This is a genomic window from Arenimonas daejeonensis (assembly GCF_007993735.1).
Taxonomy (GTDB): Bacteria; Pseudomonadota; Gammaproteobacteria; order Xanthomonadales; family Xanthomonadaceae; genus Arenimonas; species Arenimonas daejeonensis.
Genome location: NZ_CP042453.1, coordinates 2,902,787 through 2,959,109, shown reverse-complemented (window position 1 = coordinate 2,959,109; position 56,323 = coordinate 2,902,787). Strand labels below are relative to the sequence as shown.

General features: G+C 69.0%; 41 protein-coding genes and 17 pseudogenes (2 of these 58 cut by a window edge). 30 read left to right on the top strand and 28 right to left on the bottom strand.

Features of this window, described 5'->3' with window-relative positions; genetic code table 11:
* Positions 1-2,128, top strand: partial view of a TonB-dependent receptor plug domain-containing protein gene (locus FRZ33_RS14610; RefSeq protein WP_146910481.1) — the 3' portion only. 212 nt of this gene lie to the left of the window's left edge; the window shows 2,128 of its 2,340 coding nt (coding positions 213-2,340); its start codon lies beyond the left edge, outside the window; the stop codon is at positions 2,126-2,128.
* 494 nt (positions 2,129-2,622) lie between these two features.
* On the opposite strand, the gene FRZ33_RS14605 is transcribed toward FRZ33_RS14610, so the two are convergent.
* From FRZ33_RS14605 to FRZ33_RS14585, 5 genes and pseudogenes are all read right to left on the bottom strand, one after another.
* Positions 2,623-3,396 carry a M23 family metallopeptidase gene (locus FRZ33_RS14605; protein ID WP_146910480.1) on the bottom strand — a complete coding sequence of 258 codons (774 nt, stop codon included), beginning with the start codon at positions 3,394-3,396 and terminating at the stop codon, positions 2,623-2,625.
* The gene (locus FRZ33_RS14600) at positions 3,393-5,201 is read right to left on the bottom strand and encodes a putative bifunctional diguanylate cyclase/phosphodiesterase (protein ID WP_158637254.1); all 1,809 of its coding nucleotides are present in this window, start codon (positions 5,199-5,201) and stop codon (positions 3,393-3,395) included. Before FRZ33_RS14600 ends, FRZ33_RS14605 begins: the two co-directional genes overlap by 4 nt.
* Positions 5,120-5,596 carry a hypothetical protein gene (locus tag FRZ33_RS15325; protein ID WP_158637253.1) on the bottom strand — a complete coding sequence of 159 codons (477 nt, stop codon included), beginning with the start codon at positions 5,594-5,596 and terminating at the stop codon, positions 5,120-5,122. The genes FRZ33_RS14600 and FRZ33_RS15325 overlap by 82 nt, the downstream gene beginning before the upstream one ends.
* 42 nt (positions 5,597-5,638) lie before the next feature.
* Positions 5,639-8,547 (bottom strand): annotated as a pseudogene (locus tag FRZ33_RS14590) (diguanylate cyclase).
* Between the two features lie 279 nt (positions 8,548-8,826).
* Positions 8,827-10,207 (bottom strand): annotated as a pseudogene (locus tag FRZ33_RS14585) (L-serine ammonia-lyase).
* 35 nt (positions 10,208-10,242) lie between these two features.
* Here FRZ33_RS14585 and FRZ33_RS17885 point away from each other — a divergent pair.
* Complete coding sequence (locus FRZ33_RS17885; RefSeq protein ID WP_146910476.1) at positions 10,243-10,521, top strand: glutaredoxin family protein; 279 nt, start codon at positions 10,243-10,245, stop codon at positions 10,519-10,521.
* A gap of 5 nt (positions 10,522-10,526) precedes the next feature.
* Here the strand turns inward: FRZ33_RS17885 and FRZ33_RS14575 are convergent.
* The 3 genes and pseudogenes from FRZ33_RS14575 to FRZ33_RS14565 all read right to left on the bottom strand — a co-directional run.
* Positions 10,527-10,997: pseudogene (locus FRZ33_RS14575) on the bottom strand (YceI family protein); the annotation flags it as partial.
* A gap of 74 nt (positions 10,998-11,071) precedes the next feature.
* Positions 11,072-11,675: pseudogene (locus tag FRZ33_RS14570) on the bottom strand (cytochrome b).
* A complete protein-coding gene (locus FRZ33_RS14565; RefSeq protein ID WP_146910474.1) occupies positions 11,653-12,285 on the bottom strand; it encodes a YceI family protein in 633 nt (210 codons plus the stop codon). Before FRZ33_RS14565 ends, FRZ33_RS14570 begins: the two are co-directional and overlap by 23 nt.
* A gap of 165 nt (positions 12,286-12,450) precedes the next feature.
* Between FRZ33_RS14565 and FRZ33_RS14560 the strand changes: the two genes are divergently transcribed.
* Positions 12,451-14,022 carry an ATP-binding protein gene (locus FRZ33_RS14560; RefSeq protein ID WP_158637251.1) on the top strand — a complete coding sequence of 524 codons (1,572 nt, stop codon included), beginning with the start codon at positions 12,451-12,453 and terminating at the stop codon, positions 14,020-14,022.
* Here FRZ33_RS14560 and hemE read toward each other — a convergent pair.
* The 4 genes from hemE to FRZ33_RS14540 all read right to left on the bottom strand — a co-directional run bounded on the left by hemE (position 14,019) and on the right by FRZ33_RS14540 (position 17,057).
* The gene (gene hemE / locus FRZ33_RS14555) at positions 14,019-15,098 is read right to left on the bottom strand and encodes a uroporphyrinogen decarboxylase (protein ID WP_425480640.1); all 1,080 of its coding nucleotides are present in this window, start codon (positions 15,096-15,098) and stop codon (positions 14,019-14,021) included. The two genes, FRZ33_RS14560 and hemE, sit on opposite strands and share 4 nt — an antisense overlap.
* Before the next feature lie 3 nt (positions 15,099-15,101).
* Positions 15,102-15,356, bottom strand: coding sequence for a WGR domain-containing protein (locus FRZ33_RS14550; RefSeq protein WP_146910471.1), 255 nt, complete (start codon positions 15,354-15,356; stop codon positions 15,102-15,104).
* Positions 15,357-15,441: 85 nt separating this feature from the next.
* On the bottom strand, positions 15,442-16,518 hold the full coding sequence (gene aroB, locus FRZ33_RS14545; protein WP_146910470.1) for a 3-dehydroquinate synthase: 1,077 nt from the start codon (positions 16,516-16,518) through the stop codon (positions 15,442-15,444).
* Positions 16,518-17,057 carry a shikimate kinase gene (locus FRZ33_RS14540; protein ID WP_146910469.1) on the bottom strand — a complete coding sequence of 180 codons (540 nt, stop codon included), beginning with the start codon at positions 17,055-17,057 and terminating at the stop codon, positions 16,518-16,520. The genes aroB and FRZ33_RS14540 overlap by 1 nt, the downstream gene beginning before the upstream one ends.
* A 24-nt stretch (positions 17,058-17,081) precedes the next feature.
* Between FRZ33_RS14540 and FRZ33_RS14535 the strand changes: the two are divergent.
* The 3 genes and pseudogenes from FRZ33_RS14535 to FRZ33_RS14530 all read left to right on the top strand — a co-directional run.
* Positions 17,082-17,567, top strand: a pseudogene (locus FRZ33_RS14535) (NAD-dependent epimerase/dehydratase family protein); the annotation flags it as partial.
* A gap of 229 nt (positions 17,568-17,796) precedes the next feature.
* Positions 17,797-17,928 (top strand): hypothetical protein, encoded by a 132-nt coding sequence (locus FRZ33_RS17135; RefSeq protein ID WP_265468648.1) that lies wholly within the window; start codon positions 17,797-17,799, stop codon positions 17,926-17,928.
* Positions 17,929-17,967: 39 nt separating this feature from the next.
* Positions 17,968-18,173: pseudogene (locus FRZ33_RS14530) on the top strand (dodecin family protein).
* Here FRZ33_RS14530 and FRZ33_RS14525 read toward each other — a convergent pair.
* Entirely contained in the window at positions 18,166-18,978 is an 813-nt protein-coding gene (locus FRZ33_RS14525) for a kinase (protein ID WP_146910468.1), read from the bottom strand. The pseudogene FRZ33_RS14530 and the gene FRZ33_RS14525 sit on opposite strands and share 8 nt — an antisense overlap.
* Before the next feature lie 49 nt (positions 18,979-19,027).
* Here FRZ33_RS14525 and pdxH point away from each other — a divergent pair, with 49 nt between their 5' ends.
* Both pdxH and FRZ33_RS14515 read left to right on the top strand, forming a co-directional pair.
* On the top strand, positions 19,028-19,621 hold the full coding sequence (gene pdxH, locus FRZ33_RS14520; protein ID WP_146910467.1) for a pyridoxamine 5'-phosphate oxidase: 594 nt from the start codon (positions 19,028-19,030) through the stop codon (positions 19,619-19,621).
* Positions 19,618-20,421: an ABC transporter substrate-binding protein gene (locus tag FRZ33_RS14515; protein WP_146910466.1), complete on the top strand. Its 804-nt coding sequence runs from the start codon at positions 19,618-19,620 to the stop codon at positions 20,419-20,421. The genes pdxH and FRZ33_RS14515 overlap by 4 nt, the downstream gene beginning before the upstream one ends.
* On the opposite strand, the gene FRZ33_RS14510 is transcribed toward FRZ33_RS14515, so the two are convergent.
* The 9 genes and pseudogenes from FRZ33_RS14510 to FRZ33_RS14475 all read right to left on the bottom strand — a co-directional run bounded on the left by FRZ33_RS14510 (position 20,418) and on the right by FRZ33_RS14475 (position 26,658).
* Positions 20,418-21,092 (bottom strand): hypothetical protein, encoded by a 675-nt coding sequence (locus FRZ33_RS14510; protein ID WP_146910465.1) that lies wholly within the window; start codon positions 21,090-21,092, stop codon positions 20,418-20,420. The two genes, FRZ33_RS14515 and FRZ33_RS14510, sit on opposite strands and share 4 nt — an antisense overlap.
* Positions 21,089-22,120 carry a phosphotransferase family protein gene (locus FRZ33_RS14505; RefSeq protein ID WP_146910464.1) on the bottom strand — a complete coding sequence of 344 codons (1,032 nt, stop codon included), beginning with the start codon at positions 22,118-22,120 and terminating at the stop codon, positions 21,089-21,091. The genes FRZ33_RS14510 and FRZ33_RS14505 overlap by 4 nt, the downstream gene beginning before the upstream one ends.
* Entirely contained in the window at positions 22,117-22,617 is a 501-nt protein-coding gene (locus FRZ33_RS14500; RefSeq protein WP_146910463.1) for a metal-dependent hydrolase, read from the bottom strand. The genes FRZ33_RS14505 and FRZ33_RS14500 overlap by 4 nt, the downstream gene beginning before the upstream one ends.
* 3 nt (positions 22,618-22,620) lie before the next feature.
* Positions 22,621-22,812 carry an acyl-CoA dehydrogenase family protein gene (locus tag FRZ33_RS17130; protein ID WP_265468647.1) on the bottom strand — a complete coding sequence of 64 codons (192 nt, stop codon included), beginning with the start codon at positions 22,810-22,812 and terminating at the stop codon, positions 22,621-22,623.
* Positions 22,809-23,891 (bottom strand): acyl-CoA dehydrogenase family protein, encoded by a 1,083-nt coding sequence (locus tag FRZ33_RS14495; protein WP_265468646.1) that lies wholly within the window; start codon positions 23,889-23,891, stop codon positions 22,809-22,811. The genes FRZ33_RS17130 and FRZ33_RS14495 overlap by 4 nt, the downstream gene beginning before the upstream one ends.
* Positions 23,892-23,936: 45 nt before the next feature.
* Entirely contained in the window at positions 23,937-24,620 is a 684-nt protein-coding gene (locus tag FRZ33_RS14490) for a histidine phosphatase family protein (RefSeq protein ID WP_146910462.1), read from the bottom strand.
* Positions 24,617-25,057, bottom strand: coding sequence for a DUF4426 domain-containing protein (locus tag FRZ33_RS14485; RefSeq protein ID WP_146910461.1), 441 nt, complete (start codon positions 25,055-25,057; stop codon positions 24,617-24,619). The genes FRZ33_RS14490 and FRZ33_RS14485 overlap by 4 nt, the downstream gene beginning before the upstream one ends.
* Positions 25,058-25,131: 74 nt before the next feature.
* Positions 25,132-25,949, bottom strand: a pseudogene (gene proC, locus FRZ33_RS14480) (pyrroline-5-carboxylate reductase).
* A 28-nt stretch (positions 25,950-25,977) separates the two neighbouring features.
* Positions 25,978-26,658 (bottom strand): YggS family pyridoxal phosphate-dependent enzyme, encoded by a 681-nt coding sequence (locus tag FRZ33_RS14475; RefSeq protein WP_146910460.1) that lies wholly within the window; start codon positions 26,656-26,658, stop codon positions 25,978-25,980.
* A 94-nt stretch (positions 26,659-26,752) separates the two neighbouring features.
* Between FRZ33_RS14475 and FRZ33_RS14470 the strand changes: the two are divergent.
* The 5 genes and pseudogenes from FRZ33_RS14470 (at position 26,753) to FRZ33_RS14450 (ending at position 31,125) form a co-directional block, all read left to right on the top strand.
* A pseudogene (locus tag FRZ33_RS14470) lies at positions 26,753-27,789 on the top strand (type IV pilus twitching motility protein PilT).
* Positions 27,790-27,871: 82 nt separating this feature from the next.
* Positions 27,872-29,002 carry a PilT/PilU family type 4a pilus ATPase gene (locus FRZ33_RS14465; protein WP_146910459.1) on the top strand — a complete coding sequence of 377 codons (1,131 nt, stop codon included), beginning with the start codon at positions 27,872-27,874 and terminating at the stop codon, positions 29,000-29,002.
* A 230-nt stretch (positions 29,003-29,232) separates the two neighbouring features.
* Positions 29,233-29,717 (top strand): annotated as a pseudogene (locus FRZ33_RS14460) (YqgE/AlgH family protein).
* The gene (gene ruvX / locus FRZ33_RS14455) at positions 29,714-30,181 is read left to right on the top strand and encodes a Holliday junction resolvase RuvX (RefSeq protein WP_146910458.1); all 468 of its coding nucleotides are present in this window, start codon (positions 29,714-29,716) and stop codon (positions 30,179-30,181) included. The pseudogene FRZ33_RS14460 and the gene ruvX overlap by 4 nt, the downstream one beginning before the upstream one ends.
* The gene (locus tag FRZ33_RS14450) at positions 30,178-31,125 is read left to right on the top strand and encodes an aspartate carbamoyltransferase catalytic subunit (protein WP_146910457.1); all 948 of its coding nucleotides are present in this window, start codon (positions 30,178-30,180) and stop codon (positions 31,123-31,125) included. Before ruvX ends, FRZ33_RS14450 begins: the two co-directional genes overlap by 4 nt.
* Before the next feature lie 9 nt (positions 31,126-31,134).
* Here FRZ33_RS14450 and FRZ33_RS14445 read toward each other — a convergent pair whose 3' ends face one another.
* Both FRZ33_RS14445 and gshB read right to left on the bottom strand, forming a co-directional pair.
* Complete coding sequence (locus FRZ33_RS14445) at positions 31,135-32,013, bottom strand: energy transducer TonB (protein ID WP_146910456.1); 879 nt, start codon at positions 32,011-32,013, stop codon at positions 31,135-31,137.
* A gap of 1 nt (position 32,014) precedes the next feature.
* A complete protein-coding gene (gshB, locus tag FRZ33_RS14440) occupies positions 32,015-32,971 on the bottom strand; it encodes a glutathione synthase (RefSeq protein WP_146910665.1) in 957 nt (318 codons plus the stop codon).
* Positions 32,972-33,157: 186 nt separating this feature from the next.
* Here gshB and pilG point away from each other — a divergent pair, with 186 nt between their 5' ends.
* From pilG to FRZ33_RS17880, 7 genes and pseudogenes are all read left to right on the top strand, one after another.
* The gene (pilG, locus tag FRZ33_RS14435; RefSeq protein WP_194163161.1) at positions 33,158-33,547 is read left to right on the top strand and encodes a twitching motility response regulator PilG; all 390 of its coding nucleotides are present in this window, start codon (positions 33,158-33,160) and stop codon (positions 33,545-33,547) included.
* A gap of 7 nt (positions 33,548-33,554) precedes the next feature.
* Positions 33,555-34,120 (top strand): annotated as a pseudogene (locus FRZ33_RS14430) (chemotaxis protein CheW).
* A 56-nt stretch (positions 34,121-34,176) separates the two neighbouring features.
* A pseudogene (locus FRZ33_RS16560) lies at positions 34,177-36,223 on the top strand (methyl-accepting chemotaxis protein).
* Positions 36,224-36,302: 79 nt separating this feature from the next.
* A pseudogene (locus FRZ33_RS15315) lies at positions 36,303-39,350 on the top strand (Hpt domain-containing protein); the annotation flags it as partial.
* A 659-nt stretch (positions 39,351-40,009) separates the two neighbouring features.
* Positions 40,010-42,887, top strand: a pseudogene (locus FRZ33_RS14395) (response regulator); the annotation flags it as partial.
* Positions 42,880-44,580, top strand: coding sequence for a chemotaxis protein CheB (locus FRZ33_RS14390; RefSeq protein ID WP_146910453.1), 1,701 nt, complete (start codon positions 42,880-42,882; stop codon positions 44,578-44,580). The pseudogene FRZ33_RS14395 and the gene FRZ33_RS14390, both read left to right, overlap by 8 nt.
* 23 nt (positions 44,581-44,603) lie before the next feature.
* Positions 44,604-44,843 (top strand): annotated as a pseudogene (locus tag FRZ33_RS17880) (chemotaxis protein CheW); the annotation flags it as partial.
* Positions 44,844-45,302: 459 nt separating this feature from the next.
* On the opposite strand, the gene FRZ33_RS14380 reads toward FRZ33_RS17880, so the two are convergent.
* Both FRZ33_RS14380 and bioA read right to left on the bottom strand, forming a co-directional pair.
* Entirely contained in the window at positions 45,303-46,037 is a 735-nt protein-coding gene (locus tag FRZ33_RS14380; protein WP_146910452.1) for a 16S rRNA (uracil(1498)-N(3))-methyltransferase, read from the bottom strand.
* A pseudogene (gene bioA, locus FRZ33_RS14375) lies at positions 46,034-47,410 on the bottom strand (adenosylmethionine--8-amino-7-oxononanoate transaminase). Before bioA ends, FRZ33_RS14380 begins: the two are co-directional and overlap by 4 nt.
* Positions 47,411-47,531: 121 nt before the next feature.
* On the opposite strand from bioA, the gene nudE reads away from it, so the two are divergent.
* From nudE to FRZ33_RS14355, 4 genes and pseudogenes are all read left to right on the top strand, one after another.
* On the top strand, positions 47,532-48,074 hold the full coding sequence (gene nudE, locus FRZ33_RS14370; RefSeq protein WP_146910451.1) for an ADP compounds hydrolase NudE: 543 nt from the start codon (positions 47,532-47,534) through the stop codon (positions 48,072-48,074).
* Positions 48,068-48,871 carry a 3'(2'),5'-bisphosphate nucleotidase CysQ gene (gene cysQ / locus FRZ33_RS14365; RefSeq protein ID WP_146910450.1) on the top strand — a complete coding sequence of 268 codons (804 nt, stop codon included), beginning with the start codon at positions 48,068-48,070 and terminating at the stop codon, positions 48,869-48,871. The genes nudE and cysQ overlap by 7 nt, the downstream gene beginning before the upstream one ends.
* Positions 48,864-49,676: a nucleoside triphosphate pyrophosphohydrolase gene (mazG, locus tag FRZ33_RS14360; protein WP_146910449.1), complete on the top strand. Its 813-nt coding sequence runs from the start codon at positions 48,864-48,866 to the stop codon at positions 49,674-49,676. Before cysQ ends, mazG begins: the two co-directional genes overlap by 8 nt.
* A 56-nt stretch (positions 49,677-49,732) precedes the next feature.
* A pseudogene (locus FRZ33_RS14355) lies at positions 49,733-50,037 on the top strand (Mpo1-like protein).
* Positions 50,038-50,046: 9 nt separating this feature from the next.
* Here FRZ33_RS14355 and FRZ33_RS14350 read toward each other — a convergent pair.
* A complete protein-coding gene (locus FRZ33_RS14350; protein ID WP_146910448.1) occupies positions 50,047-50,391 on the bottom strand; it encodes a DMT family protein in 345 nt (114 codons plus the stop codon).
* 191 nt (positions 50,392-50,582) lie between these two features.
* Here FRZ33_RS14350 and FRZ33_RS14345 point away from each other — a divergent pair.
* The 6 genes and pseudogenes from FRZ33_RS14345 to FRZ33_RS14320 all read left to right on the top strand — a co-directional run bounded on the left by FRZ33_RS14345 (position 50,583) and on the right by FRZ33_RS14320 (position 55,264).
* Positions 50,583-51,291, top strand: a pseudogene (locus FRZ33_RS14345) (response regulator transcription factor).
* Positions 51,292-51,293: 2 nt separating this feature from the next.
* Positions 51,294-52,601, top strand: coding sequence for a sensor histidine kinase (locus FRZ33_RS14340; RefSeq protein WP_146910447.1), 1,308 nt, complete (start codon positions 51,294-51,296; stop codon positions 52,599-52,601).
* 200 nt (positions 52,602-52,801) lie between these two features.
* Entirely contained in the window at positions 52,802-53,692 is an 891-nt protein-coding gene (locus FRZ33_RS14335; protein WP_227977932.1) for an isoaspartyl peptidase/L-asparaginase family protein, read from the top strand.
* Positions 53,693-53,726: 34 nt separating this feature from the next.
* Positions 53,727-54,341 carry an RNA polymerase sigma factor gene (locus FRZ33_RS14330; protein ID WP_146910446.1) on the top strand — a complete coding sequence of 205 codons (615 nt, stop codon included), beginning with the start codon at positions 53,727-53,729 and terminating at the stop codon, positions 54,339-54,341.
* 117 nt (positions 54,342-54,458) lie between these two features.
* Entirely contained in the window at positions 54,459-54,743 is a 285-nt protein-coding gene (locus FRZ33_RS14325) for a VOC family protein (RefSeq protein WP_158637247.1), read from the top strand.
* Complete coding sequence (locus FRZ33_RS14320) at positions 54,743-55,264, top strand: hypothetical protein (protein ID WP_146910444.1); 522 nt, start codon at positions 54,743-54,745, stop codon at positions 55,262-55,264. The genes FRZ33_RS14325 and FRZ33_RS14320 overlap by 1 nt, the downstream gene beginning before the upstream one ends.
* Before the next feature lie 50 nt (positions 55,265-55,314).
* Here the strand turns inward: FRZ33_RS14320 and FRZ33_RS14315 are convergent, their stop codons facing one another.
* Positions 55,315-56,323, bottom strand: partial view of a TIGR00266 family protein gene (locus tag FRZ33_RS14315; protein WP_146910443.1) — the 3' portion only. It continues 8 nt past the right edge of the window; only the last 1,009 of its 1,017 coding nucleotides appear in the window; the start codon falls outside the window, past its right edge; the stop codon is at positions 55,315-55,317.

The following is a 56,323-nucleotide window of genomic DNA, read 5'->3' as shown; positions in this document are numbered from 1 at the left end:
GGAGTATTTCCAGCGTTTCGAGCCGCTGACCGTCGGCGACATGCTCAAGCGCGTGCCCTCGGTGGCCTTCGTTTCGGACGTGCTCGAATATGACGGCGCCCAGCTGCGCGGCCTGGACCCGAGCTATACCCAGATCCTGATCAACGGCAAGAAGGTGCCGGGCGCCGGCAACGACCGCAGCTTCTTCGTCGACCGCATCCCGGCCGAGCTGGTGGAGCGCATCGAGATCGTGCGCGCCCCCAGCGCCAACCGCAGCGGCGACGCCGTGGCCGGCGCGCTCAACATCATCCTGCGCGACGCCTACGAGTTCGACGGTGCCTACGTTCGCGCCGGCGCACTGCGTTTCGACGACGGCGAAGTGAAGCCCACCTATGGTGCCGTGGCCTCGGGCGAGGTCGGCGGTGGCCGCCTGCTCGGCGGCTTCAACGTCCAGGGCCGCTACAACCCGAAGGCCAAGTACAGCACCCGTTTCGAGGAGCCGGGCGGCGACTTCGTCAACCGAGAGGACCAGACCGACGTGCGTGACGGCGACGACTATTCGGCCAACGTCTCCTACAGCCGCGAGATCGGCACCGGCGAGCTCAAGCTCACCGGCCTGTACGTGCTGACCGACCGCACCCAGACCGAAGATTCGATCGAATACAACGACCCGGTGTCGACCAGCCGGGACAACCTGCTTTCGGTGAACCACCAGCTGGTCGAGATCGACCAGACCAACCTCACCTTCGGCGCGGGTTACGAATTCGACATGGCCGGCGGCCGCAGCGGGATCGACTTCGGCTACGCCAGCTTCGAGGACGAGAGCTTCGATACCGAGGAAGAGACCAGCTACGACGACGACGACACGCCGCCGTCCTTCGACGAGGTCGAAGGCGAGCGCACCCTTGCCGACACCGACGACACCGAGCTGACTTTCAGGCTTGCGCACAAGCGGGCCGTGGGCCTGACCGACATGGAGTTCGGCCTGGACTACATGGACAAGGCGCGCGACGCCGAACTGCAGGTGAGCGAAGTGGGCAGCGACGTCGAGGGCGACCCACTGCCGCCCTACGCCGACTTCGACCGCAACACCAGCGCCATCGATGAGACCCGCATCGACCCCTACCTGATGTTCACCGGTGCCGGCCAGATGCTGGAGTGGCAGGCCGGCCTGCGCTACGAGTCCGCCGACGTGGACGTGGAGGCGGATGGCGACCGCGAGTCCAACGATTACGCCGTGCTGCTGCCCTCGGCCAGCTTCCGCTGGAACCTGAGCGACGACGACCGCCTGACCCTGTCCCTGGGCCGCACGGTGCGCCGACCGAACTTCGACTTCATCCTGCCGCTGACGCTGGAAGGCGAATACGGCGACAACGACTTCACCGGCAACCCGCAGCTCGATCCGGAAACCGCCTGGGGCATTGACCTGGGCTTCGAGCGCCGCCTGGGCCGGCAGGGCATCGTCGGCGTGAACCTGTTCTACCGTGACGTGAAGGACCTGATCGAGGTGGTGAATACGGGCGAGCCGAGCGATGACGCGCTCGGCAGCTACGAGGACGATGTCGAGGAGTTCCTGGACGACAACCCGGGCGCCGACGAGAACACCCCGGGGTATCCGGAATTCGACCCGCAGAGTTTCGTCTACACCGCCGCCAATATCGGCGATGGCAACGTCTACGGCATCGAGTTCGATGCCTCGACGCCGCTGACGGCGCTGGGCATGCCCAACACCGGCGTGTTCGTGAACTATTCCTGGCTCGACAGTTCGGTGGACGACGGCTTCGGCGACCGCCGCTTCAACAACCAGGCGAAGTACGTCTACAACGTCGGTTTCATCCAGGACCTGCCGTCCTGGGGCGCGTCGTTCGGCGCGAGCTACCGCAAGCAGGGTGATGCCGAGCTGCGGGTGCTGGCGGAGGAGGTCGAGACGCGTTACGGGGCGGACCTGGAGGTGTTCATCGAGAAGCGATTCGGCGAGAACCTGTCGGTGCGCCTGACCGGTTCGAACCTGCTGGACGCGGAGAAGGACGAGTTCTTCGACAAGTTCGACAATGCGGCCGACCAGATCGCCCGCGACTACGACGAGTACGAGCTCGAGACCGAATCCGCCGGCCCGGTCTACCAGCTGATCGCCCGCTACTCGTTCTGACGCTTCACCCTGTTCCACCGAAACGCCGCGGAGTCTATTCCGCGGCGTTTTTATGCCGGGATCGTTCATGGCGATAGGCCGCCGCACGAGGAAACTTTCCCGGACACGCCGTGAATACGTCCATGTAGGCTCTTCAGCGACGTCCATGTCGCTGAAGGTCCGGAAAAGTTCCCTCGCACGACGGCCTGTGGTCGATCCAGGCCGGACTGTCGAACGAGAAGAGCCTCGCGTGTCCGTCACTTCGCCGCCCACTGAGCCTGGTTCCAGTTCATCGCTCAATGCCTACCGGAAGCCAAGGCAAGCGAGCTCTTGCCCCCAATCGAGATCCCGGCCCTGATGGTTCGCAGGTCGTCGTGCGTGAGGTCTTTTTCCGGGGCTTCGAAAACATGGACGTTTTCGAAGAGCCTCCATGGATGGATTCACGGCGTCCCCGGAAAAAGACCTCACGTACGGCGGCCTATCGCCGCGAACGATCCCGGCACGCGCAAAGGGGGTCAGCGCAAGGGCAGGAACCCGTCCGGCCCGATCATGCGGAACGGCACCGAGACCAGCCGACCGCCGCCGTTGACCTGCAGCGCGAAATGCAGATGCGGCCCACTGGAAAAGCCCGTACTGCCGGCGTAACCGAGCACCTGGCCCAGCGTCACCGTGTCACCGGCCCGCACCGTGACCCCACCTTCGCGCATGTGCGCGTAAAGCGCCATGCTGCCGTCGTCGTGCAACACCCGCACCAGGTTCGCCCGCCCCGCCAGCGAACGGTCCGTACCGCCCTCGCGGAAACCCGACGTCGCCTGCATCACCACCCCCGAGCGTGCCGCCAACACCGCCGTGCCCTCGGCCACGATCAGGTCCACCGCATACCGGTTGGCCTCGTCGCCGTGGCTGAAACCACCGTGGAATCCCTGGCCAAGCTCGAACGCCGACTCCTCGACCGGCAGCGAATACACCACATCGCGCGACACCGCATGCGGCTCGCCGGGCGTGGCGGTCAACACCAGCGCCTCGCGGCCGGTGTCCGCGGGCAGCTCGGCCAGCACCGCACGTTCGCCCGCGGCCAGCACCCGGTGCAGCGGCATCGGCGGCTCGCTGGCGAGGGTGCCCGATGCGTGCAGCACCACTTCCACCGGACCGGCCATGCGGTTCTGCGCCACGGCCAGCAGGCGGCCGCTCTGGCGCACCGTCACCAGGTCGGCGACGCCCTCGTTGGCGGCGACGGCCACCGGCGCTGCCAGCGCCAGCAGCAGGGCCAATACATGCCGGGCCCTCATGCGGCAGGCACCGGCGTGGCGAAATAGTCGGCGATCGGCGTCGGCCGGTCCACGGCGTAACCCTGCACGTAGTCCACGCCCAGGGCGATCAGCGCCTGGCGGTCGCGTTCGGTTTCGGTGTGTTCGGCGATGCTGCGTTTGTCCAGCACGTGCGCGATCTCGTTGATCGAGCGCACCACCGCCTCGGCCAGCGGCGAGGCATGCATGTCACGTACGAAACTGCCATCGATCTTGAAGTAGTCCACGTCCAGCGCCCGCAGGTAGTTGAAGGAACAGAAGCCGGTGCCGAAGTCGTCCAGCGCGAAGCGGCAGCCCAGGCCGCGCATCTCGGTGATGAAACGCTGCGCCCGCGCCAGGTCGCGCACCGCGCTGGTCTCGGTCACCTCGAAACACAGCCGGTCGCCCGGGAAGCTGCTGCGGCGCAGGCGTTCGGCCACGAAACCGAAGAAGGCCTCGTCGATCAGCGCTTCGCCGGAAAGATTGATGCAGCACGTGGAAACCGACGCCGCCGCCGTGGGGTTGGCTTCCAGCCAGGCCAGGGTCTGGCCGATCACCTCGCGGTCGATGCGGGCGCCCAGGTGGAAACGTTCGGCCGCCGGCATGAACTGCGCCGGATGCAGCAGTTCGCCGGTCCGCGGGTCGCGCAGGCGCAGCAGCACCTCGAAGTGGCGCCCGCGGTCGCCATCGGGGCGCAGCGCGACGATGCTCTGGCAGAACAGCTCGAGCGAATGTGACGAAAGCGCATCGCGGATGCGCACCACCCAGCGCATCGCCGCGGTGCGGTCAAGCAGGTCGCCGCCGTCCAGGCTGGCCAGGCAGACCCGGTTGCCGCCCTGTTCCTTGGCCGTGAAACAGGCGGCATCGGCCTGCGACAGCAGCAGCGCGTAGTCGCCCTGGCCAGGCTGAAACGCCACCAGCCCGGCGCTGGCGGTGGTGCCCAGCATCTGCCCGTCCCAGCCGCAGCGGTAACCTTCGATCGCGCGCAGCAGTACGCGAACGCGGTCTTCGGCCACCATCGGCGTGCAGTTGCGCAGCAGCAGGGCGAATTCGTCGCCGCCGGTGCGTGCCAGCAGGTCCTCGCGGTGGCGGCTGGCCTCGACCACGCCGGCCACCCCGCGGATCAGCGCGTCGCCGGCGACATGGCTGGCGGTGTCGTTGATCAGCTTGAGGTGGTCCAGGTCGAGATAGGCCAGGGCCATCGGCGGTGCCGCCGGGTTGGCCAGTTCGGCACGCACGCGTTCCTCGAAGGCGTTGCGGTTGGCCAGGCCCGTCAGCGGGTCGATGGTGGCGCGCTGGGTCAGGTGCGCCGCGGTGACGCGTTGCTGGTGCATTGCGAAGGCCAGGATCATCGGCAGTGCCGCGACCACGATCAGGAAGGCAAGCAGGTTCACGCCCTCGCGTGTCTCCTGCGGTGCCGGGTAACCCGCCAGGCCGAAACCGGCCAGGCCGGCGATCAGCAGCATGGTCACGGCGATGGCCGCGGCGGTATGCAGCGGCGGGAACCGGATCGCGCTCCAGACCAGGATGCCCAGCGGCAGCGCAACCAGGCCGAGGGCGTAGTGGCCGCCCAGGCTGCCGCCCCAGGCCATCAGCAGGTAGCTGGCGGTCAGCGCGATGTTCCAGAGCAGGCGTTCGGGCTCGGGGGCGTAGTCGCCGCTCTCGGGCAGTTGCAGCCGGACATCGCGGCGCGACAGCGCCAGCATCATCGCCGGCGCCACGCTGGTCACGCCGAGCAGGTCGCCGAGGAACCAGCGGGTGACGGCGGCGCCGAGCGCTTCGGTTTCCAGCAGGCCCGACTGCTGCATGCCCAGGTGCCGATGCCGGCGCTTACCGCCGCCATCACCACGCCACCGAGCAGGGCGCGCAGGCCGAAACGCACCGTCAAGGTGTCGCGGACCGGCAGCCGCAGCACCAGCCACGCGCCGGCCAGCACAGCCAGCAGGTTGCTGGCCAGCGACCAGGCGAGGAAGGTCATCGGCACCGGATCGAACAGCAGGTGCACCAGCAGTCCGCCGATCGGTACGAACACGGCCCAGCGCAGGCCGTAACGCACCACCCCGGCCAGCGCCACGCCCGAGGCCGGCCAGAACAGCGCCACCTGGCCCGGCGCGTCGATCAGCAGCGTCGAATACCCGCCGCCAGCGACATAGAGCGCCACCAGCAGGGAAAAGATGGCGACCCGTCGGCTCGTCTCGCGCATGGTCGAAGCATAGGCCGCCGCCGCCGCCGGCACTAGGGGCGATCAGCCCGGCGGCGCCCGCAGGTTGGGCGACACCACCAGTTCCAGCTTGCCGCTGTCCAGCAGCGCGGCGGGATCGCCCTTGAGCACCTGCAGCAGCCCGTCCAGGTCGGCGTCGGGCAGCGGGCGGAAGGCGGCCCAGCCGTTGCGGCCCCGCGCCTTGACGAAATACAGGGCGCGGTCGGCCAGCTCGACCATCTGTTCCCAGCCCAGGCTGCCGCGGGCATCGCGGAACAACGGGCATTCGATGAAACCGATCGAGCAGGTCATGTGCAGCGGCTCGCTGGCGCCGACTTCGAACCGGTGCCCGGCGATGGCGGCGCGGATGCGTTCGCCCAGCATCGGCAGGTGCCGGTTGGGCATGGGCCGGAACACCACCAGGAATTCCTCGCCCCCCAGCGCGCGATGTAGTCGCCGGTGCGCACCAGCTGGCCCAGCACCGCCGCGAACTGCTGCAGCACGCGGTCGCCGGCCTGGTGGCCATGGGTGTCGTTGACCGCCTTGAAGTGGTCGATGTCGATCAGCGCGAACACCATCACCTCGCCCGGGCTGCCGCGGCGCAGGGTCTCGCGGTCGTAGAAGGCGATGTCCGCGGGGATCTGGTTGGCCAGGTAGCGGCGGTTGCGCAGGCCGGTGAGCGGGTCGGTCTGGCTGGCGTCCTCCAGCCGCAGGTTCGCCACCTCCAGCGCCTCGGTGCGCTGCCGCACCAGTTGTTCCAGCGCCTCGCGCTGGCGCCGGTGCGCGCCACGCTGCTGGACGAAGCCGGCATAGACGATGCTGGCTGCCAGCACGGCCAACAGGAGACGGAACAGGCCGGTTTCGTGGAAGCTCGGCTGGATGCGGAAACCCAGCTGGGCCGGCGCATCGCTCCACAGGCCGGCATTGTTGGCTCCCAGGGCTTCGAAAACGTAGGGGCCCGGCGGCAGGTTGGTGTAGTTCACCACGCGCCGGCTGCCGTCTTCGAGCGTGCGCCAGTCGGCGTCGTATCCGAGCAGGCGGTAACGCAGGTCCACGCTGTTGGGGTCCTGGAAGCTCAGTGCGGTGAACTCGAAGCTCAGGTCGCGCGCCTGTTGCGGCAGGTGCCAGTCGGCGCTTGCGTCGGCGTCGCGCCACTGCTCGCCCACCTTCACCCGCTCGATGAGCGTGCGTGGCGCGACGGTGTTCTTGACCACGCCGTGGGTGGCCATGGCGACCAGGCCATCACGGCTGGGCAGCCACAGTTCACCGTCGCGAAGGAAACCCTTGGCATTGCCGGCGCCGTTGCAGCAATAGCCCTTCTGGCCGCCGCGGCGGTCGCCGCGTTCGTTGAGCAGCATTTCGCCGCGCACGCGCTTGCCGCGTCCCGCGGCCATCTCGCGCAGGTCGCCCAGCGGCACGCGCAGGATGCCGCGGATGCCGGCGACCCACAGGAAGCCGCGCGTGTCCTCGGTGATGAAGAAGGCCGAGTTCACCGGCATGCCCTGGTCGGCGCCGAACCGGGTCCAGCGTTTGTCGTAGAACAGGAAGATCTCTTCGGACAGCGCGCCGATCACCAGTTCGCCGGTCTTGAGTTCGTGGATGGCGGTCACGTCCAGCTCGGCCGGCAGGCCGGCGTCCAGGCCGAGCGGCTCGACGCGATCGCCCACCACTTCGTACAGGCCCGTCTGGCTGCCCAGCAGCAGGCGGCCGTCGCGGGTTTCGTGCAGCACGCGCGAGCGCGGGTCACGCAGGCCGTCTTCGGTGCCGAACCGGCGCAGTTCGCCGCGCGACTGCCGGAACAGCCCCTGGGTGGTGGCGAACCACAGCGCGCCGCGATGGTCGCGCAGGATCGCGTTGATCTGCGCGCTGCGCATCGGCGCCAGTTCCGGCGGCAGCTCCAGCCGCTCGTCGCGCAGCACCGCCACGCCCCGGCGTGTACCGATCCAGACGGCACCGTCCTCGGGCAGCAGCGTGTAGGCATTGGGATGCGGCAGCCGGGCACCCGCCACCACCTGTTCGAACCGGCCGTCGCGCAGCACGCTCAAGCCGCTGTTGGTGCCGACCCACAGCTGCCCGTCCCGGCCCTGCGCCACCGACCACAGCACCGGATCGTCCAGGCCCTCGTGGTGGCCGTAGCGACGGGTCCAACCGTTCCAGAGCCGGCTCAGGCCTTCCCACTGGCTGCCCATCCAGAGATTGCCTTCGCGGTCCTCGTAGACGGCGCGCACGGCAGAGGCCGCGCGGCCGTCGATGATCAGTTCCTGCACGCGACCGGCACGCAGGCGCGCCAGGTGTTCGACCATGCCGACCCAGAGGTTGCCGTCGCGGTCCTCGGCCATCACCTCGATCGGTACGCGCGACAGCGGCTCGCCACCCTCGTGGCGTTGCCACTGGTCGCCCTCCCGGTAGAACAGCCCGGCGCTGGTGCCGGCCCACAACCGCCCCTGCGATTGGATCAGTTGCGTGACCACCGTGTCCGCGTCCGTGTCCGGCAGCGGCAGCAGTTCGACCACGCCGCCGGCGATGCGGAACACCCGGCCGAGGCTGCCGACCCAGAGCTCGTCGCCGCGCGCGAGCAGCACGGTGGCCGGCCGCGGCAGCGGGTAGGCCAGTTCCAGTGCTTCGTCGCTGGCGCGGTAGACGCCATCGGGGGCCGCCACCATCAGTTCGCCCGAAGGCATCGCGACGATGTCCTGGGTGTCGAGCGAACGCAGCGGGTCGGGACCCGCCAGCGGGATGGGGTGGAACCCGTGTTCGTCGCGCACCGACAGGCCGCGGTAGGTGGCGATCCAGAGCCGGTCCTGCTTGTCGACATGCAGGTCGTGGATCCAGATGCCGCGCAGGCCCGGCGTGTTCTCCGGGTTGTAGGTACTGAAGCGGATGCCGTCGAATCGCGCCAGGCCGGCCTGGGTGCCCACCCAGACGTATCCCTGGCGGTCCTGGGTGATGGCCATCGCGCTGATCTGCGGCAGGCCTTCCTCGATGCTCCAGGTGTTGCTGACGTAGTGGTGGAAGGCCTTGTCCGGATCGAGCGCCGCGACCGGGCGCGCCGCGCCGAGCGCCAGCAGGAGAAGCGCGGTCAGCGGCAGGGCGCGACGCAGGTTCGGCACGGCTGGTGTCCGGTGGACGCGGGTTCGCTCCGAATATCAACCCTGTCCCGGGGCAAGGCAAGCGCCGGGGGGCGTGCTGTGACGCAGTTCGCCGGGTCGGCGGGCGTGCAGGCGTGAGCCGGCCTAACACTCGATGACGTTGACCGCCAGGCCGCCGCGGCTGGTTTCCTTGTATTTGTCCTGCATGTCGCGGCCGGTGTCGCGCATGGTCTTGATGACCTTGTCCAGCGACACCTTGTGCTTGCCGTCGCCGCGCAGGGCCATGCGCGAGGCGTTGATGGCCTTCACCGCACCCATCGCGTTGCGCTCGATGCAGGGGATCTGGACCAGGCCGCCGATCGGGTCGCAGGTGAGGCCGAGGTTGTGTTCCATGCCGATCTCGGCGGCGTTCTCGATCTGGCCCGGTGTGCCGCCGAGCGCGGCGACCAGGCCGGCGGCCGCCATCGAGCAGGCCACGCCGACCTCGCCCTGGCAGCCGACTTCGGCGCCGGAAATCGAGGCGTTTTCCTTGTAGAGGATGCCGATGGCGGCGGCGGTGAGCAGGAAGTCGAACACGCCCTGTTCGCTGGCGCCGGGGCAGAAGCGGTCGTAGTAGTGCAGCACGGCCGGGATGATGCCGGCGGCGCCGTTGGTCGGCGCGGTGACGACACGCCCGCCGGCGGCGTTTTCTTCGTTCACCGCCAGCGCGTAGAGGTTCACCCAGTCGAGCACGGTCAGCGGGTCGCGCATGCCGGCTTCGGGCTTGGACGAGTTCAGCGTGCAGGGTCGGCGCGCGCCGGGAAACATGCAGACCGCCGGGCAGGGTGCCCTTCTCGCGGATGCCACGCGCGGTGCAGTCCTGCATCGCCTTCCAGATGTCGCGCAGGCCGGTGCGGATCTCATCCTCGCCGCGCCAGGCGCGTTCGTTGGCGAACATCATCGCGGCAATGCCCAGGCCGTGCTGCTGGCACTGGCGCAGCAGTTCGTCGCCGGAGTGGAAGGGGTAGGGCAGTTCGGTGGTGTCGGCGACGATGCGGTCTTCCGCGGCCTCGTCCTGGTTCACCACGAAACCGCCGCCCACCGAGTAGTAGTCGCGGGTGGCGATCTGTTCGCCGGCGGCGTCGAAGGCGGTGAAACGCATGCCGTTGGTGTGGAAGGGCAGCTTCTGCCGCTTGTTCATGATCAGGTCGTGCTTCTCGTCGAAGGCGATCTCGCGCTTGCCGAGCAGCAGCAGTTTTTTCTGGCCGCGGATGCGCTCCAGCGCGGCCGGGATGACGTCGGGGTCGATCTGGTTCGGCCAGTGGCCTTCCAGGCCCATCAGCACGGCCTTGTCGGTGCCGTGGCCGCGGCCGGTCAGCGCCAGCGAGCCGAACACCTCGGCGCGCACGCGCGCGGTGCGTTCCAGGTCGCCGTTCTCCTCCAGCCAGTGACTGACGAAGCGCGCAGCGGCGCGCATCGGTCCCACCGTGTGCGAGGACGAAGGTCCGATGCCGATCTTGAAAAGGTCGAAGACGCTGACGGCCATGTGGATGTCGGTTTCCCGGGAAGTGGCCGTATTCTATGCGCCCCACGCCGAAGCCGACTGTACGCCGGCGAACTGCCCGGACACCCGATGCGACTGACCCTGGTCAGAAAGACGATTGCCACCTGTGCGACCTGGCCTGGGAGCGGATGGCCGAGGCCGGCGTGCAGGATTTCGACCCGCTGTGGATCGATGATGATCTGGGCCTGCAGGCACGGTATGGCGACCGTATTCCGGTGTTGCGGCGCGAAGACACCGGCGCTGAACTGGATTGGCCGTTCGGGGTCGATGCGTTGCGGGACTTCCTGCGGGCGTAGAGGCGCTATTCCCTTGGCGCCAGTACCAGCCGCGTCGTCACCACCACTTCGTCGGGCAGCAGGTCGGTGTCGGCCCATTCGCCTTCTCCGACCTTGAAGGCCAGGCGGCTGAGCCTGGCCTCGCCTTCCAGCACCGGTTCGGCGCCGGCGGTCCAGGTGAACGCCAGCGGCACCTGCCGGCTGATGCCGCGCAGCGTCAGTACGCCGTCGGCCACGTAACGGTCGCCGCCGAGCGCACGGAAGGCGTCGGCGAGGTAAACCGCCTGCGCCACCGTGCCGCTGTCGAAGAAACCTTCGCCGAGCAGCAGTTCGTCGCGTTCGTCGTTGTCGGTGCCGGCGCTGGCCAGTTCGATGTGCACCTCGAAGCGGCTGCCGGCCAGGTCCTCCGGGTCGAAACTGATGGCCGGCGTGAAGTCCGCGAACCGGCCTTCGAAGGCCTCGCCCTGGTAGGTGGCGCTGAATCCCAGGGTCGAACCGGGTTGCACGGTGTATTCGGCGGCGTTCGCGGACACGCCGGCCATCGACAGCAGCAGGAGACACAGGAGACGCATCATGCGGCCCCCGCATCGGGACCACGGCCCGGCCCGGACGCGGCGGGATCGGGAGCCTTCACCAGCGGCAGCATGCGCGCCAGGGTGCGGTCGCGGTCGAAATAATGGTGCTTGAGCGCGGCCAGGGCATGCAGCGTGACGATGGCGGCGAGCACCAAGGAACAGGGTCTCGTGCGCTTCGTGCGCGAAGCGCCGGACATCCGGGTCGCGTTCCGACAGGCCGGGCAGGTTGAACAGCGTGAACCACTGCAGCGGATAACCCGCCGCCGAGTTGTACAGCCAGCCGCTCAACGGCATCGCCAGCAGCACCACGTACAGCGCGCCATGCGTGAGGCTGGCGACGACGACCTGCCAGCGCGGCGTGCCCGGCACCGGCTGCGGCACGCCGGCCACCAGGCGCCACAGCAGGCGCAGCACGGTCAGCGCCAACACGGTCAGGCCGAAACTCTTATGCAGCGCATACACCTGCACCTTGGTGGGCGAGTTCGGCAGTTCGTCCATCAGCAGCCCGACCCCGGCCAGGCACAGCACCAGGACCACGGTGAGCCAGTGGATGCCCAGGCTGACGAAGCCCCAGCGGTCAGCGGCGTTCTTGATCGGCATCGGCGGAGTCCTCGGTGGCGGGGGTGGGCGTGCGGTCGCGGATCGCCTCGGCCTCGATCATCAGCTCGACCTCGTCGCCGATCACGTTCGGCCAGGTGGTGATGCCGAAGTCGCGACGGCTCAGGCGCGCGCTGGCGGAGAAACCGGCGCTGCGGCGGAAGGTGACCGGGTGGCGTTTGTGCGCGTTCAGGCGCACGTCCAGCACCAGTTCGCGGCTGACGCCGCGCAGCGAGAGCTGGCCGGTGACGCGTGCGCGGTCCGCGCCAGCGGCCTCGACGCGAGTGGAGACGAAACGTGCCTCGGGCTGGCCTTCGACGTCCAGGAAAGCCGGTTCAAGCACTTTTTCGCGCCATTCGGCATCGCCCAGGTCGAGGCTGGCCAGGGGCAGGCTGACCTCGAGCCGGGCCGTGCTCCAGTCCTCCGGGTCGAAGTGGAGTTGGCCGCTGGCGCCGGAGAAACTGCCGATGGCGCGTGACAGGCCGGCATGGTCCACCAGGAAGATCACGCGCGTATGCACCGGGTCGAGCCGGAAAATCTCGGTCCGGGCATCGGCCGGCGCGGCGGTGATCGCCAGGGTCAGGACCAGCCAGCATCGAAGTTTCAGGGACATGCGTTTTCCTACATCCACCGGGACGCGGCCTGGCTAGTCTAGGCCGGCCGGGTTAACGGGGAGTGGATGACGGTGGATTCCAATGCTGCGGGCGTCCGGAAACGCCTGCTGCCGTGTCTGTTCTGGGGGTTGGCGGGCATTGCCGCGGCGTCTCCGGCTGCCGCGATGCCGTCGGGGCCGGCGCTCGTGCATCGCGACGGCGTCGTGGTGGAGCTGCCCGCTTCAGGCCGCTGGCTGCGCCTGCAGCCGGGGGATCGCGACCTGCGCCTGCCGGCGCCCTCCGCGCCGGTGCGCCATCGTTATTGGCTGCAGGCGCACGACGCGGGCTGGATCGAATTGCCACCGGGGCAGCCGCGCCTCTATCAGCAGGTGCTGCCTGGTCGTCATCGCCTGATGTGGCAGGTGGCGGATGCCGCGGGTGGCTGGGCGCCCGTGCGCAGCCTCGAACTGCTGGTGGAGCCGGTGTGGTGGCGCACCCCGTCGGCGCTGCTGGTGGCCGCACTGGTGCTGCTGGCGGGAGTGGCCTGGCTGTCTGCCTGGCACCGCGCACGGCGCGCGCGCCGGCAGGCGCTGCTGCTGAGCCGCGAGCGGCAGGCGCTGGCCGAACAGCATTCCGAGGCCAAGAGCCGCTTCCTGGCGACCCTGGGCCACGAGATACGGACTCCGATGACCGGCGTGCTGGGCATGGCCGAACTGCTGCAGGGAAGCGCGCTGGATCCGCGCCAGCGTGCCCAGGTGGATGCCATCCAGCGTGCGGGCGCGCACCTGCTGCGCCTGCTCAACGATGCGCTCGACCTGGCGCGCATCGAGGCAGGACGGCTGCGGCTGGAGAACGCCCGTTTCGAGCTGCGCCCGCTGCTGCAGGAGGTGGCCGGGCTGCTGCAGCCGCTGGCGTCGGCCAAGTCGCTGGTGTTTTCGCTGCACTGCGACGCCGGCGCGCCCGTCGCGCTGCACGGGGACGCCACGCGTCTGCGGCAGGTCCTGTTCAACCTTGGCCACAACGCCATCAAGTTCTGCGAGCAGGGCAAGGTCTCCCTGCGGGTCGGACCGCGTTCGCCGCAGGGCCTGGTGCTGGAGATGCGGGACACCGGTCCGGGACTGGATGCGGAGCGCCAGGCGCGCCTGTTCCACCGGTTCGAGCCCGGTGATGGTGACAGCAGCGGCGGTACCGGCCTGGGGCTGGCGATCAGCCAGGAGCTGGTGGTGGCGATGGGGGATCGATCAGTGTGGCCAGCGCCCTGGGGGGGGGCTTGTTTCAGGGTGGAGTTGCCGTTGGCGGCTGCTGAGGAGGGGCCGCTTTTGGCTGCGGATGAGGAGCGGCTTTGCCTTTGGCAGCTTCTTTGGGAGAGCTGTCTTTCGCGGGAGAGTCGGCTTCGGGTGTTTCTTTTTCGCGATCTTGTTGGTCGAAGACGACCCCCGGTAGCGGAGGTGGTGGTCGGCCTGCTGCAGCGCGCCGGGCATCGCGTGCTGCATGCGCCGCATGGGCTGGCCGCGTTGACCGCGCTGGAAACCCAGTCCTTCGACCTCGCCCTGCTCGACCTGGACCTGCCCGGCATCGATGGCCTCGCGCTGGCGCGGCTGATCCGCGCCCGCGGCCTGGAGTTGCCGCTGATCGCACTGACCGCGCGTTCCGACCCCGAGGCGGAACCGGCCGCGCGCGCCGCCGGCATGGGCGGTTTCCTGCGCAAGCCGGTGACCGGCGAGATGCTGGCCGGGGCGTTGGCGGCGGTGCGCTAGCCGGCGCGGCTGTGCGCGTGCACCGCGTCCACCAGCACGCGCACGTGTTCCGGATCCATGTCCGGGCTCATGCCGTGGCCGAGGTTGAACACGTGGCCGGCGCGGGAACCGTCGTTGGCGGCGGCGTAGCCGTCGAGCGCGCGCGCCACTTCGGTGCGGATGCCCTCGGGCGAGGCGTACAGCGTGGTCGGGTCCAGGTTGCCCTGCAGCGCGACCCGGCCACCGGTGCGGCGGCGGGCGTCGCCCAGCGACACGGTCCAGTCCACGCCCAGGCCTTCGGCGCCGGTGGCGGCCAGGTCTTCCAGGTAGGGCGCATTGCCCTTGCCGAACAGGATCAGCGGCGTGCGCTGCGCGCCGTCGCCGCGCGGCAGTTCGGCGGCGATGCGCTGCAGGTAACGCAGCGAGAATTCGCGGTACACGTGCGGCGCCAGCACGCCGCCCCAGGTGTCGAACACCTGCAGCGCCTGCGCACCAGCCGCGCGCTGCGCCGCCAGATAGGCGATGACGGCATCGGTGGTGACCTCGAGCAGCCGATGCAGCGCCGCCGGTTCGTTCAGCGCCATGGACTTGATGCGGGCGAAGTTGTCGCTGCCGCCGCCTTCGACCATGTAGCAGGCCAGGGTCCACGGGCTGCCGGAAAAACCGATCAGCGGCACGGCGCCGTCGAGCTCACGGCGGATCAGCGACACCGCATCCATCACGTATCGCAGTGAGCTGCCCATGTCCGGCACGGCCAGTTTCGCGATGTCGGCCGGCGTGCGCACCGGGCGTTCGAACTTCGGGCCCTCGCCGTCGGCGAAATACAGGCCCAGGCCCATGGCGTCGGGCACGGTGAGGATGTCGGAGAACAGGATGGCCGCGTCGAGGTCGTAGCGGCGCAGCGGCTGCAGGGTGACTTCGCAGGCCAGTTCGGGGTTGGTGGCCAGGCCCATGAAGCTGCCGGCCTGCTTGCGGGTGGCGCGGTATTCGGGCAGGTAGCGGCCGGCCTGGCGCATCAGCCACACGGGCGTGCAGTCCACGGGTTCGCGGCGCAGGGCACGCAGGAAGCGGTCGTTCTTCAGGGTCACGGTTTCAATCCATCAACGCGGTGCGTCTGCACCTTGGGCGAACATGACCAGGAAGCCTTTGCGCAACTGGGTGTCGCGGGCTTTCTCGAAGGCCGCGAGGGCGGCATCGCGTTCCAGGTACTGTTCGCGCTTGAGTTGGGCCTTGCCGCCGATCTGGCCGGTTTCGCGCAGCAGGGTCCAGCCGCCCAGCAGGTCCTGCTGGAGGATCAGCTGGACGTACCTGGGGGCTTCTCCGGCGAGCGGTTTTTGCTGTAGCAGCAGGCGCATAGGGGCGCCATTGTAGCCGTTGGCGGGCGTTTTGGCGGGCCCGCGCCACTTATTCCGCAGGCTTCCAGGGGCAAGAAAGCAGGCCTCAGGCGTCGAGCACCGCGCGGATTTCCAGATCGGGGACGTCGGTGACGACTTCGGCGCGGCCCAGGCCGGACCACAGGATCAGACGCAGCGAACCGGAGACGGCTTTCTTGTCCAGCCGCATGCGCGCCAGCAGCGCATCACCCGACAGCCCGGCGGGCAGGGCCACGGGCAGGCCGAGGCGCTCGAGCAGCGCGGCCAGCCGCGCCGTGTCCGCCCAGGGCGCGCGGCCCAGGTCGGAGGACAGGCGCGCCGCCAGCACCATGCCGACTGCGATCGCCTCGCCGTGCAGCAGCCCGCCGTAACCCTGCTCGGTCTCGATGGCGTGGCCGAAGGTGTGGCCGAAGTTGAGCAGCATGCGCTCGCCCTGTTCGGTCTCGTCGCGCGCCACGATGCCGGCCTTGTGCGCGCAGCTGACGGCGATCGCCTCGGCCAGTGCGTCGGCATCGCGGTCGAGCAGGGCGTCGGCCTTGTTCTCCAGCCATTCGAAGAATCCGGCATCGGCGATCGCGCCGTACTTCACCACCTCGGCCAGGCCGGCACGCAGCTCGCGGTCGGGCAGGGTGTCGAGCGTGGCGGTGTCGGCCAGCACGGCCGCGGGCTGGTGGAAGGCGCCGACCAGGTTCTTGCCCTGCGGCAGGTCCACCGCGGTCTTGCCGCCGACCGAGGAGTCCACCATCGCCAGCAGGGTGGTCGGCAGTTGCACGAAACGCACCCCGCGCATCCAGCAGGCGGCCGCGAAACCGGCCAGGTCACCGACCACGCCGCCGCCCAGCGCGACCACGGTGGCGTCGCGGCTGGCGTCGAGTGCGGCCAGGGCCGCCATCACGTCGCCGAAGCGGGCGAGCGTCTTCTCCTGTTCGCCTGCGGGCAGCACCAGCGACTTGACGGTCTTGCCCTTCAGCGCCGCCTCGACCTGCGCGAGGTAGAGCGGGGCGACATTGCGATCGCTGACGATCAGCGCATGCCGGCCCGGCACGAAGGCGGCCAGGCCGGTCGCGTCGTCCAGCAGGCCGCGGCCGATCCGGATCGGATAGCGCCGTGCACCCAGTTCGACCTGGAGTTCGCGCACCGGCATCACGCCGCCTCCGTGCGCTGCCAGCGCTGTTCGAGCAGGGCGCCCAGGCGTTCGGCGGCGACCGGCACGCTCAGGCCGTCGGCATCGAAGGCGAGGTCCGCGACCTCGCGGTAGATTGGTCCGCGTTCGACCGCCAGGGCCTCGAGCCGGGCGCGTTTGTCGCCGACCGCCAGCAGCGGCCGGCTGCGGTCGCGCGCCAGGCGTTCGATCTGCTGCGACACACTGACCTGCAGGTGCACCACGAAGCCACGTTCACGCAGCCGCCGGCGATTGTCCTCGGCCAGCACCGCGCCGCCGCCGGTGGCGACCAGTTGGCCGGCGCCGCGCATGAGTTCGGTGATCAGCGCGGTCTCGCGTGCGCGGAACCCGGCTTCGCCTTCGCATTCGAAGATCAGCGGCACGGGCGCGCCGGTGACTTCTTCCAGGCGGTGGTCGCAGTCCACGAAGGCCAGCCCCAGCCGCACGGCCAGGCGCTTTCCGATCGAGGTCTTGCCGGCGCCCATCGGGCCGACCAGGACGAGGTTGGGGGCGGGATTCATGGGTCACGATGCTAGCATCCCGGCATGGATCCTTCGTCGCAGAACCGCGCCGGTGCTGGCGCTTCGGGCCGGCGGCTGGTGATCGCCGGCGCCGGCGACGTCGGTGGCCGGCTGGCGTTGCGGCGGGTGTTGCTGGGTGATGACGTGATCGCAGTGCGGCGTCGCGACGTTGCGATGTCTCCCGGTGTGCGCGGCGTGCGCGCCGACCTGGCCAGCGGCGAAGGACTGTCGCGGCTGCCGCGGCGTGTCGAAGCGCTGGTGTTCTGCGCGGCGCCCGACCGCCGGGACGAGGCGGCCTATCGAGCGCTGTACGTGGACGGCCTGCGTCGTCTACTCGATGCCTGCGACGCGCCGCGGGTGCTGTTCGTGTCCTCGACGGCGGTCTATCGCGAGGACGCCGGCGAATGGGTGGACGAAGCCACGCCACCGCTGCCGCAGGCCTTCAACGGCCAGGCGCTGCTGGCGGCCGAACAGGTGCTGTCGGCGCATGCCGGCGGCATCGCGCTGCGGCTGTCGGGACTCTACGGTCCGGGGCGGGAAATGATGCTGCGCAAGTCCCGTGCCGGTGAGCCCGGACGGCCGCACTGGACCAACCGCATCCATGTCGAAGACGCGGCTTCCGCATTGTCGTGCCTGCTGGACATTGCAGCGCCGGAGTCGCTTTACCTGGCAGCGACGACCTGCCGGCGCGTGAAGACGAGGTCCTGGCCTGGCTGCGTTACCAGGAGGGCGGCCGGACGTGGCCGCCGCCACGGGCGAAGAGAGCGGGCGCCGCATCCGCAATACCCGCCTGCGCGCCACCGGCTGGTCGCCGGCACACGCCGACTATCGCAGCGGCTATGCGGCGATGCTGGCGGAGCCGGGCGTATAGTTGGCCGGGCCCCTTCCGGGCTTCGCACAGGAGAAGGTCATGGCTACTGTCACCAAGGTGATCGAAGTTTCTTCGTCCTCCAAGAAAGGCATCGAGGACGCCGTGCAGGCGGGACTCAAGAAGGTCGCCAAGAGCGTGAAGAACATCCAGGTGCCTGGGTCAACGACATCAAGGTCGTGACCGACGGCGCCGGCGCCGTGACCGAGTGGCGCGTGAACATGCGCGTGAGTTTCATCGTCAGCTGATCGGCCTGCGCGCGTCGTCCAGCGCGATCACGCGCTCGGCGATGCCCGGCAGCGTGCGCATCGCCTGCCGGCCGACCCGTTCGAACAACTGCAGGAAGCGCCCCAGCCGGGCGCGGTCCATGCCGGTGCGCTGCGGGTGTTTCGCCTGCAGCCGCGTTTCCTGCTGCCAGCGCCACTCGAACACGGTCTCGAAGCCGGGCGGCTGCAACCAGGTCAGCCAGTCCAGTTGCTGCCACAGCGGCGCGTAGCCGCCGAGCGCGTCATTGCAGTAGCGGCGCCAGAGGCCGTCGCCGTCTTCTTCGGTTTCCAGCCGGTTGATCGGCAGGGCCAGGTTGCCGGGCGCCTGCGCCGGCGTCTTCAGGAACCAGCCCTCGAACACGACCAGGCGCGGCGGCGCCGCCACGTGCGGCCAGCGCGACGGCGGCCGGCGGGTATCGGCCAGCTTGTCGAAGCTGGGCAGGGCCACGGATCCGCCGTGTCGCAGGGCATCGAGGGTGGCCAGCGCCAGCGGCAGGTCGTGCGTGCCCGGCGGGCCGCGGTCGGCGAGCAGCGGATGCACGCGCCGCGCCAGCGCTTGCCGCTGCCGCCGGCCGAAATAGACGTCATCGATGGACAGCACCGCCACAACCAGCCGGCGCGACGCGGCCAATGCCGCCATCTGTGCCGCCAGCGTGGACTTGCCGCTGCCCGGCAGTCCCGCCAGTCCATACACGGGCATCGGGCCGGGCAGGGCCAGGGCCTCGTCCAGCCGGTCGGCGACGAAACCGGGAGCGAATCCCGCGGCGGGGTGCAGTTCGGGCGGCATCGGCGGACAATAGCGAAACCCCGAGACCAGCGAAAACGAGGATGCGCCGATGACCGACCTGTACGCGGAAGCGTTGGACACCTTCGCCAAGCTGCTCGAGGAAGCCAAGGCCGCCGGCGACCCCGACCCGACCGCGATGACGGTCGCCACCGCCGACGCGCAGGGCCGTCCCTCGGCGCGCACCGTGCTGCTGAAGGCCTTCGACGCGCGCGGTTTCGTGTTCTACACCAACTACGACAGCCGCAAGGGCCACCAGCTGACGGCCAATCCGCAGGCGGCGCTGCTGTTCCTGTGGAAGACGCTGCGCGAGCAGGTGCAGGTGAAGATCGAGGGCACGGTGGAGCCGGTGTCGCTGGACGAGGCCGAAGCCTATTTCGCCTCGCGGCCGCGGCCCAGCCAGATCGGCGCCTGGGCCTCGCTGCAGTCGCAGACGCTGGATGCGCGCGACACCTTCGAGGCGCGTATCGACGCCTTCGAGAAGAAGTTCGAGGGCATGGACGTGCCGCGTCCTCCCCACTGGTCCGGTTATCGCGTCGTGCCGGAGATGATCGAGTTCTGGTACGGCGCCCGTTACCGCCTGCACGAACGCCAGCACTACTCGCGCGTGGACGGCACCTGGTCCAAGCGGATGCTGTATCCGTGAGTTTCGGTCCGCGCCGCATCGTCTGCCTGACCGAGGAGCCGACCGAAGTCCTGTACGCGCTGGGCGAACAGGACCGCATCGTCGGCATCAGCGGATTCACGGTGCGGCCGGCGCGGGCGCGCAAGGAAAAGCCGAAGGTCAGCGCGTTCACCTCGGCCAAGATCGGCGAGATACTGAAGCTGAAACCCGATTTCGTGGTCGGCTTCTCCGACATCCAGGCCGACATCGCCGCCGAGCTGATCCGGCATGGCGTGGAGGTGTGGATCAGCAACCACCGCAGCGTGGCGGAGATCCTGGACTACGTGCGGCGGCTGGGCGCGCTGGTCGGTGCCGGCGGTCGCGCCGATGCCTATGCGGACGAGCTCAAGCGTGGCCTCGACGTCATCGAAGCCGAGTCGGCGAAATTGCCTCGCCGCCCGAAGGTCTATTTCGAAGAGTGGGACGAGCCGCGCATCACCGGCATCCGCTGGGTCGCGGAGCTGATCCGCATCGCCGGCGGCGACGACATCTTCCCCGAGCGTGCCGCCGAGTCGCTGGCGAAGAACCGCATCCTGCCCGACGACACGGAAATCATCGCCCGCGCGCCGGACATCGTGTTCGGCTCCTGGTGCGGCAAGAAGTTCCAGCCTGGCAAGGTCGCCACGCGCCCGGGCTGGGAAAACGTGCCTGCCGTGCGCGACGGCGAACTGCACGAGATCAAGTCGCCGGTCATCCTGCAGCCCGGCCCCGCGGCGCTGACCGACGGTGTGCGCGATATGGCCGGGTTCATCACCCGATGGGCGGAGCGGCCTGCGCGTTAACGTTCGTTCTCCACAGCGGCCTTCAAGTACAGGTCGCTGACGGCGTTCATGATGATCGAAGCCTTCACGGCTTCGGGCTCATCCCGGAAAATCGGGTTGCAGTATTTGTAGGTTCGATACCTTGACCCGTACAGCAGCTCGACCACCAGGCAGGACCCGTCCATCACGACAAAGTCAGTCTCCGGGAGTTCCGATTCGTCCGGAAGTTTCTCCAGATCATTTGCCTCGAGGTTACGAAGAATGGAGGCCCATTGCGGGGTGCTGCGGAACCGCACCGTACATGCCTGTTCGCCGTCCTTGATCTTGTAGTCGACGCAATACATTTCCGTCTGCTGACGGAACCAGTCGCGCATTTCGGGATCAGAAGACTCTTCCGTGGACCTGGCGTGCAGATGAAGGGTTCCGATCGTATGGCCGCCAATTCCAGTGCGGAATCGCAGCAGGGTTTCAGGTGCGATCGTGCCGAAACCGACCCAGAGGCGGATTTCCCGCTGCCCCTCCGGCAGTTGCATGTTCCGGAGCAGGTCGATTCCCAGAGCATTCGCCGCCCCGTCGGTGAAACGCAGCAAGGTGGGTACGGGAAGCGATGTATCCGCTGGCGACTGGGCGGACGCGGATGGCAGTGGCAGCGTGGCGGCGACCAGGCAGGCGCTCAGCAGAATGCGGTTCATTGCCAAGGCGTCTCCAGTGCGTCGAGCCCCAGCTCCGCCAGCATTCCGGTCATGCGGCCCGCCTGCATCGCCTGTTCGCTGGACGCATTACCCTGTTCGGCGCGTTTGGCCACGCCCCCCGCGATGGCGGCGAGGCGGAAGAAGCTGAAGGCCAGCACGAAGGGCCAGTCGGCCGGGATGTCGCGTCCGGTGAGCTCGGAATACCGCGCCAGCAGCGCGGCTTCGTCGGGAATGCCGAGCGACGCGCGGTCCAGGCCCGCCAGGCCGGGCAGGGCCGGGTTGCGCGGCAGCCGCAGCGCCATGCAGAAGTAGCCGAGGTCGGCCAGCGGGTGGCCGAGCGTGCTCAGCTCCCAGTCGACGATGGCGATCACGCGCGGCTGCGCCGGGTCGAACATCAGGTTGTCGATGCGGAAGTCGCCATGCGTCAGCGCCACGCTGCCGTCGTCGGCGAGGCAACGGACCGGGAGTTTTTCGATCAGCGCGTCCATCGCCGGGATCGGCCGGGTCTCGCTGGCGCGGTACTGTTCGCCCCAGCGCCTGAGCTGACGTTCGAAATAGTTTCCGGGCTTGCCGTAGTCGGCCAGGCCCACGGCCGCCGGCTCCACGGTGTGCATCGCCGCCATTGTCGTGATGATCGCGTCGTAGAGGGCGCCACGTTCGGCCGGTGTCGCGTCCGGCAGCGACGGGTCCCAGAAGATGCGGCCGTCCACGAACTGCATCAGGTAGAACATCGAGCCGATCACCGACTCGTCCGTGCACAGGTGCAGCGGGCGCGCCACCGGCACCGGGCCGCCGTGCAGCGCGGCCAGTACGCGGAACTCGCGGTCCACCGCATGCGCCGAAGGCAACAGTTGGCCCGGCGGCTTGCGGCGCAGCACGTATTTGCCGCTGGCCGCTTCGATCAGATAGGTCGGGTTCGACTGCCCGCCCTTGAACTTGGTCGCGGTCAGCGGGCCGCGGAAATCCGGCACGTTGTTCTGCAGATAGGCGGCCAGCGTTTCCGCAGGCAGGGCGAGCCGGTCGGTCATGGCGTGGCGGATTCCTTGTGGCGGCGTGCCAGCGCCTGGCCGCCGACCAGCGCCAGGCCCAGGCCGCCGGAAACGAAACAGGCCAGGTGCAGGGTTTCGATCGAGACCGCACCGAGCCAGGGATTGCCGGCCAGCAGCGGCCAGAATGGCGTCATGTCGGCGTGCATGATCGCGTCCAGCGCGATGTGCGAGAAGGTCCCGACGTAGGCGCCGATGAAGCTCGCGCTCCAGGTGAAGGGAGGATGGGCGATGCGCAGCAGGCGCAGCGCGAATTCGCTGATCGGCCGGCCGATGATCCCTGCGATGGTGCCGATCACCAGCGCGCCCGCCACCGTGTGCGTGTAGCCATGCAGCACCGGCCAGCCGCGCAGGATGCCGACCAGCGGCTCGATGTCCATCAGCACCTGCGAACCGCCGAACACCATGAAGCTGAAGCGGCGCCCGCCGATGGCCTTGAACACCAGTCCCGGCCCGAGGTGGATCGGCGTGAACGGCATCGTTCAGCCCTTGAGCATCGAACGCGCCAGCGAGGCGATGTGCACCTCGTCCGGGCCGTCTGCCAGCCGCAGCGAGCGCGCACCGGCATAGGCCTGGGCCAGGAAATGGTCCTGCGACAGGCCACCGGCGCCGTGCACCTGCATCGCCCGGTCGATCACCGCGCAGGCCATGCGCGGGGCGATGATCTTGATCATTCCAACAAGGTCGCGGGCCTGCTGGATTCCCGCCTGATCGCTGGGCGACGTGGAGCCACCCGCTTTTTCCCATGCAACCCGAACGCATCAAGCGCCGCCGCCGCTTGCAGCGTCAGCAGCCGCGCCTGCTCGATCTCGCAGCGGCTCAGCGCGATCGCCTCCTGCGCCATGCCGTGCTGGCCGATCGGCCGGCCGAAAGCCTCGCGCGAACGGGCGCGTTCGAGCATCGCCTCCAGCGCACGCTGCGCCAGCCCGATCAGCCGCATGCAGTGGTGGATACGCCCCGGCCCCAGCCGCGCCTGCGCGATCTCGAAGCCGCTGCCGGATTCGCGCAGCCGGTTGGCCACCGGCACGCGCACGTTGTCGAACTCGATCTCGACATGGCCATGCGGCGCGTCGTCGTAACCGAACACGGTCAGGGGGCGCACGACGCGCACGCCGGGTGTATCCATCGGCACCAGCACCATGGACTGGCGCCGGTGCACCGGCGCGTCCGGGTCGGTCACGCCCATCACGATCAGGATCCGGCAGCGCGGGTCGCCGGCGCCCGTGGTCCACCACTTGCGGCCGTTGATCACGTACTGATCGCCCTCGCGCACGATCGGCAGGGCGATGTTGGTGGCGTCGGAGCTGGCGACGTCCGGCTCGGTCATGGCGAAGGCGGAACGGATCTCGCCGGCCAGCAGCTTCGGCAGCCAGGGCGCCTGCTGTTCGGGCGTGGCGAAGTGCGCCAGCACTTCCATGTTGCCGGTGTCGGGCGCACTGCAGTTGAAAACCTCCGGCGCGTGCAGCGAGCGGCCGGTGATCTCGGCGATCGGCGCGTAGTCGAGGTTGCTCAGGCCCGCGCCGAGTTTCGCGTCAGGCAGGAACAGGTTCCAAAGGCCGGCGGATCTTGCTTCGGCCTTCAAGGCCTCCAGCTTCGCCGGAATCGTCCAGCGCGTCGCCGGATCGGCAGCATGCGCCGCGAACTCCGCTTCGGCGGGGATCACCTTGTCGGCGACGAAGGCAGCGACCCGCGCCTGCAGTTCGCGCGACCGATCGGAGAAGGGGAAAAGCGTGGCGGGGCGCGGCTCGGTCATCGGGTTCTCGCGGAGGCGCCGGGGCGCCGGGTCAGGGGTGCATCTTCAGTAATACGTCCACAGCTCGCGCTCGCCGTGCAGGTGCGGCAGCGCGTTCCAGCTGCCCAGGCGGAGGCGGCCGCCGTGCGGGTGGAATTCGCTGAGCGCACTGTTGCGCAGCGCCAGGTTCAGTTCCACCGCGCGGTGGTCCGGCACGTCCAGCGCCATCTGCGCCAGGCGCGAGATCACGCCGCCCGAACTCAGCACCAGGGCCTCGCCATCGCCTGCAAGCGCCTCCAGCCGCTGGCCGGCCGACTGCACCCGCGTGCCGAAGGCCGCCCAGGATTCCGGCAGGCCAGGCAGTTCGTCGCGGGCCCAGGCCAGCAGCGCGGCCTGCAGCATCGCGCCGACGTCGCGCGGGTTGCCGCTGCGGCTGGCGATGGCGACGGGGTGGTCGGCATAACGCGAAAGCCAGGCACCGAAGACGGCCTGGTGGTCGAATTCCGCGAAGCCTTCGTCGGCGACCGGTTCGGGCAGTTCCAGGCCCTGGGCCGCGAACGCGGCCACGATGCCGTCGGCGGTCTGCCGGTGCCGGCGCATGCCGCCCACCACCACGGCCTTGAACCGGTGCCCGCCGCGCACCAGCCACTCGCCCAGCCGGCGCGACTGCAGTTGCCCGCGTTCGGACAGGTTGTCGTAGTCGGCGGCGCCGTAGCTCGCCTGTCCGTGGCGAACCAGCAGCAGGCTCACTGGGGGAAGAACTCCTGGCGGAAGCTGGCCTGCACCGGCGCGGTCGCGCCTTCGGGCGTGACCTCGACTTCGAAGTCCAGGGTCTCGTGGCCCTGGATGCGGGCTTCGGCCAGGTAGTAGATCGCCTCGCCCTCGCGCACCTCGCGCACGCGCAGGGCCGAACGCTGGCCGTTGAGGTTGGTGACCGCGACGCTGACCTGTGCCGGCACCGCTTCGTCGGCGCCGGGCGTGCCGCGACGGACCGAGATGTTCACCAGCGCGCGGTTGGCCGACCGGGTGATGCCGTACTGGCGGGCGACGTCGGGCGTCAGGCTGGTGGTCGGTACCGCGTTGTAGTGCACCACCAGGTCGCCGGAGCGGACCGAGTTCTGCGCCACGGCCGGCAGCGCCAGGCCGCAGAGCACGGCGATCAGGACAAGGAAGCGGTGACGGATCATGGCCGGACCTCCTCGGGGCGGGAAAGCATCATCGCGCTGCGGCCACGGCCTGTCATCCACGGGGCGTGAAGGGTTCAGCCGCCACCGGCCAGCTCGCGGCCGCGCCGGGTGGCGGCGGCGATGGCCTGGTCCACCAGCTGCCGGAAGCCGCCGGCCTCGAAGCTCTCGATCGCTGCCTGGGTGGTGCCGCCGGGAGAGGTGACGCGCTGCCGCAGCACGGCCGCCGGTTCGCCGGATTCGCTGAGCATGCGCGCCGCGCCCAGGATCGTCTGCAGCACCAGGGTGCGGGCGGTATCGGGCGCCAGACCCTGGGCTTCGCCCGCCGCCTGCATGGCCTCGGCCAGCAGGAAGGCATAGGCCGGACCGCTGCCGGATACGGCGGTGACTGCATCCATCAGCGACTCTTCGGGGATCCAGGCGGTGATGCCGGCGGCCTGCATCAGGGCCTCGGCGGCCTGCCGCTGGTCGGGCGTGACGCGGGCATTGGCGTACAGGCCGGTGGCGCCGGCGCCGAGCAGGGCGGGGTGTTGGGCATGCTGCGCACCACCGCCTGGCCACCGCCCAGCCACTGGTCGATCTGATCGGTGGTGATGCCGGCAGCGATGGACACCAGCAGCGGGCGCTGCGCCTGGGCCAGGGGCGCCAGCGATTCGCAGACGTCGCGCATGACCTGCGGTTTGACCGCGAGCAGCCAGGTACCGGCGCCGTCGGCCGCCTCTACGCCGGTCTCGCGGACACGCACGCCGAAGTCGGTGGCCAGGGCTTCGCGCAGGGCGGCGACCGGCTCGGCCACGCGCAGGGCTTCCGGCGCGTGGCCCCGGGCGATCAGTCCGCCGATGAGGCTGCGGGCCATGTTGCCGCCGCCGATGAATACGATCGGGTGTCTGTCCATGGAGGCAAGGTAAAGGAAGCGGGCCGCATCAGTCACGCGCGCCGAACAGCGCCGTGCCGATGCGCACCATCGTCGAGCCCTCGGCGATCGCCAGCGCGAAGTCTTCGCTCATGCCCATGGACAACGTATCCACGTCCGGGTGGCGTGCGGCGAGCGTGTCGTAAAGCTGCTTGAGCCGGCGGAAGGCATCGCGCCGGTGTGCGGGGTCGGGATGCGGTTCGGGGATCGCCATCAGCCCGCGCAGCCGCAGCCGCGGTGCGGCTGCGACCCGGTCGGCCAGGGCAGCGACCTCGCCGGGGGCACAGCCGGACTTGCTGGCCTCGCCGTCCACGTTCACCTGGATGAGCACGTTCAGCGGCGGCCGGTCCGCGGCCCGGGCCTGGTCCAGGGCATCGACCAGCTTGGCCCGGTCAAGTGAATGCACCCAGTCGAAATGTTCGGCCGCCTCGCGGCACTTGTTCGACTGCAGGTGGCCGATCAGGTGCCAATCCAGCGGCAGGTCGGCCAGGGCCAGGCGCTTGGCCGTACCTTCCTGGACGTAGTTTTCGCCGAAGGCCCGCTGGCCCGCCGCGGCCAGGGCGCGTACCGCTTCCGCAGGGCGGGTCTTGGACACCGCCAGCAGCTTCACGGCCCCTGGCCGGCCGGCCAGCTTTGCCGCGTTTTCAATATCTTGCAAGACGCCGTGCAGGGTCCGGGCGAACGATTCCATGGATGGTATTGACCTTCGTGGATAGCGCTATACTGCCCCGGGGGCACGCGATCGCCTATTCATTAATTGGATGCGCCGCTAAGGGGATTTGAAGATGGACATCGCCGAACTTCTGGCATTCTCGGTCAAGAACAAGGCCTCCGACCTGCACCTGTCGGCCGGCCTGCCGCCCATGATCCGCGTGGACGGCGACGTCCGCCGCATCAACATCCCCGCCCTGGACCACAAGCAGGTGCATGCGCTGGTGTACGACATCATGTCGGACAAGCAGCGGCGCGACTACGAGGAGTTCCTCGAGGTCGACTTCTCCTTCGAGATCCCCGGCCTGGCGCGCTTCCGCGTCAACGCCTTCAACCAGAACCGCGGCGCCGGCGCCGTGTTCCGTACCATTCCCAGCCAGATCCTGACGCTCGAGGAACTGGCCGCGCCCAAGATCTTCTCCGAACTGGTGCAGCAGCCCCAGGGCCTGGTGCTGGTGACCGGCCCGACCGGCTCGGGCAAGTCAACCACCCTCGCGGCCATGGTGGACAGCGTCAACAAGAACGAATTCGGCCACATCCTCACCGTCGAGGACCCGATCGAGTTCGTGCACACCTCGCAGAAGTGCCTGGTGAACCAGCGCGAAGTGCACCGCGACACCCACGGCTTCAACGAGGCCCTGCGCTCGGCCCTGCGCGAAGACCCCGACTACATCCTGGTCGGCGAGATGCGCGACCTGAAACCATCCGCCTGGCGCTGACCGCCGCGGAGACCGGCCACCTGGTGTTCGCCACCCTGCACACCTCGTCCGCGGCCAAGACCATCGACCGCATCATCGACGTGTTCCCCGCCGGCGAAAAGCCGATGGTGCGCTCGATGCTGTCCGAGTCCCTGCGTGCGGTCATCTCGCAGTCGCTGCTCAAGAAGGTCGGCGGCGGCCGCGTCGCGGCGCACGAGATCATGATCGCCACCCCGGCCATCCGCAACCTGATCCGCGAGGACAAGGTGGCGCAGATGTACTCGTCCATCCAGACCGGCCAGCAGTACGGCATGCAGACGCTCGACCAGTGCCTGCAGGACATGGTGAAGCGTGGCCTGGTGACGAAGCTGCAGGCCAAGGAATACGCCAAGGAAAAGAAGCTTTTCGAATGACGTCCATGCCGGTGGGGGCTGGCAGGATGCCGCATGAACACCGCGCCCGGGCCAAGGCCACGGGCGCAGCACAGGAGCACGCATGAGCAGCATCGACTTCACCTCCTTCCTGAAGCTGATGGCGCACAAGAAGGCCTCGGACCTGTTCATCACGGCCGGCGTGCCGCCGTCAATGAAGGTCAACGGCAAGCTCTCGCCGATCACCCAGAACCCACTGACGCCGCAGCAGTCCCGCGACCTGGTGCTGAACGTCATGAACCCCTCGCAGCGCGAGGAGTTCGAAAAGACCCACGAGTGCAACTTCGCCATCGGCGTGTCCGGCGTCGGCCGTTTCCGTGTGTCGTGTTTCTACCAGCGCAACCAGGTCGGCATGGTGCTGCGCCGCATCGAGACGCGCATTCCCACGGTCGAGGAACTGAACCTGCCGGCGGTCATCAAGTCGCTGGCGATGACCAAGCGCGGCATCATCCTGTTCGTGGGCGCCACCGGCACGGGTAAGTCCACCTCGCTGGCGGCCATGATCGGCTACCGCAACATGAACTCCTCGGGCCACATCATCACCATCGAGGACCCGATCGAATTCGTGCACAAGCACGAGGGCTGCATCATCACCCAGCGTGAAGTCGGCATCGATACCGACAGCTGGGAAGCGGCGCTGAAGAACACCCTGCGCCAGGCGCCCGACGTGATCATGATCGGCGAGGTGCGTACCCGCGAGGGCATGGACCATGCGATCGCGTTCGCGGAAACCGGCCACCTGGTGCTGTGCACCCTGCACGCCAACAACGCCAACCAGGCGATGGACCGCATCATCAACTTCTTCCCGGAAGACCGCCGCAGCCAGCTGCTGATGGACCTTTCGATGAACCTGAAGGGTGTGGTGGCGCAGCAGCTCATCCCGACGCCGGACGGCAAGTCCCGGCGTGTCGCCATGGAAATCCTCCTGGGCACGCCGCTCGTGCAGGACTACATCCGCGACGGCGAGATCCACAAGATCAAGGACGTGATGAAGGAGTCGACCAACCTGGGCATGAAGACCTTCGACCAGGCCCTGTTCGAGCTCTACCAGGCGGGCGAGATCAGCTACGAGGACGCCCTGCGTTTCGCCGACTCGGCCAACGAGGTGCGCCTGAAGATCAAGCTGGCCCAGGGCGGCGATGCCCGCACCCTGTCCCAGGGCCTGGATGGCGTGGAGCTGTCCGAGGCCAAGTAGCCCCGGCCGTTCCCTGTTCACCGGAACGCCGGGCTTGCCCGGCGTTTCTTTTTCATCGCGGCCGAACCTGCCGACAGTCCCGGCGGGCCGGCGCGCTAGAATGTCGCCATGTCGCGCGCCCCGAACCCGTCCGGCCCGTCCCCCGTGGCCCGGTCCACCCCGGCCAGTACCTGGCCGACCACTTCCTTATCGCCATGCCGACACTGGAAGACCCGAACTTCCACCATTCGGTGACCCTGATCTGCCAGCACGATGCCGATGGCGCCATGGGCATCGTCATCAACCGCGCCGCCGACTACACCTGGGCGAACTGCTGGCGCAGATGGAACTGGCGCCCGGTTCCGACGAACTTTCCAGCCGGCCCCTTGTCGCTGGCGGTCCGGTACAGCCAGACCGCGGTTTCGTGCTGCACGACGATCCACGCGAATGGGGTTCGACCCTGCGTTTCGGCCGCGGCCTGGCCGTCACCACCTCGCGCGACATCCTGGCCGCCATGGCGGGTGGCGACGGCCCCGGCAATGTCCTGGTCGCCCTGGGTTATGCGGGCTGGACCGCGGGCCAGCTGGAAGCCGAACTGGTCGAAAACAGCTGGCTGACGGTGCCGGCCGACCACGGGATCCTTTTCCATTCGCCGCTGGACCAGCGCTGGCAGGCGGCCGCGCGCTCCGCCGGCGTGGACCTGGCGCGCCTGGCCGGTTACGCCGGGCACTCATGAACAACCCGACCACCCTGCTGGGCTTCGATGTCGGCGCACGCCGCATCGGCGTCGCCGTGGGCAATACCGTCTCCCAGAGTGCACGCGAAGTCGGCGTGCTGGACGTGCATGCGTCCGGGCCGGACTGGCCGCAGCTGGACCGCTGGGTACGCGAATGGCGACCCGATGGCCTGGTGGTCGGCGACCCGGCCACGCTGGACGGCGGCGACCAGCCGATCCGCCAGCGCGCCCGGGGGTTTGCCCGGGAGCTGGCCAAACGGTATGCGCTGCCGGTGCAGCAGGTGGACGAACGCCGCAGCTCGATCGAGGCCGCCCAGCGGTTCGCCGCCGCACGCGCCGCCGGTGCCCGCAAGCGGCATCAGGCCTCGCAGCTGGATGCGCTGGCCGCCGTGGTCATCCTCGAACGCTGGTTGTCCGAACCCGATTCCCGCCTATCCCTCGACGCCGAACCCGCCCGCCCATGACCGACCTGCAGTTCCACCCCGACGGCCGCCTGCGCCACCTGCTGACGCTGGAAAACCTTCCGGCGGCCACGCTCACGCAATTGCTGGATGCCGCGCAGGCGCTGCGCCCCGATGCGCTGGGTGGCACCGGCCAACGTGCGCGCCTGGCGGGCCGCACGCTGTGCACGCTGTTCTTTGAGACCTCCACCCGCACCCGCAGCAGCTTCCAGCTGGCCGCCACCCGGCTGGGCATGGACGTGCTGAATTTCGACGTCTCGACCTCGTCCACCAAGAAGGGCGAAAGCGCGCTCGACACTCTCCGGACGCTGGAAGCAATGGGCGTGGATTGTTTCGTCATCCGCCATGCCGACAACGGCGCGGTCGCGGCGCTGGCCGCGGGTGCGGCGCCCGGGACCCGCATCATCAATGCCGGCGACGGCCGCGCGGCGCACCCGACCCAGGGCCTGCTGGACATGCTGACCCTGCGCCAGCACAAGGGGCACGACTTCTCGCGACTGAAGGTGCTGATCGCCGGCGATCTGAAACACTCGCGTGTCGCGCGTTCCGACCTGCACGCGCTGCGTGCCCTGGGCTGCGGCGAGATCCGCGTCTGCGGCCCGGCCAACCTGCTGCCGGACGAGGATGTGCTGCAGGGTTGCCGGGTCTTCCACGACTTCGACCAGGCGGTGGCCGGCGTGGACGCGGCGATCATGCTGCGCCTGCAGCGCGAGCGCATGGAGGAAGGCCTGGTGCCCTCGCTGGACGGTTATTACAAGGACTACGGCCTCAGCCCGGCCCGGCTGGCGCGGGCGGCACCCGATGCGATCGTGATGCACCCCGGGCCGATGAACCGCGGCGTCGAGATCGACGGCGGCGTGGCCGATGGCCCGCAGTCGGTGATCCTGGAGCAGGTCGCCAACGGCCTGCCGGTGCGCATGGCGGTGATCGCGGCCCTGATGGGCTGATCCGGGCGCTTATTCGCTGGCGACGTTGCCGTTCTGGAACTGCCAGGTGCGGGTGATGTGCAGCACATCGATGTTTTCCTGCGTCACCGGCAGCGGCGGGAACGGTTCCGACAGCCGCACGATGCGCATCGCCGCCTGGTCCAGCACGCCCAGGCCGCTGCTGCGGTTGAGCACGATCTCCTCGATGCTGCCGTCGCGCTTCACCGCCACGGTCATCACCAGCCGGCCGCCCAAGGCGCGGCGTCGTGCTTCATCGGGGTAGTTGAGGTTGCCGACCCGCTCGACCTTGGTCACCCAGGCGCGCAGGTAGCTGGCGTATTCATATTCACGGGTGCTGGCCGAAACGAACTTGCGCTTCGGGCGTTTGGCCAGCAGCTCCTGGCGGCGTTCGATCTCGGCGGCCAGCCGGGCCATCTCCAGGTTCTGCTGCACCAGTTCGCGGCCCGGGGGCAGGGTGTTGGGGTCGGTGTCGCGCTGGTCCTCGGGCGGCGGCAGGGTCTGTTCGCTGCGGGCGGTGGTACTGAGCAGGCGCGGGGTCGGCTCGGGCTCCGGTGGCGGGGCCTGGGCGACCATGGTTTCGGGCGCCAGGCCCGGTTCGGGCTTGGGCACGGGGGCGAGCTGTTCCTCGCGTGGCCGTTCGGCCCGGTCGCTGTCGCCGCCGCCCTGGTTGTGTGCCTGGGCGATGAAGTCGGCATCCTCGGGTGGGCTGTCGCTGCGGGTCTCGGTCAGGATCACGTCCAGGGTCGGGGTGACCGGGGCCGCGGCGTCGCGGGCGAAGCCCACGCCCAGGATCAGCACCCCGAACGCGACCAGGGACAGGGCCAGGGTGGCGCTGAGCCGTTCCGCGGGGCCGATCTGGCCGGGTTGCACGGGTTGGACGGCCGCCATCTCAGCCGCGGCCGGCCCGGCGGGCCTCGATCGCGTCGAACAGCTGGCCGGCGATGTTCAGCCCGAACTGGGCGTCGAGCTCCCGCACGCAGGTCGGGCTGGTGACATTGACCTCGGTCAGCCAGTCGCCGATCACGTCCAGGCCCACGAACAGCATGCCCCGGCGCTTGAGCTCCGGCCCGACCTGGGCGGCGATCCAGCGGTCCCGGTCCGACAGCGGGCGGCCCTCGCCGCGGCCGCCGGCGGCCAGGTTGCCGCGGAACTCGTCGCCCTGGGGGATCCGGGCCAGGCAATAGGGCACCGGCTCACCGTCCACCAGCAGGATGCGCTTGTCGCCGTCGGTGATCTCCGGCAGGTAGCGCTGGGCCAGGGCCAGGTGCCGGCCGCCCTCGGTCAGGGTTTCCAGGATCACGTTCAGGTTCGGGTCGCCGGCCCGGACCCGGAAGATCGAGCGGCCACCCATGCCGTCCAGGGGCTTGAGCACCACCTCGCCATGCTCGGCCACGAAGGCCTTGAGCTCGCCGGCATCCCGGGAGACCCGGGTCGGCGGGCAGCACTGCGGGAAGAGCAGGGCGCCCAGCTTCTCGTTCAGGTCGCGCAGTCCCCGGGGGTCATTGACCACCAGCACGCCCTCGGCCTGGGCCAGCGTAAGGATATGAGTGTCGTGCAGGTAATCCGCGTCCACCGGCGGGTCGGTGCGCATCAGCACCACGTCCATTTCGGCCAGTGGGCGGGTACGCACCGGGCCCAGGCTGTACCAGTCGGCCGGATCGTCGCGGACCTCGGCCTCGGCCAGGCGGGCCATCGGACGCGAACCATCCAGCGACAGGCCACCCGGCAGCACGTAGTGCAGCCGGTGCCCGCGGCGCCGGGCCTCGAGCATCATCGCGAAGCTAGTATCCTTGCCGATCTTGATATTGCCGATCGGATCCATCACCACGGCCACGTCGAGTGCCATCGGCGCCTGCATCTCCGTCATCCCGGGCGCCTAGCCTAGCAGGGCCTCCGGTGGATCGTGCGGGCGGTCACACCGGAACCGGGACGTGCTTGACACATTTGGGCGCGGCTGGGATATAAGCTAGCAATCTGCGGGCTCCGGGATGGAGTCCGCGCTGCCAGGGACAGCTTTGCAATGGGGAGTGAGATGGACGAAAACCACCTGGCCGGCTTGCGGGTCATGGTCATTGACGACTCCAAGACGATCCGCCGGACCGCCGAGACCCTCCTGAAGAAGGAAGGCTGCGATGTGGTGACCGCGACCGACGGGTTCGAGGCGCTCGCCAAGATCGCCGACCACCAGCCGCAGATCGTCTTCGTCGACATCATGATGCCGCGCCTCGATGGCTACCAGACCTGCGCGCTGATCAAGAACAACCAGATGTTCAAGTCCACGCCGGTCATCATGCTGTCCTCCAAGGACGGCCTGTTCGACAAGGCGCGCGGCCGCATCGTCGGTTCCGAGCAGTACCTGACCAAGCCCTTCACGCGCGATGAGCTGCTGTCGGCCATCCGCAAGTTCGTCCCGGGCGGCTGAGCACGACATGGCCAAGTCCTCGCACTCGTCACAGCAGAACAAGCGGCCTGGTCCGTTCGCGACCCTGCTCGACTACGAGGAGCGTTCGCTCGCCCATGTCGCAGGCCGTCCCGAGATGGTCGAGGCCCCGGGCCACTGGCGCGGCGTGGGCTTCCGCCTGGGCCAGCGCCGCCTGGTGTCGTCCTTCGACGAAGTGGTCGAGATCCTGCCGCTGCCGCCGGTGACACCGGTGCCCGGCGCGCACGCCTGGATGCTGGGCGTGGCCAACGTGCGCGGCAGCCTGCTGCCGGTGGTCGACCTCAAGCAGTTCCTCGAAGGCGAGCGCACCGTGGTGCACGAGGGCCAGCGTTGCCTGGTCGTGCGCCAGTCCGGCGGCAACGTCGCGGTGATCATCGACGAGCTGTTCGGCCAGCGCACCTTCAACGACTCCCACCGGACCGAACTGGCCGGTGAGAACGACGGCCGCTACGGCCACTTCGTCGGCCAGGCCTACCGCCTGTCCGAGCAGACCTGGGGCGTGTTCAACATGTCCCTGCTGACACGCACTCCGAATTCCGCCAGGCCACCGCATAAGTGGCCCTTGTACGTACTTCAAATGTTGGTCTTTAAACAGGGGTTGAGGTCCAGTCATGAGCACTAATCCGCGCTCGTTCACCGACAAGCTAACCAATTTCGGCCTGGGCTTCTGGGCGTTGATCCTCATCATCTCGTTGCTGGTGTTCGGCGCCAACTTCATCTACGCGGGCTACCTGAACAACCAGGAAAACAACGCGCGAGGCCTGACCGCCGACCTGCAGGTGCTTTCGCAGCAGCTTGCGAAGTACACCCAGGAAGCGGTGGACGGCAACGCCGACGCCTTCACCGAGTTCAAGGCCACCAAGTCGCGCATCGACTCGATCGTGGGCGCCCTGCGCAGCGGCAGCGAGGCAGAGGGCGTCAAGGGCTACGAGGGCGATGCCAACGCCATGGGCGTCAGCAGCGCGCTGGGCAAGGTGACCGAGACCTGGACCCCGATGGCCGCCGCGGCCGAGCGAATCACCCAGTCCGAGGAGGAGGTGCTCAACCTCTCCGACACCGCGGCGCAGTTCACCGCCCGCGTGCCCCGGCTCTCGTTCCAGCTCGACGAAGTGGTGCGCGCCCTGTCCGACGCCAACGCCCCGCCTCGCAGATCTCGATCGCCAACCGCCAGATCGTGCTCGCCGACCGCATGTCGCGCCGCGTTACGGAAATCGTCGCCGGCGGCGAGAACACCGTCTCGGCGGCCGACGCGCTCTCGCGCGACGCCACCGTGTTCGCCCAGGTGCTGCAGGGCTTCAAGGAAGGCAATGCCGAACTCGGCGTGAACCGCGTCACCACCCCGGCCGGCCTGGCCGCGCTGGAAGCGGTGGAAACCCTCTACAGCGAAGCCCAGGGCGACCTGGACACCGTGCTCGGCGCCTCCGCCGACCTGGCCGAAGTGCAGGGCGCGGCGACCCAGATCTCCGAGGACTCGAACGTGCTGCTCGAGAACAGCCAGGCGCTGTTCTCCAGCTTCGACGCCATCAACTACCAGCGCTTCTTCCCGAACAACTACTGGGCCATCGGTGGCGGTATCGGCGCCGTGGTCGGCCTGCTCGGCCTGTTGTTCACCATCTTCCGCGACCAGCGCCGCCGCCTCGGCACCACCCAGGAGCTGAACCAGCGTAACCAGGGAGGCGATTCTGCGCCTGCTGGACGAAATGGGTTCGCTCGCCGAAGGCGACCTGACCGTAAAGGCCACCGTCACCGAGGACATCACCGGCGCGATCGCCGACTCCATCAACTTCGCGGTGGAAGCGCTGCGATCCCTGGTGTCCACCATCAACGAAACCGCGGTGCAGGTCGCCGCCGCCGCCCAGGAAACGCAGGCCACCGCGATGCACCTGGCGGAAGCCGCCGAACACCAGGCGCAGCAGATCACCAGCGCCTCGGCGCAGATCAACGAAATCGCATCGTCCATCGACGAGGTTTCGAAGAACTCCGCCGAATCGGCCGACGTGGCGCAGCGCTCCGTGCAGATCGCCGCCAAGGGCGCCGAAGTGGTGCGCCAGACGATCCAGGGCATGGACAACATCCGTGACCAGATCCAGGAGACCTCGAAGCGAATCAAGCGACTGGGCGAAAGCTCCCAGGAAAATCGGTTCCATCGTTGAGCTCATCAACGACATCTCCGAACAGACGAACATCCTGGCGCTGAACGCCGCCATCCAGGCGGCCTCCGCCGGTGAAGCCGGTCGAGGCTTCGCGGTGGTGGCCGACGAAGTGCAGCGACTCGCGGAACGCGCCTCGAACGCGACCAAGCGAATCGAGGCCCTGGTGCAGACCATTCAGTCCGATACCAACGAAGCCGTCAGCTCGATGGAACAGACCACCGCGGAAGTGGTGGCCGGTGCCCGACTGGCCGAGGACGCGGGCCTGGCCCTGGGCGAGATCGAAAAGGTGTCCAACGACCTCGCGGACCTCATCCAGAACATCTCCCAGGCGGCACGCCAGCAGTCCACCGCGGCGACCAACATCACGGCCACCATGAGCGTGATTCAGGAGATCACCACGCAGACGTCGCAGGGTGCGAACCAGACGGCGGAGTCGATCGGAAACCTCGCCCAGTTGGCCGCCGACCTGCGCCGTTCGGTCGCGGACTTCAAGCTGCCGGGCTGATGCCCGGTTCCGGCTTGCCCCTGGCATCACTCCGGTGCGGACGTCCCTCCCGGCGTCCACACACTGACAGGACCTCGGCATGAGGCTGCACGAAAACATCGATTTCACCACGCTCACCTGGGTCAAGCCCGAGCTCGACGAGACCTTGCGCCAGGCGCGCCAGGCGCTCGAAGCCTATGTCGAGGACGGCGAGGAGCCGGGTCAGCTGAAGGCCTGCGCGAACTACCTGCACCAGGTGCAGGGCACGCTGCGCATGGTCGAGCTCTACGGCGCCGCCATGGTGGCCGAGGAAATGGAACAGCTGGCCAAGGCCCTGGTCGAGGGCACGGTGGCCGAACGCGAGACCGGTTATGCGGCGCTGATGCGCGGCATCGTGCAGCTGCCCGATTATCTCGAGCGCCTGCAGAGCGGCCATCGCGACATTCCGATCGTACTGCTGCCCCTGCTCAACGAACTGCGCGAACCGCGCGGCGAGAAGGGCTTGTCCGAATCCGTGCTGTTCTCGCCCGACCTGTCGCGGCCGCTGCCGATGTCCGCGGCCGGCCCGGCCGCGCCGCTGCAGCCCGACGAACTCAAGCGCCGCGCCGAAACCATGCGCAACCTGTTCCAGGGCGCCCTGCTGCGCTGGCTCAAGGACGACAACAGCGCCGCCACCATCCGCGACCTCACCGACGTCTGCGAACAATTGGTGCCGATCACCGACGCCGAGCATGCGCGCCGCCTGTTCTGGGTCGCCGCCGGCACGCTCGACGCGCTGGCCAAGAACGCCTTCGAAGCCAGCAAGCCGCTCAAGCAGGCGCTGGCCAAGGTCGAGCGCGAGATCAAGCGCCTGGCCGAAGGTGGCGACGCCGCCTTCCGCAGCGACCCGCCGCTGGAGCTGACCCGCCAGCTGCTTTATTTCGTGGCGCATGCGCCGACCGACCACGGCCGCATCGGCGAGATCCGCCAGGTGTTCGGCCTGGGCGAGTACCTGCCCAGCGAGTCCGAACTCGCGCACGCCCGCGGCAGCCTGAGCGGGCGCAACCGCGCGCTGCTGGCCACCGTCGCCGGTGCGATCAAGGAAGACCTGCTGCGCGTCAAGGACGCACTGGACCTGCACCTGCGCACGCCGGACGCGCCGGCCGCCGGCCTCAACGACCAGGTGGAAGCACTGGACCGCGTCGCCGACACGCTGGGCATGCTCGGCCTGGGCGTGCCGCGCCGGGTCGTGCAGGACCAGCGCACCGCCATCCACGCCATCGTCAGTGGCGAACGCACGGCCGACGAGTCGGCCCTGCTCGACATCGCCGGCGCCCTGCTTTACGTCGAAGCCTCGCTGGACGACCAGGTGGCCCGACTCGGCGAGGCCGATTCCGGCGCCGATGCCCCGCCGGTCGACGAGACCGCATTGCCCAGCAGCGAGGCCCGCAAGGTGCTCGAGGTGCTGGTGAAGGAAGCGATCGCCAACTTCGCGCAGGCCCGGCAGTGTTTCGTCGCCTTCGTCGAGACCCACTGGGACCACGCCCAGCTGGCCGATGTGCCGCGACTGCTGGAGGAAGTTTCCGGTGCGCTGCGCATCCTGGAGATCGAGGACGCGCCACAGTACCTGGCCGCCGTGCGCCGCTTCACCGAGAGCGAACTGCTGCGCCGCCACCGCGTGCCCAATGGCCAGCAGATGGATCGCCTGGCCGATGCACTGGCGGGCCTCGAGTACTACCTCGAAGCCCTGCGCGACCGCCGCCCGAAACGCGAACAGATCCTCGACATCGCCCGCCAGAATCTCGAGGCGCTTGGTTATTGGCCGCTGCCCGCCGAAGAGATGCCTGCCGCACCGGCCGCGCGTGTGCCTGCGCCGCAAGCGGCGCGCCCTGAGCCGACTCCTGAGCCGAAGGACGAACCCGGGCTGCCCGAAGCCATCATCGAAGCCCCGGTCGAACTGACCACGGCCTTTGAACTCCCGGTCGACCTGCCGCCCATCCCGGAGCTGGAACAGGAACCCATCGTCGAACCCGACGGCGCGGTTGCGGCAGCGCCGGAGCAGGTGCCCGTGTCCGGGCCGGAACCGGTGGTGGTCGAACCGCCGCAGCCCGTGGCCGCAGCGCCGGCACCCGCAGGCGGCCTGCCGCCCATCCCGGGTTTCGATGGCAGCAGCGACGAGATCGACGACGAGATCCGCGAAGTCTTCCTGGAGGAATTCCAGGAGGAAATCGGCAACCTCGAGCAACTGCTGCCGACCTGGCGCAAGAAGCCGGACAACATGGAACAGCTGCGCCCGATCCGGCGCGTATTCCACACGCTCAAGGGCAGCGGTCGCCTGGTGGGTGCCAAGACCCTGGGCGAGTTCAGCTGGAAGGTCGAGAGCATGCTCAACCGCGTGCTCGACGGCACCCGCCCGGCCAGCCCGGCCGTGGTGTCGCTGATCGAACACGCGTTCAACACCCTGCCGCTGCTGCGCGCCGCACTGCAGAACGAAACCGTGCACGCCGACCTGGAAGGCATCCAGCAGTTGGCGGACCGGGTTGCGGCCGGTGAAGAAGCCTTCTACCAGCCGGTCCCGATGGCGGCGGCACCGGCCGCGGCGCCGGCGCCTGCGGCGGTCGTGGCCGCCCCGGTGGCCGACATCGCAGCGGCAGCTCCTGCTCCGATGTCCGTCGTGGAAGCCGAGCCCGAAGAGATCGCGCCCGAAGTCGAAGCTGAAGCCGAGGCGGAAGCCGGCGACTTCGCCATCGACCCGGTGCTGTTCGAGATCCTCAAGCCTGAAGTCGCGGGGCATCTGGAAACCGTCGACGCCTGGCTGGCCGCCTGTGCGGCCGGCGGCCCGCAGCCGGTGACCGACCCGCTGCTGCGTGCCGTGCATACGATGAACGGCGCGTTCGCGATGACCGAGGTCACGGCCTTGACCGATGTCACCGCGCCGCTGGAAGGCTTCATGAAGCGTTCGCTGGCCAGCCAGCAGACGCCGGGCCCGGAGGGTGTCGCCGTCGTGTCCGATGCCGCCACCGCGATCCGCGAGGTGGTTGCCGCGCTGGAACGTCCGCGCCCGACGCTGCCGAACTACGCCGAGCTGGCGCAGCGCGTCGCGACCCTGCGCGACGGCCTGCCCGAGGCATCGCTGCCGAGCATGCCGCTGCATCCGGAAGAGCCGGAAGGCGTCATGCCGACGGCCGTGCCGATGGAGGCGCCGGACCTGTCCGGGCTGCCGGAGTTCACCTACGACGACACCCCCTCGGGCCTGGAGGAAACCTTCCAGGGCGACGACCAGGAAACGATTTCCTGGACGCCTTCCTCGACGTGCCCGTTGCTGCCGAATCCGGTGCGCCCGCACTGTCGATCACGGAATTCGAGTCCGAGGATCCGGGCCTGGGCCTTTCCCTGGATGAAATCGCCGCGGCGGAAGCCGCGCTGGCAGGCGCTGCCGCCGCCGAAGCTGCCGCCGCCGAAGCTGCTGCTGAAGCCGCTGCTGTCGAAGCTGCTGCTGCCGAAGCTGCTGCTGCTGAAGCCGCTGCCGCCGAAGCTGCTGCTGCCGAAGCTGCTGCTGAAGCCGCTGCCGCCGAAGCTGCTGCTGCCGAAGCTGCTGCTGCCGAAGCTGCTGCTGCCGAAGCTGCTGCTGCCGAAGCTGCTGCTGCCGAAGCTGCTGCTGCCGAAGCTGCCGCCGCCGAAGCTGCTGCCGCCGAAGCTGCTGCCGCCGAAGCTGCTGCCGCCGAAGCTGCTGCCGCCGAAGCTGCTGCCGCCGAAGCTGCCGCCGCCGAAGCTGCCGCCGCCGAAGCCGCCGCTGCCGAAGCTGCCGCCGCCGAAGCTGCCGCCGCCGAAGCTGCCGCCGCCGAAGCTGCCGCCGCCGAAGCTGCCGCCGCCGAAGCTGCCGCCGCCGAAGCTGCCGCCGCCGAAGCTGCCGCCGCCGAAGCTGCCGCCGCCGAAGCTGCCGCCGCCGAAGCCGCTGCCGCCGAAGCCGCTGCCGCCGAAGCCGCCGCTGCCGAAGCCGCCGCTGCCGAAGCCGCCGCCGCAAACGAGATTTATGGCATGAGCCTGGACGAGCTCGAGGCGGCCACGTCGCCCGAAGTCCCGGCCGGGCTCCCGGTGGAAACCCTCGATGTCGAATCGATCGAAGTCGAATCGATCGAGATCCAGGACATCGAAGTCGAGGAAGTCCAGGCCGAAGCCGCCGAGCCCGAAGAAGCCGCCGTCGAGGAAGCCTTCTCCGCGGTCGCCAACCAGGTGCCGCTGGCGCTGGATCCGACGACCCGGACGCCGAGCTCGACACCAGCGACATCGACGTAGACCTGCTCGACATCTTCCTTAAGAGTCGGGCGACCTGCTCGACCATTCCGACGGCCTGCTGGCCGAACTGCGCGAGCGCACCAACGACCGCGAACTCGTGGTCGGTCTCCAGCGCGACCTGCACACGCTCAAGGGCGGCGCCCGCATGGCCGGCATCTATGCCGTCGGCGAGCTGGGCCACGCCATGGAGTCGCTGCTCGAAGTCGTGGCAGAAGGCCGTCGCGAGCTCGACCAGACCGGCGTGGTGGTGCTTGAGCGCGCCTTCGACCGCCTGCACGGCATGGTCACGCGTGTCGGCGAACGCAAGGCCATTGTGCTGCCGGCCAACCTGATCGGCCAGATCGACGCCCTGGCCAAGGGCCGTCCGCTGGAAGCCGGCGAAGCCGCTGCGCCTGCCGTTGCCGAGACCCGTCCCGCCATCACCGAAACCGCACTCGACCGCAAGGCCGCCGCCGCCGAGGAAGCCGCCGTCACGCGGCCCACGCTGGCGCCGCGTACCGGCATCGCCAACGAGATGGCGCCGCTGTCGGCCCCGATCGAAGGCATCGGCGAAGAGGAAGACATCGGTGGCGTGCGCGCGCCGCAGGAACAGGTGCGCATCCGCGCCGACCTGCTCGACCGCCTGGTCAACTACGCCGGCGAGGTGGCCATCTACCGCGCCCGCCTGGAACAGCAGCTCGGTGCCTTCCGCGCCAACCTCGGCGAACTCGGCCAGACCACCACGCGACTGCGCGAGCAGCTGCGCAAGCTCGACATCGAGACCGAAGCGCAGATCATCGCGCGCTACCAGCGCGAGGGCGATACCGGCGACGAGACCTTCGATCCGCTGGAACTCGACCGCTTCACCACCCAGCAGCAGCTGTCGCGTTCGCTGTCGGAGTCCGCGGCCGACCTGGTCAGCCTGCAGGGCTCGCTGGACGACCTGACCCGCCAGTACGAAACCCTGCTGCTGCAGCAGTCGCGCGTGAGCTCGGACCTGCAGGAAGGCCTGATGCGCACGCGCATGGTGCCCTTCGATGCGCTGGTGCCGCGCCTGCGCCGCGTGCTGCGCCAGTCCGGCAGCGAAACCGGCAAGCAGGTCAACCTGAAGGTCGATGGCGCCAGCGGCGAAATGGACCGCAACGTGCTCGACCGCATGACCGCGCCGCTGGAGCACATGCTCCGCAACGCCGTCGCGCACGGCCTGGAGACACCCGCCGACCGCAGGAAGGCGAAGAAGCCGGAAGAGGGCAACGTCCGGGTCCAGGTGCAACGCGAAGGTTCCGAAGTCGTGCTCAAGGTCAGCGACGACGGCCGCGGCCTGGACAAGGAAGCGATCCGCAAGAAGGCGATCGAGCGCGGTCTGCTCAAGGCCGACGCCGAAGTCTCCGACCAGTCGTTGTACGGTTTCATCCTCGAGACCGGTTTCTCCACCGCCGCTTCGGTCAGCCGCCTGGCCGGCCGCGGTGTCGGCATGGACGTGGTGTACAGCGAAATCCGCCAGCTCGGCGGCTCGCTCAGTATCGAATCGGAAGTCGGCAAGGGCAGCACCTTCACCATCCGCCTGCCGTTCACCCTGGCGGTGACGCAGGCGGTGTTCGTCAAGATCGGTGACACCAGCTTCGCGGTGCCGATCGCCTCGGTGCAGGGCGTGGGCCGCATGGGCCGTGCCGACCTCGACAAGCAGCTGGCCACCGACAACCCCAGCTTCACCTACGCCGGTGAGTCCTACGCCATCCACGACCTGGGTCGCCTGATCGGCCACGCCCCGGCCAAGGCGCAGGACAGTCTGCAGATGCCGCTGCTGCTCGCCCGCTCGGGTGACCTGCGCGCCGCCATCTGCATCGACCAGGTGCTGGGCAGCAAGGAAATCGTGGTCAAGCCGGTGGGTCCGCAGGTCAACTCGATCCCGGGCATCTTCGGCGCCACCATCATGGGTGACGGCCGCGTCGTCGTGATCCTGGACGTCGCGCCGCTGGTGCGCCGCCAGGCCAGCATCGACCGCAGCCTGGAACTGGTGCCGGCCGCGCCGGCGCCGGCCGCACGCCGCATCCCGGCGGTGATGGTGGTGGACGACTCGATCACCATGCGCAAGGTCACCGGCCGCGTGCTGGAACGCCACAACATGGAAGTGCTGACGGCGAAGGACGGCGTGGATGCGATCGAGAAGATGGCCGAACGCGTGCCCGACCTGATGCTGCTCGACATCGAGATGCCGCGCATGGATGGCTACGAACTGGCGCAGAACATGAAGTCGGATCCGCGCCTGAAGGACGTGCCGATCATCATGATCACCTCGCGTACCGGCGAGAAGCACCGCCAGCGCGCCTTCGACATCGGCGTCAACCGCTACCTGGGCAAGCCGTACCAGGAAGTGGAGCTGATGCGGAACGTGTTCGAGATGCTGGGCATGGAGCCGGTCAATGCTTGACTCGCCGGTCCGCGTCGCCCTGCTGGCCCGTCCCGGTGACGCGCGCGACCAACTCCGCCGGGCACTGGCGGAGCTGGGCGCGCAGCTGGTCGCCGAAGGCGATCCGGCCGAGCTCGACCCCGGTACCGTCGCCGGCGAAAAACCCTCGGTCGTGCTGGTAAGCCTGGAGCCCGCGCTGGAAGACTCGCTGTCGCGTTTCGACGATCTGTTGGCCGCGCCCGGCGTCGAAGTGATGTACGACGACGCCGAGGTGACCCGCCAGCTCGATGGTTGGGACCTGGCCCGCTGGGCCCGCCACCTGGCCGCCAAACTGGTGGGCAGTGACCTGCTGCCGCCGCCGCCCGGTGGCGCCGACCACCTGCCGGAGATCGAACTGGCGCTCGAACCCGGCGCGCCGCCGACGCCTGCGCAGGAAATGGCCAACGAAAAACTCGAGGATTACGCCGCCGAGTCGCTGGACCTGTCCGAATGGGTACCCAGCACGCCGTCGCTGGCCGCCGTGGACGTCGCCCCGGACTCGCCGCTCGAAGACAGCGGGTTGGATGTCGGTGACGCCGAGCTCGATCTCGACCTGGGCGACCTGGAGCAGGCCATGGGCCGCGTGAATGCCGAGGTGCAGACCACGCCGCGCCACGACGCCAGCGGCGAAGACCTGAAATTCGACCCGACGAATCTCGACATCGATCTCTCGGCCCTGCCCGAAGAGGGTGCGCCGCTCACGGTCGCGGAAGAATCCGACCTGCTCAGCCTCGATGACGAGGAACCGTTGCTCGCCGACGTCCAGTTGGCGGACGGCCCGGTGAATTTTTCTTCCTTCAGCGAAGACGACGTGGCGCTGGCCGAGGGCATGGATGACGATGTCGCCGCCCTGGCCGCGCAGTTGGATGCCTTCGAGGCCAACGACCAGCGCCAGGCGCCGAAGGAGCCGGATTTCTCCGCCTCGTTCCAGAAGCCGGAAACCGACCTGGCCGACCTGGCCGAGCCAGCCGCGCCGGCCGCGCCGGCGCCCCGCAGCAGCGGCTTCGGCTCCCTCGAACTGATGCCGATGGACGCCGAAATCGCTGCTGGCAGCACGGCCGAATCCGAGTTGCCGCCACCGCTCGCGCCGGCCTCCGGTCGTGCGCCGGGCCTCAGTCTCGCGGATGCCGAAAGCGCGCACGCGGCGGTGATCACCAGTGGCGCCCTGCTGGTCTTCGCCGGCCTGGGCGGCCCGGATGCCGTGCGCCAGCTGCTGTCGGCGCTGCCGCCGACGCTGCCGGTGCCGGTGCTGCTGTACCAGCATCTGGACACGGGCAAACACGACCGCCTGGTCGGCCAGCTGGCCAAGGCCAGCAAGCTGCCGCTGGACCTGGCGGTCGAAGGCAAGCTCGTCTATCCCGGTCGTGTCGCCGTGCTGCCGCCGGGTGTCGGCATCCAGTACGCCGACAAGAATTTCACTTTCACCCGCGCCGATGACCTGTCGTCCCTGGTCGCGGCCCTGCCGGTGTCCGACAGCGTGGTCCTGATGCTCAGCGGCGCCGCGCCCTCGGTCCTGCCCGCGGTGCTGGCCCTGCAGTCGGCCGGCGGACGCGTGCTGGCGCAGACACCGGGCTCGTGCTTCGACGCCACCGCGGCCGAGGCCGTGCTGGCGGCGGGTGCGGAAGCCGCCGACCCGCCCGACCTGGCCCGGCTCATCATCGAACGCTGGTCCTGAGCCCCTCCGGAGTGCACCGAGTCATGAATTCCCAGCGCGACATCCGCGGCGTCCTGATCACCGTCACCAACGGCCGCCTGCTGCTGCCCAACGCCAGCGTGGCCGAGGTCATCACCTACTCCGAACCCGAAGCGGTCGAGAACGCTCCCGACTGGCTGCTCGGACGCGTGCGCTGGCGCGGCTGGCGCCTGCCGCTGCTGTCGTTCTCGCGCCTGGCGGGCTGGTCGCAGGAAGACGGCCACCTGGGCGCCAAGGTCGCGGTGCTCAAGGCGCTCGGCGGCAACAGCAAGCTGCCGTTCTTCGCGGTCCTGTCGCAGGGCTTCCCGCGCCTGGTGACGGTGTCCACCACCACCCTGGTCGAATCGCACGAGATCAAGGAACTGCCGCTGGGCGTGCATTCGCGCGTCACGCTCAACGACGATCCGGCGGCAGTGCCCGATCTGCTCAGCCTCGAGCTGATGATCCAAAAGCGCTGGATCAGGCGGCGTGATCTCAATGCATTCGCATTGAAATCCCCACGATCCGCTGCGCGCGTATCGCGGGCCCCGACTCATTACTACCAATCCCCGCGCCTTCGGCGCGCCCCTTACCAAGGGGGAGTAGTTCCCGGGCATTCGCCCAGGAACTCCCACGATCCGCTACGCGAATCGTGGGCCCCGACTCATTACTACCAATCCCCGCGCCTTCGGCGCGCCCTTACCAAGGGGGCTTCCTCTTGTGCGTCAGCCGAGGTCGCCGTAGATGGATTGCAGGGCGGCGATGGCGGCGAGGCCGGCGGTTTCGGTGCGCAGGATGCGGGGGCCCAGGCGCAGGCCGACGAAACCGGCGGCGCGCAGGGTGGCGAGGTCGCGTTCCGACAGGCCGCCTTCCGGTCCCACCGCCAAAGCCACGGATTGCCCCTGTTTCAATGGAAGGTCGGGCAGGCGGTGCTGGCCCTGCGGGTCCAGCACCAGGCGCAGGTCGGCGGTTTCGCCGGCGGCATAGGTGGCCAGGGACACCGGTTCGGCCAGCGTCGGCAGCCGCGCGCGACCGCTCTGGCCGCAGGCGGCGGCCAGCACGCCGCGCCAGTGCGCGATGCGTTTGCCCGCGCGTTCCGCGTCCAGCTTCACTTCGGTGCGTTCGGTCACCACCGGCGCGAACGCCGTCACGCCCAGTTCGGTCGCCTTCTGCAGCACCAGGTCCATCTTCTCGCCGCGGGCGATGCCCTGGGCCAGGGTGATGTGCAGCGGCGATTCGTTGCCGGCGTCCTGGCGTGAATGCACTTCGGCCTCGGCGCCGCGTTTGGCCGCAGACAGCAGGCGGGCGCCATAGTCGTGGCCGTCGCCGTTGAACAGCACCACCTCGTCGCCCGGCGCCAGCCGCAGCACGCGCAGCAGGTGCGTGCTGGCGTCCTCGGGCAGGGCGATCACCTGGCCGGTTGCCAGCGGCTGGTCCACGAAGCAGCGGATGATCCTCATGGGCGGCAGGCCTCCTCGATCGCCGAGGCTGTGACTGCCGCCAGATGCGCGAGTTCCGCTTCGCCCACGCAGTAGGGCGGCATCCAGTACAGCACGTCGCCCAGCGGGCGCAGCAGCACGCCCTGGTCAGTGCATGCCGGTAGGCGCGCAGGCCGCGGCGGTCGCTGGCGGGGAAGGGCTGGCGCGTGCGCCGGTCCGCCACCAGTTCGAAGGCCAGGATCATTCCGGTCTGCCGTACTTCGGCCACGTTGGGGTGTGCGGCCAGCGGTGTCGCCAGCGTCGCCATGCGCGCCGCCGTGCCGCGGTTGCGCGCCAGCACGTCGTCACTGTCGAAGATGGCCAGCGACGCCAGCGCCGCGGCGCAACCGAGCGGGTTGCCGGTGTAGCTGTGCGAGTGCAGGAAGGCGCGCTCGCGCGAATCGTCCAGGAAGGCCTCGTACACCGCGCGCGTGGTCAGCACCGCCGACATCGGCAGGAAGCCGCCGGTCAGGCCCTTGGACAGGCAGAGGAAATCCGGCGAGATGGCGGCCTGCTCGCAGGCGAACAGGGTGCCCGTGCGGCCGAAGCCAACGGCGATCTCATCTGCGATCAGGTGCGCACCGTGCGCGTCGCAGATCTCGCGGGCGCGGCGCAGGTAGGCAGGATGGAACATGCGCATGCCGCCGGCGCACTGCACCAGCGGCTCGAGGATCAGGGCGCAGACCTGGCCCTCGTTTGCCGCGAACACGGCTTCCAGTTGCCCGGCACGGCGCAGGGCGCAGGCCTCGGCGCTTTCGCCGGGCTCGGCCTCGTAGGCGTCGGGCGAGGGCGCGAACAGCGGCTCCAGCAGCAGCGGCGCATACACGCGGCGATAAAGGGGAATGTCGCCCATCGACAGCGCGCCAAGGGGTTTCGCCGTGGTAACCGTTGCCCAGCGCGATGAAACGCGTGCGGCGGTGGTCGCCACGGTTGGCATGGCTGTGGAAGCTCATCTTCAGCGCGATCTCGACCGCCGCCGAACCGTTGTCGCCGTAGAACACGCGCTCCAGCCCGGCGGGCGCCTTCGCCACCAGGGCCTCGGCCAGTGCCAGGCCGGGCGCGTGCGAGAACCCGGCATAGATCACGTGTTCCAGTTCGCGCGCCTGGGCGCCGATGGCATCGGCGATGCGTGGCTCCGCGTGGCCGAACAGGTTGGTCCACCAGCTGCTGACCGCGTCGAGATAGCGCCGGCCGTCCACGCCCTCCAGCCAGGCGCCGCGGCCGCGGCGGATCGGCACCAGCGGCAACGTGTCCGGGTGCTCCTTCATCTGGGTGCAGGGGTGCCAGACCACGGCCAGGTCGCGGGCGCGCCAGGCCTCGGCCTCGGCTAGGCGGGCGGGGTCGGTGGATTCCATGCGCGGATGATCCGCGCCACGGCCGGCCCTGTCCACGCCGGCGCGACGGCGGGGCGGGCAGCCGCTAGAATCCGTCCATGCCCATCCCTTCCCGCCGCCCGCGCCTCGAGGCCGCCTGCTGATGCGCCCGCTTCCGATCATCCATCGGCGCGAGGAACACGGCAGCGACGGGCGGCGCGAAACCCTGGACCTGGAATTCAGCAATGGCGAACGCCGCCGCTACGAACGCCTGAAGAGCGGTGGCCACGGTTCGGTGATCATCGCCGCCTTGCCCGACCCGGACACGGTATTGCTGATCCGCGAATACGCGGCCGGCACCCATCGCTACGAACTGGGCCTGCCCAAGGGCCGCATGGACCCGGGCGAGGACGTTCTGGATGCGGCCAACCGCGAGCTGAAGGAAGAAGTCGGCTTCGGGGCCCGCAAGCTCACCCGGCTGCGCGCGATCACGCTGGCGCCGACCTACATGAGTCACGAGATCCACCTGGTGATGGCCGAAGACCTCTATCCCGAGCGCCTGCCCGGCGACGAACCGGAGGAACTCGAAGTCGTGCCCTGGCGGCTGGACGCACTGAACGAGCTGATGCTGTTGGATGACTGTTCCGAGGGTCGCTCGCTGGCCGCTCTGTTCATCGTCCGCGAAATCCTGAGGACCCGATCTTGAGCCCGTACCGCGAAACCTGCATCGAACTCGCACGCGCCGCCGGCGCCGCCATCCTGGAGGTGTATGCCCAGGATTTTTCGGTCGAGCACAAGGATGACAAGTCGCCGTTGACCCAGGCCGACCTGGCCTCGCACCGCATCATCGTCGATGGCCTGCGTGCGCTGGCGCCGGACATCCCGGTACTGAGCGAAGAAGATGCCGACATCCCCTGGGACGTGCGCCGCACCTGGCCCCGGCACTGGCTGGTGGACCCACTGGACGGCACCCGCGAGTTCGTGAAGAAGAACGGCGAGTTCACCGTCAACATCGCCCTTGTGGAAGACGGCCGGCCGGTGCTGGGCGTGGTGTACGCGCCGGTGTTCGACTACCTGCTGCATGCCGAACAGGGTGTGGGCGCCTTCCTGCGCGAAGCCGGCCGGGACATCGCCATCGTCACCCGCCAGCCGGCGACCGCGCCGCTGCGCGTGGCCGCCAGCCGCTCGCACCTGGACGAACGCACCGCTGCGGCGCTGCAGCGCATGGGCGAATGCGAACGCCACGGCCTGGGTTCGTCGCTGAAGTTCTGCCGCATCGCCGAGGGCCGCATCGACGTCTATCCGCGTTTCGGACCGACCAGCGAGTGGGATACCGCGGCCGCGCAGTGCGTGCTCGAGGCCGCCGGCGGCGCCGTGCTGCGCCTGGACGGCACGCCGCTGGACTACAACCGCAAGGAAAACATCCTCAACCCCGACTTCATCGCCCTGGGCGACACCACGCTGCCCTGGCGCGACTGGCTGGACGGCCCGCCGCATGGCTGAGATCGACGACCTGATCGCGATCATGGCGCGCCTGCGCGATCCCGAACGCGGCTGCCCCTGGGACGTGAAGCAGGACTTCGCCACCATCGCGCCCTACACGATCGAGGAAGCCTACGAAGTGGCCGACGCGATCCAGCGCGGCGACATGCCCGAACTGCGCGACGAACTCGGCGACCTGCTGCTGCAGGTGGTGTTCCATGCCCGTATGGCGGAAGAGGCCGGGCATTTCGCCTTCAAGGACGTCGCCGCGGCGATCAACGACAAGATGGTCCGCCGGCATCCGCACGTGTTCGGCGACGCCGCCGCCCAGGCTGACGCCGAGGCGCAGCTGGCGAACTGGGAAGACCTCAAGCGGCAGGAGCGTGCGGCACGCGGTGATTCCGACACCAGCGTACTGGCCGGCATCGCCCGCGGCCTGCCGGAATGGCAGCGCGCGGTGAAGCTGCAGAAGCGCGCGGCGACGGTCGGCTTCGACTGGCCCGGGCCGGCGCCGGTGATCGCCAAGCTGCACGAGGAGATCGAGGAGGTGCGGGTCGAGTTCGACGCCCTGGCCGCGGGCGATCAAACCGCGCGCGACCGGCTGGAGGACGAACTGGGCGACGTGCTGTTCGTGGTGGCCAACCTCACCCGGCATGGCAAGGTGGATTTCGGTGCGGCGCTGCGTCGCGCCAACCACAAGTTCGAACGTCGCTTCCGGCGCATGGAACAGCTGGCCGCCGCCGACGGCATCACGCTGTCCTCGCTGGGCCTGGACGCCCAGGACGCCTACTGGAACCGCGCCAAGGCCGAGGAAAAGGCCGGCTGACTTGCCCCGGTCCCGGGCTTGGCGAACAATCGGCGCAGGCGTCCCGGAGTTGCCCCATGAGCCAGGCTTTCGCGAGCTTCAGCGAGTTCTATCCCTTCTACCTGGGCGAGCACAGCAACCGCACCTGCCGCCGCCTGCATTTCGTCGGCAGCTGCATGGCGCTGGGTTTTTCGCCGCGGCCCTGGTGACGCTCAACCCGTGGTGGCTGCTGGGCGCCCTGGTCAGCGGCTACGCCTTCGCCTGGGTCGGGCACTTCTTCTTCGAGCACAACAAGCCGGCCACCTTCAAACACCCCTTCTATTCGTTCGCGGGCGACTGGGTGATGTTCAAGGACATGCTGACCGGCAAGATCAGCTTCTGATCCGGGCACTCACTCCAGGAAGATCAGGAACGCCGCGACCACGATCAGTGCGAAGCCGGCGATGTGGTTCCACTTGATCTGCTCGCCCAGGTACCAGATCGAGAAGCCGGCGAAGACCAGCAGGGTCAGGATTTGGATGCCCTTGAGCTGCGGCGCCGAATAGACCGCGTGACCCATGCGGTTGGCCGGCACCTGCAGGCAGTATTCGAAGAAGGCGATGCCCCAGCTGGCGAAGATGACGATCCAGATCGGGCTGGCCTTGTATTTCAGGTGCCCGTACCAGGCGAAGGTCATGAACACGTTCGAGGCGAGCAGCAGCAGGATCGGGGTGAGGTAGGCGCCGAAGCTCGGCATGGGTGGGGTCCTGGTGGGCCCCGGCGGCGCCGGGGATGGCGAATGCTAAAGCGCGGCGCAGCGGCCGGGCAGTACCCCGCCGCAGGCCCTCGACACGGCGGGCACACCGGCTTCACGCCCGTCTCACCTGGTCGCGGGTTTACTCTTCACAAAGATGAAGGCGCCCCCTTCAGGCCAGCGAGGAGACCCCCATGCGACGCGATGACCCGGCCGGATTGATCCTGGTGGTGGAAGACAACCGCAACCTGTCCGAGATGGTCGGCGAATACCTGGTCCAAGGGCTTCGGCGTGGACTATGCCGGCGACGGCATGGACGGCTTCCGCCTGGCCGCCGACAACAGCTATGACGTGATCGTGCTGGACCTCATGCTGCCGCGCCTGGACGGCTTGGAGGTCTGCCGCAAGCTGCGCAACGAGGCCAAGAAGTCCACCCCGGTGCTGATGTTGACCGCGCGCGACACCCTCAGCGACAAGGTCAACGGCCTGGAAGCCGGCGCCGACGACTATCTGGTCAAACCCTTCGCCATCCAGGAGCTCGAGGCCCGCGTGCGTGCCCTGATCCGCCGCGACCGCCGCCAGGTCAGCGCCGAGGTGCTGAAGGTGGCCGACCTCGTGCTCGACACCGCCAGCCTGCGCGTCACCCGCGCCGGCCAGGAGATCGCGCTGTCGCCCATCGGCCTGCGCCTGTTGACCATCCTGATGCGCGAATCGCCGCGCGTGGTCACCCGCCGCGACATCGAACGGGAGATATGGGGCGACGGCCTGCCCGACTCCGACACCCTGCGCAGCCATCTGTACAACCTGCGCAAGGCCATCGACCGACCCTTCGACCGACCCCTGCTGCACACGGTGCAGACCGCCGGCTACCGCATCGCCGACCTCGACGCGCCGCCGGCCTGAGCATGCCGAACCAGCGCACCGGCCTGCGCCGCAAGATATGGGTCGCCTTCATCCTGCAGGCGGCGGCGATCTCGTTCGCGGCGGTACTGGGCGTGTACGGCGCGTCGGCGGTGCTCAAGCACGTGCTGATCCAGCAAGCGCTGCAGGAAGAAGCCGGGCATTACTGGCAGCGACTGAAGGTCGATGCCGGCGCACAGGTGCCCGACACCTACAACATGACCGGCTTCCTGGTGCCCGCCGGCGGCAGCAAGGCGATGCTGCCCGAGCCGTTGAGGACGTTGCCGGTCGGTTTCCACAGCCTGCCGCGTTCGCAGGGTGGGTCGCTGGTGCTGGTCGAACGCGACGGCAACGGCCACCTGCTGTACCTGCTGTTCAAGCAGGAGCAGGTGGACAGCCTGGCGTTCTGGTTCGGCATGGCGCCACTGGCGATCGTGCTGGTGGTGATCTACATCATCGCCTGGTCCACTTATCGTGCGTCGAAGCGCGCGGTGTCGCCGGTGATCTGGCTGGCCGGCCAGGTGCAGCGCTGGGACCCGAAAAAACCAGAAGCCAGTGCGCTCAGGCCGGAGAACCTGCCGGTGGACGTCGAGGGCGAGACGCTGGTGCTGGCGTCCTCGTTGCACGACTTCGCCAGCCGCATCGAGAGTTTCGTCGAGCGCGAGCGCGACTTCACCCGCGACGCTTCGCACGAGCTGCGCACGCCGCTCACCGTGATCCGCATCGCCGGCGACATGATGGACGGCGACGAGGGCCTGTCGCCGATGTCGCGCCGCGCGCTGACCCGCATCCGTGGTGCCGGCCGCGACATGGAGGCATTGATCGAGGCTTTTCTGATCCTGGCGCGCGAGGGCGACACCGGCTTGCCCGACGACGACTTCGCCGTCAGCGAGGTGGTGGCCGAGGAAGTCGAGAAGGCGCGGCTGCAACTGGCCGGAAAGCCCGTCCGCATTCGCCTGGTGCTGGAATCGGACTTCAGCCTGCATGCGCCCGCCCGGGTGCTGTCGGTGCTGTTGGGCAACCTGCTGCGCAATGCCTGCCACTACACCGACGAAGGCAGCATCACCGTGACGGTGCGCCACGGCGCGATCACCGTCGCCGATACCGGCGTGGGCATGAGTTCGGATGAACTCACGCGCGTGTTCGAGCCCTTCTACCGCGCCGGCGACCGCAAGAAGGACGGGCAGGGCATCGGCCTGTCCATCGTGCAGCGCCTGTCGCATCGCTACGGCTGGCCGGTGCGCCTGGAAAGCGAGCCCGGCCGTGGCACCACGGCCAGCATCCGGTTCCCGCAGCAGGTGACGCCGGGCTGAACCCTGGCCGGGTTTCACCCGGCCGCGCCGAGGACGACAATGTCGCTGCTGCTGGGCGCAGTGGGGGGTAAGCTCAGCAAACACAGACACGCTGGAGCCCGCATGATCCGTATCGTCCTCGCCTCGATCCTGGGATTGACCGCCATGAACGTCCATGCCGAAGCGCCCCGCACCGCCCTGGTCATCCATGCCGGCGCGGGGTGATCGAGCGCAAGGCGCTCAGTCCGAAGGATGAGCGGGAGGTGCGGAAGGCGCTGGATGCGGCGTTGGATGCCGGGAATGATGTCTTGAAAGCGGGGGGCAGCGCGATCGATGCGGTGAGTGCGGCGGTGGTCAGCCTCGAGGAGTCTCCTTGGTTCAACGCAGGAAAGGGCGCCGTGTTCAACGCCGAGGGCGGGCACGAGCTGGATGCGGCGATCATGGAAGGCCATACGCGGCGTGCGGGTGCGGTCGCCGGTGTGACCACCGTGCGCAATCCCATCCGGTTGGCGCGGGCGGTGATGGAGCATTCGCCTCACGTCATGTTGGCCGGGTTGGGCGCTGAGGCGTTTGCCGATACTCGGCCGGAGATCGTTCGCGTTTTCAACCGTTGGTTCGACACCGATCGCCGCCGCCAGCAGCTGGAGGAGGCGCAAAAACGCGAACGCGCCGGCCAGGCCCAGGCGCCCGGCACCTATTTCGGGACCGTCGGCGCGGTGGCGCTGGATGCACAGGGCCGCATCGCCGCCGCCACCTCCACCGGCGGAATGACCAACAAGCGCTGGAGCCGCATCGGCGACGCGCCGGTCATCGGCGCGGGAACCTGGGCCGATGACCGCTGCGGCGTATCCGGCACCGGCTGGGGCGAGTTCTACCTCCGCACCGCCGCCGCGTCCTCGATCTGCGCGCGCGTGGCCTTGCGCGGCGACACGCTGGCCGCCGCGGCCGAGGAAGTCATCAACGGCGAGATCCCGCGCCTGGGTGGCGACGGCGGCGCGATCGCGCTCGACCGCGAGGGCAACATCGCCATGCCCTTCAATACCAGCGGCATGTACCGCGGCTGGATCAAGCCCGACGGCAGCCGTGGCACCGCGGTGTTCCGCGAGGACTAGGCGCCGTCCGGGCCGGATCGGGCAGAATCGCCCGATGGACCTGGCCAGCTACCGGAAACTGCGCGCCCGCGCGCGGCGCCTGTCGCGCCGGCCCGAAGACGCCGACGACCTGGTGCAGGACACGCTGCTGGCCGCGCTGGAGGCCGGACGCGAGGATCCGGCCTGGCTGGACGGCGTATTGCGCCACCAGGCGGCGATGACCGCACGCACGGCGGTGCGCCGCCGCCGGCGCGAAGCGGCGGTGGCCGAAGCCGACGCTGCTGGGCTCGCCGAACCGCGTCCCATCGTCCCGAACCCGCTGCTGCGCCAGCTGCCGCCGGCCGCGCGTCGCGTCGCGGTGCTCGCCCTGCACGGCCTGGATGCCGACGAGATCCGCTGGATCCTGGGCATACCCGACACTGCCTTCCGCCAGCGTCTGACCCGCATCCGCAAGGCCCTGGGCGAGCTGCCGCCGGCGCAGCGCGCCGAAGCCCAGGCCCTTGCCTACCTGCGCGATCCGGCGCGCGCGGTGGAGCTGCAGTTCGGCCTGGTGCGGCGGGCGCTGAAGGCCGCGCTGGCGGGCCGTGCCGGCCTGGGCACCCATGACGCCGACGGCCACCTGATCGTGATCCGCGGTGCTCACAGAACGCCACCCGGCGGCAACGGATAAGCGGGAACCACAGAGGGGACCTCCCATGCTCACGGATTGCAGGATCGGCGCCATCGTCTTTTTCGTAAGCGTGCTCGACCGCGCGCTGGCCTTCTACCGCGACACCCCGGCCTGCCGGTGCAGGCCGTGGATGGCCACGACGGGCCGTTCGGGCTGGGCCAGCTGGGCGACCTGACCCTGGTCTTCATCGCCCGGCCGGCCACCGCCGGCGACAGCCCGGTGGTGGTATTCAATCTCGATGGCGGCATCGATGACTACGCCGAGGCCCTGGCCGCGAAAGGCGTCGAGATCGTAGTGCCGGTCAGCGAAGCACCTGACGGTGGCCTGACGCTGGACTTCGTCGATCCCGACCGCAATGCGCTCAGCTTGTACCAGCCGGCCGGCGCGCCGAGGAGGAAGTGATGCGTGCGTTGCTGCTGCTCATGTTGACGGCCTGCCTGTCAGGCCCGACCGCCGCGCGTCCGTCGGAACAGGCGGTTGCCGCGGATGCGCCGCCGGCCACGGCCTGGGCTGCACTTGCGGGCACCTGGCGCGGCAGTGGTGAAGTCAGGGGCATGGCCGCCGAAGTGACGCTGGAATTCCGCGAAAGTCTCGGTGGCCGCGGCCGCCACCTGCGCTTCGAGAACCTGATGCGCGGCGAAGACAGCCAGGCCTGGCCGTTCCGCGCCGAAGCACTGTACCTCTGCGATCCCGCCGGCGCCTGCCGCGGCCATTGGTACGACTCGCGCGGCATGGTGCTGCCGCTGGCAGCCACCGCCACGCCGGACCGCGTGGTGGTGGACTGGGGGGATGCGGACACGGAACGCGGGCGCACCACGTATGCACTGACCGGGAATCAACTCCGGATCACCGATGAAGTGCTCGGCAAGGATGGCGTGTGGAAAGTCTTCGGCCGCACCGTGGCGCGACGGACGTCGGACTGAAACGCGCCGGTCCCGATTCCCTCCGGGAAGCGGGACCGGCGTCGCCTGGATCAGAACCCGCGGTCGCCGGACAGGATGCCGCCGAGGCCGCCCAGTACCGAACCTTCGCCCTGGCTGCCGCCCTTCTGGTAGGCGGCGGCGTACATGCGGCCGGCCATGCGCGAGAACGGCAGCGACTGCAGCCAGACCTTGCCGGGGCCGGTCAGCGTGGCCAGGAACACGCCTTCGCCACCGAACAGCATCGACTTCACGCCGCCGACCGGCTGCACGTCGAAGTTCACCGTGCTGGTCATCGCCACGACGCAGCCGGTGTCCACGTCCAGGCGTTCACCCGGCTTGAGCTCGCGTTCCATGATGGTGCCGCCGGCGTGGATGAACACCAGGCCGTCGCCGGTGAGCTTCTGCATGATGAAACCTTCGCCGCCGAACAGCGCCGTCATGATCTTCTTCTGGAAGAAGATGCCGATCTGAACGCCACGCGCCGCGCACAGGAAGCTGTCCTTCTGCGCGATGATGGTGCCGCCGTAGTTGCTCAGCGTCATCGGCACGATGGTGCCGGGGTAGGGCGCCGCGAACGCGACCTTGGCCTTGCCGCTGGCACCCGCGTGCGAGAACACCGTGGTGAACAGACTCTCGCCGGTGATCAGGCGCTTGCCGGCGCCGACCAGCTTGTCCATGAAACCGCCGCCGGCCGAACTGGCGGTGCCGTCGCCGAACACGGTGTCCATGCTGACCACCGATTCCTTGTACATCAGCGAACCGGCCTCGGCGACCGCGCTTTCACCCGGGTCGAGTTCGATCTCGACGAACTGCATGTCCTCGCCGTAGATCCTGTAGTCGATGACGTCGCTGCGCTGGCTGGAAGCCGCCGGCGGCGGCGTCGGCACGGCCATCGCGCCCGCGGCCGATTCGGCGCGCAGCTCGGTGCAGGCGCTGATCGGCATCCATTCGGCGAATCCCTGGCGCCAGCAGTGGCCGTCCGGATTCTTCGCCGCCTGCGCGATCGCGGCGGCGTGGTCGAGCGGACCCATCTGCTGGCCGTTGTAGCTGAGGAACCAC

Excerpts from the sequence above, each read along its gene's own strand:
- FRZ33_RS14350 (WP_146910448.1), bottom strand. The coding sequence starts at position 50,391 with ATGCCGAGCTTCGGCGCCTACCTCACCCCGATCCTGCTGCTGCTCGCC.
- nudE (WP_146910451.1), top strand. The coding sequence starts at position 47,532 with ATGCGCCCGCTTCCGATCATCCATCGGCGCGAGGAACACGGCAGCGAC.
- FRZ33_RS14445 (WP_146910456.1), bottom strand. The coding sequence starts at position 32,013 with ATGGCGGCCGTCCAACCCGTGCAACCCGGCCAGATCGGCCCCGCGGAA.
- FRZ33_RS14525 (WP_146910468.1), bottom strand. The coding sequence starts at position 18,978 with ATGCCGCCCGAACTGCACCCCGCCGCGGGATTCGCTCCCGGTTTCGTC.
- FRZ33_RS14565 (WP_146910474.1), bottom strand. The coding sequence starts at position 12,285 with ATGTCCCTGAAACTTCGATGCTGGCTGGTCCTGACCCTGGCGATCACC.
- FRZ33_RS14485 (WP_146910461.1), bottom strand. The coding sequence starts at position 25,057 with ATGATCCGTCACCGCTTCCTTGTCCTGATCGCCGTGCTCTGCGGCCTG.
- gshB (WP_146910665.1), bottom strand. The coding sequence starts at position 32,971 with ATGGCACTCGACGTGGCCGTGGTGATGGATCCGATCGGCAATATCAAG.
- aroB (WP_146910470.1), bottom strand. The coding sequence starts at position 16,518 with ATGCCGGTGCGCGAACTCCAGGTCGAACTGGGTGCACGGCGCTATCCG.
- FRZ33_RS14510 (WP_146910465.1), bottom strand. The coding sequence starts at position 21,092 with ATGAACCGCATTCTGCTGAGCGCCTGCCTGGTCGCCGCCACGCTGCCA.
- FRZ33_RS14320 (WP_146910444.1), top strand. The coding sequence starts at position 54,743 with ATGCGTGCGTTGCTGCTGCTCATGTTGACGGCCTGCCTGTCAGGCCCG.
- FRZ33_RS14550 (WP_146910471.1), bottom strand. The coding sequence starts at position 15,356 with ATGCGCCTGCTGCTACAGCAAAAACCGCTCGCCGGAGAAGCCCCCAGG.
- FRZ33_RS14475 (WP_146910460.1), bottom strand. The coding sequence starts at position 26,658 with ATGGAATCGTTCGCCCGGACCCTGCACGGCGTCTTGCAAGATATTGAA.
- FRZ33_RS14390 (WP_146910453.1), top strand. The coding sequence starts at position 42,880 with ATGCTTGACTCGCCGGTCCGCGTCGCCCTGCTGGCCCGTCCCGGTGAC.
- FRZ33_RS14465 (WP_146910459.1), top strand. The coding sequence starts at position 27,872 with ATGAGCAGCATCGACTTCACCTCCTTCCTGAAGCTGATGGCGCACAAG.
- FRZ33_RS14600 (WP_158637254.1), bottom strand. The coding sequence starts at position 5,201 with ATGCAGCAGTCGGGCCTGCTGGAAACCGAAGCGCTCGGCGCCGCCGTC.
- FRZ33_RS15325 (WP_158637253.1), bottom strand. The coding sequence starts at position 5,596 with ATGCGCGAGACGAGCCGACGGGTCGCCATCTTTTCCCTGCTGGTGGCG.
- FRZ33_RS14340 (WP_146910447.1), top strand. The coding sequence starts at position 51,294 with ATGCCGAACCAGCGCACCGGCCTGCGCCGCAAGATATGGGTCGCCTTC.
- FRZ33_RS14450 (WP_146910457.1), top strand. The coding sequence starts at position 30,178 with ATGACCGACCTGCAGTTCCACCCCGACGGCCGCCTGCGCCACCTGCTG.
- FRZ33_RS14380 (WP_146910452.1), bottom strand. The coding sequence starts at position 46,037 with ATGAGGATCATCCGCTGCTTCGTGGACCAGCCGCTGGCAACCGGCCAG.
- mazG (WP_146910449.1), top strand. The coding sequence starts at position 48,864 with ATGGCTGAGATCGACGACCTGATCGCGATCATGGCGCGCCTGCGCGAT.
- ruvX (WP_146910458.1), top strand. The coding sequence starts at position 29,714 with ATGAACAACCCGACCACCCTGCTGGGCTTCGATGTCGGCGCACGCCGC.
- FRZ33_RS14560 (WP_158637251.1), top strand. The coding sequence starts at position 12,451 with ATGCCGTCGGGGCCGGCGCTCGTGCATCGCGACGGCGTCGTGGTGGAG.
- FRZ33_RS14330 (WP_146910446.1), top strand. The coding sequence starts at position 53,727 with ATGGACCTGGCCAGCTACCGGAAACTGCGCGCCCGCGCGCGGCGCCTG.
- FRZ33_RS14505 (WP_146910464.1), bottom strand. The coding sequence starts at position 22,120 with ATGACCGACCGGCTCGCCCTGCCTGCGGAAACGCTGGCCGCCTATCTG.
- FRZ33_RS14495 (WP_265468646.1), bottom strand. The coding sequence starts at position 23,891 with ATGACCGAGCCGCGCCCCGCCACGCTTTTCCCCTTCTCCGATCGGTCG.
- pilG (WP_194163161.1), top strand. The coding sequence starts at position 33,158 with ATGGACGAAAACCACCTGGCCGGCTTGCGGGTCATGGTCATTGACGAC.
- pdxH (WP_146910467.1), top strand. The coding sequence starts at position 19,028 with ATGACCGACCTGTACGCGGAAGCGTTGGACACCTTCGCCAAGCTGCTC.
- FRZ33_RS17885 (WP_146910476.1), top strand. The coding sequence starts at position 10,243 with ATGCGCCCCACGCCGAAGCCGACTGTACGCCGGCGAACTGCCCGGACA.
- FRZ33_RS14540 (WP_146910469.1), bottom strand. The coding sequence starts at position 17,057 with ATGAATCCCGCCCCCAACCTCGTCCTGGTCGGCCCGATGGGCGCCGGC.
- FRZ33_RS14605 (WP_146910480.1), bottom strand. The coding sequence starts at position 3,396 with ATGAGGGCCCGGCATGTATTGGCCCTGCTGCTGGCGCTGGCAGCGCCG.
- FRZ33_RS14500 (WP_146910463.1), bottom strand. The coding sequence starts at position 22,617 with ATGCCGTTCACGCCGATCCACCTCGGGCCGGGACTGGTGTTCAAGGCC.
- FRZ33_RS17130 (WP_265468647.1), bottom strand. The coding sequence starts at position 22,812 with ATGATCAAGATCATCGCCCCGCGCATGGCCTGCGCGGTGATCGACCGG.